This is a genomic window from Luteimonas salinilitoris (genome assembly GCF_041300785.1).
GTDB lineage: Bacteria > Pseudomonadota > Gammaproteobacteria > Xanthomonadales > Xanthomonadaceae > Luteimonas > Luteimonas salinilitoris.
The window spans coordinates 115,343-169,635 of sequence record NZ_JBFWIB010000005.1; the positions used below are offsets into that span (position 1 = coordinate 115,343).

The 54,293-nt window shown below is 69.5% G+C and carries 56 protein-coding genes and 1 pseudogene (1 of these 57 cut by a window edge); 25 read left to right on the forward strand and 32 right to left on the reverse strand.

What is annotated here, in order from left to right; all coding sequences use genetic code 11:
• The 11 genes from AB5T46_RS10275 to AB5T46_RS10325 form a co-directional block, all read right to left on the reverse strand.
• Window positions 1-116: the start of a Crp/Fnr family transcriptional regulator gene (locus AB5T46_RS10275; RefSeq protein ID WP_370563832.1), read on the reverse strand. It extends 682 nt beyond the left edge of the window; 116 of the gene's 798 nt are visible here — the first part of the coding sequence; its start codon is at window positions 114-116; its stop codon lies beyond the left edge, outside the window.
• Window positions 117-422: 306 nt separating this feature from the next.
• Window positions 423-764: a RebB family R body protein gene (locus AB5T46_RS10280; RefSeq protein WP_370563833.1), complete on the reverse strand. Its 342-nt coding sequence runs from the start codon at window positions 762-764 to the stop codon at window positions 423-425.
• 65 nt (window positions 765-829) lie between these two features.
• Window positions 830-1,153 (reverse strand): RebB family R body protein, encoded by a 324-nt coding sequence (locus AB5T46_RS10285; RefSeq protein ID WP_370563834.1) that lies wholly within the window; start codon window positions 1,151-1,153, stop codon window positions 830-832.
• A gap of 92 nt (window positions 1,154-1,245) precedes the next feature.
• Window positions 1,246-1,566 carry a RebB family R body protein gene (locus AB5T46_RS10290; protein WP_370563835.1) on the reverse strand — a complete coding sequence of 107 codons (321 nt, stop codon included), beginning with the start codon at window positions 1,564-1,566 and terminating at the stop codon, window positions 1,246-1,248.
• A 72-nt stretch (window positions 1,567-1,638) separates the two neighbouring features.
• On the reverse strand, window positions 1,639-2,205 hold the full coding sequence (locus tag AB5T46_RS10295; protein ID WP_370563836.1) for a flagellar biosynthesis protein FlhF: 567 nt from the start codon (window positions 2,203-2,205) through the stop codon (window positions 1,639-1,641).
• 85 nt (window positions 2,206-2,290) lie between these two features.
• Window positions 2,291-2,509 (reverse strand): hypothetical protein, encoded by a 219-nt coding sequence (locus tag AB5T46_RS10300; RefSeq protein WP_370563837.1) that lies wholly within the window; start codon window positions 2,507-2,509, stop codon window positions 2,291-2,293.
• Between the two features lie 49 nt (window positions 2,510-2,558).
• On the reverse strand, window positions 2,559-4,742 hold the full coding sequence (locus AB5T46_RS10305) for a hypothetical protein (RefSeq protein WP_370563838.1): 2,184 nt from the start codon (window positions 4,740-4,742) through the stop codon (window positions 2,559-2,561).
• A gap of 54 nt (window positions 4,743-4,796) precedes the next feature.
• Entirely contained in the window at window positions 4,797-5,258 is a 462-nt protein-coding gene (locus tag AB5T46_RS10310) for a hypothetical protein (protein WP_370563840.1), read from the reverse strand.
• 263 nt (window positions 5,259-5,521) lie between these two features.
• Window positions 5,522-5,758 carry a RebB family R body protein gene (locus AB5T46_RS10315; protein WP_149194335.1) on the reverse strand — a complete coding sequence of 79 codons (237 nt, stop codon included), beginning with the start codon at window positions 5,756-5,758 and terminating at the stop codon, window positions 5,522-5,524.
• A gap of 110 nt (window positions 5,759-5,868) precedes the next feature.
• Window positions 5,869-6,426 (reverse strand): RNA polymerase sigma factor, encoded by a 558-nt coding sequence (locus AB5T46_RS10320; protein WP_370563841.1) that lies wholly within the window; start codon window positions 6,424-6,426, stop codon window positions 5,869-5,871.
• A gap of 142 nt (window positions 6,427-6,568) precedes the next feature.
• Window positions 6,569-6,745 (reverse strand): hypothetical protein, encoded by a 177-nt coding sequence (locus AB5T46_RS10325; protein WP_370563842.1) that lies wholly within the window; start codon window positions 6,743-6,745, stop codon window positions 6,569-6,571.
• Window positions 6,746-6,763: 18 nt separating this feature from the next.
• On the opposite strand from AB5T46_RS10325, the gene AB5T46_RS10330 reads away from it, so the two are divergent.
• Complete coding sequence (locus tag AB5T46_RS10330) at window positions 6,764-7,024, forward strand: hypothetical protein (protein WP_370563843.1); 261 nt, start codon at window positions 6,764-6,766, stop codon at window positions 7,022-7,024.
• Between the two features lie 147 nt (window positions 7,025-7,171).
• On the opposite strand, the gene AB5T46_RS10335 is transcribed toward AB5T46_RS10330, so the two are convergent.
• Entirely contained in the window at window positions 7,172-9,667 is a 2,496-nt protein-coding gene (locus AB5T46_RS10335) for an ABC transporter permease (protein ID WP_370563844.1), read from the reverse strand.
• Window positions 9,664-10,371: an ABC transporter ATP-binding protein gene (locus tag AB5T46_RS10340; protein WP_370563845.1), complete on the reverse strand. Its 708-nt coding sequence runs from the start codon at window positions 10,369-10,371 to the stop codon at window positions 9,664-9,666. The genes AB5T46_RS10335 and AB5T46_RS10340 overlap by 4 nt, the downstream gene beginning before the upstream one ends.
• Window positions 10,372-10,520: 149 nt before the next feature.
• Between AB5T46_RS10340 and AB5T46_RS10345 the strand changes: the two genes are divergently transcribed.
• Both AB5T46_RS10345 and AB5T46_RS10350 read left to right on the forward strand, forming a co-directional pair.
• A complete protein-coding gene (locus tag AB5T46_RS10345) occupies window positions 10,521-11,213 on the forward strand; it encodes an arylesterase (RefSeq protein WP_370563847.1) in 693 nt (230 codons plus the stop codon).
• Between the two features lie 189 nt (window positions 11,214-11,402).
• Window positions 11,403-11,960, forward strand: coding sequence for a DUF3016 domain-containing protein (locus tag AB5T46_RS10350; RefSeq protein ID WP_370563848.1), 558 nt, complete (start codon window positions 11,403-11,405; stop codon window positions 11,958-11,960).
• A 112-nt stretch (window positions 11,961-12,072) separates the two neighbouring features.
• On the opposite strand, the gene AB5T46_RS10355 is transcribed toward AB5T46_RS10350, so the two are convergent.
• Window positions 12,073-14,058 carry a BCCT family transporter gene (locus AB5T46_RS10355; RefSeq protein ID WP_370563849.1) on the reverse strand — a complete coding sequence of 662 codons (1,986 nt, stop codon included), beginning with the start codon at window positions 14,056-14,058 and terminating at the stop codon, window positions 12,073-12,075.
• 76 nt (window positions 14,059-14,134) lie between these two features.
• Entirely contained in the window at window positions 14,135-15,226 is a 1,092-nt protein-coding gene (locus AB5T46_RS10360) for a porin (RefSeq protein WP_370563850.1), read from the reverse strand.
• A 228-nt stretch (window positions 15,227-15,454) separates the two neighbouring features.
• Between AB5T46_RS10360 and AB5T46_RS10365 the strand changes: the two genes are divergently transcribed.
• Window positions 15,455-15,739 carry a DUF4031 domain-containing protein gene (locus AB5T46_RS10365; protein ID WP_370563966.1) on the forward strand — a complete coding sequence of 95 codons (285 nt, stop codon included), beginning with the start codon at window positions 15,455-15,457 and terminating at the stop codon, window positions 15,737-15,739.
• Between the two features lie 17 nt (window positions 15,740-15,756).
• Here AB5T46_RS10365 and AB5T46_RS10370 read toward each other — a convergent pair whose 3' ends face one another.
• Window positions 15,757-16,167: a classical arabinogalactan protein 4 gene (locus AB5T46_RS10370; RefSeq protein WP_370563851.1), complete on the reverse strand. Its 411-nt coding sequence runs from the start codon at window positions 16,165-16,167 to the stop codon at window positions 15,757-15,759.
• 339 nt (window positions 16,168-16,506) lie between these two features.
• On the opposite strand from AB5T46_RS10370, the gene AB5T46_RS10375 reads away from it, so the two are divergent.
• Window positions 16,507-16,869 carry a BON domain-containing protein gene (locus tag AB5T46_RS10375; RefSeq protein ID WP_370563852.1) on the forward strand — a complete coding sequence of 121 codons (363 nt, stop codon included), beginning with the start codon at window positions 16,507-16,509 and terminating at the stop codon, window positions 16,867-16,869.
• A gap of 97 nt (window positions 16,870-16,966) precedes the next feature.
• Here the strand turns inward: AB5T46_RS10375 and AB5T46_RS10380 are convergent, their stop codons facing one another.
• The 3 genes from AB5T46_RS10380 to AB5T46_RS10390 form a co-directional block, all read right to left on the reverse strand.
• The gene (locus AB5T46_RS10380; protein ID WP_370563853.1) at window positions 16,967-17,728 is read right to left on the reverse strand and encodes an ABC transporter permease; all 762 of its coding nucleotides are present in this window, start codon (window positions 17,726-17,728) and stop codon (window positions 16,967-16,969) included.
• A complete protein-coding gene (locus AB5T46_RS10385) occupies window positions 17,725-18,666 on the reverse strand; it encodes an ABC transporter ATP-binding protein (protein WP_370563854.1) in 942 nt (313 codons plus the stop codon). Before AB5T46_RS10385 ends, AB5T46_RS10380 begins: the two co-directional genes overlap by 4 nt.
• A 161-nt stretch (window positions 18,667-18,827) precedes the next feature.
• Window positions 18,828-19,928, reverse strand: a complete 1,101-nt coding sequence (locus AB5T46_RS10390; protein ID WP_370563855.1) for an AI-2E family transporter — start codon at window positions 19,926-19,928, stop codon at window positions 18,828-18,830.
• Window positions 19,929-20,287: 359 nt separating this feature from the next.
• Between AB5T46_RS10390 and AB5T46_RS10395 the strand changes: the two genes are divergently transcribed.
• On the forward strand, window positions 20,288-20,662 hold the full coding sequence (locus AB5T46_RS10395) for a YciI family protein (RefSeq protein ID WP_370563967.1): 375 nt from the start codon (window positions 20,288-20,290) through the stop codon (window positions 20,660-20,662).
• Between the two features lie 112 nt (window positions 20,663-20,774).
• Here the strand turns inward: AB5T46_RS10395 and AB5T46_RS10400 are convergent, their stop codons facing one another.
• Together AB5T46_RS10400 and AB5T46_RS10405 are read right to left on the reverse strand one after the other, a co-directional pair.
• Window positions 20,775-20,966, reverse strand: coding sequence for a hypothetical protein (locus AB5T46_RS10400; RefSeq protein ID WP_370563856.1), 192 nt, complete (start codon window positions 20,964-20,966; stop codon window positions 20,775-20,777).
• A 52-nt stretch (window positions 20,967-21,018) separates the two neighbouring features.
• On the reverse strand, window positions 21,019-21,453 hold the full coding sequence (locus tag AB5T46_RS10405; RefSeq protein ID WP_370563857.1) for a PepSY domain-containing protein: 435 nt from the start codon (window positions 21,451-21,453) through the stop codon (window positions 21,019-21,021).
• 225 nt (window positions 21,454-21,678) lie between these two features.
• On the opposite strand from AB5T46_RS10405, the gene AB5T46_RS10410 reads away from it, so the two are divergent.
• The 8 genes from AB5T46_RS10410 (at window position 21,679) to AB5T46_RS10445 (ending at window position 31,640) form a co-directional block, all read left to right on the forward strand.
• Complete coding sequence (locus tag AB5T46_RS10410; protein ID WP_370563858.1) at window positions 21,679-21,900, forward strand: hypothetical protein; 222 nt, start codon at window positions 21,679-21,681, stop codon at window positions 21,898-21,900.
• Complete coding sequence (locus AB5T46_RS10415) at window positions 21,897-23,930, forward strand: M3 family metallopeptidase (protein ID WP_370563859.1); 2,034 nt, start codon at window positions 21,897-21,899, stop codon at window positions 23,928-23,930. Before AB5T46_RS10410 ends, AB5T46_RS10415 begins: the two co-directional genes overlap by 4 nt.
• 487 nt (window positions 23,931-24,417) lie before the next feature.
• Window positions 24,418-26,667 carry a pre-peptidase C-terminal domain-containing protein gene (locus AB5T46_RS10420; RefSeq protein WP_370563860.1) on the forward strand — a complete coding sequence of 750 codons (2,250 nt, stop codon included), beginning with the start codon at window positions 24,418-24,420 and terminating at the stop codon, window positions 26,665-26,667.
• Between the two features lie 361 nt (window positions 26,668-27,028).
• A complete protein-coding gene (locus AB5T46_RS10425; RefSeq protein ID WP_370563861.1) occupies window positions 27,029-27,412 on the forward strand; it encodes an EF-hand domain-containing protein in 384 nt (127 codons plus the stop codon).
• 236 nt (window positions 27,413-27,648) lie between these two features.
• Window positions 27,649-28,461, forward strand: a complete 813-nt coding sequence (locus AB5T46_RS10430) for a phytanoyl-CoA dioxygenase family protein (RefSeq protein WP_370563862.1) — start codon at window positions 27,649-27,651, stop codon at window positions 28,459-28,461.
• Window positions 28,462-28,569: 108 nt separating this feature from the next.
• Window positions 28,570-30,153, forward strand: a complete 1,584-nt coding sequence (locus AB5T46_RS10435; protein ID WP_370563864.1) for an alpha-amylase family glycosyl hydrolase — start codon at window positions 28,570-28,572, stop codon at window positions 30,151-30,153.
• A gap of 117 nt (window positions 30,154-30,270) precedes the next feature.
• Window positions 30,271-30,705 carry a VOC family protein gene (locus tag AB5T46_RS10440; RefSeq protein ID WP_370563865.1) on the forward strand — a complete coding sequence of 145 codons (435 nt, stop codon included), beginning with the start codon at window positions 30,271-30,273 and terminating at the stop codon, window positions 30,703-30,705.
• A 62-nt stretch (window positions 30,706-30,767) separates the two neighbouring features.
• Window positions 30,768-31,640, forward strand: a complete 873-nt coding sequence (locus AB5T46_RS10445) for a helix-turn-helix transcriptional regulator (protein ID WP_370563866.1) — start codon at window positions 30,768-30,770, stop codon at window positions 31,638-31,640.
• Window positions 31,641-31,649: 9 nt separating this feature from the next.
• Here the strand turns inward: AB5T46_RS10445 and AB5T46_RS10450 are convergent, their stop codons facing one another.
• Window positions 31,650-32,849 (reverse strand): NAD(P)-dependent oxidoreductase, encoded by a 1,200-nt coding sequence (locus tag AB5T46_RS10450; protein ID WP_370563867.1) that lies wholly within the window; start codon window positions 32,847-32,849, stop codon window positions 31,650-31,652.
• Between AB5T46_RS10450 and AB5T46_RS10455 the strand changes: the two genes are divergently transcribed.
• Window positions 32,776-33,600: a helix-turn-helix domain-containing protein gene (locus AB5T46_RS10455; RefSeq protein ID WP_370563868.1), complete on the forward strand. Its 825-nt coding sequence runs from the start codon at window positions 32,776-32,778 to the stop codon at window positions 33,598-33,600. The two genes, AB5T46_RS10450 and AB5T46_RS10455, sit on opposite strands and share 74 nt — an antisense overlap.
• Window positions 33,601-33,748: 148 nt before the next feature.
• On the forward strand, window positions 33,749-34,747 hold the full coding sequence (locus AB5T46_RS10460) for an alpha/beta hydrolase (RefSeq protein ID WP_370563869.1): 999 nt from the start codon (window positions 33,749-33,751) through the stop codon (window positions 34,745-34,747).
• Between the two features lie 42 nt (window positions 34,748-34,789).
• Here the strand turns inward: AB5T46_RS10460 and AB5T46_RS10465 are convergent, their stop codons facing one another.
• Both AB5T46_RS10465 and AB5T46_RS10470 read right to left on the reverse strand, forming a co-directional pair.
• Window positions 34,790-36,001, reverse strand: coding sequence for an MFS transporter (locus AB5T46_RS10465; RefSeq protein WP_370563871.1), 1,212 nt, complete (start codon window positions 35,999-36,001; stop codon window positions 34,790-34,792).
• A 269-nt stretch (window positions 36,002-36,270) separates the two neighbouring features.
• Complete coding sequence (locus AB5T46_RS10470; protein WP_370563872.1) at window positions 36,271-36,795, reverse strand: hemerythrin domain-containing protein; 525 nt, start codon at window positions 36,793-36,795, stop codon at window positions 36,271-36,273.
• 264 nt (window positions 36,796-37,059) lie between these two features.
• Here AB5T46_RS10470 and ligD point away from each other — a divergent pair, with 264 nt between their 5' ends.
• From ligD to AB5T46_RS10485, 3 genes are all read left to right on the forward strand, one after another.
• Complete coding sequence (ligD, locus tag AB5T46_RS10475; RefSeq protein WP_370563873.1) at window positions 37,060-39,576, forward strand: DNA ligase D; 2,517 nt, start codon at window positions 37,060-37,062, stop codon at window positions 39,574-39,576.
• Between the two features lie 29 nt (window positions 39,577-39,605).
• A complete protein-coding gene (locus AB5T46_RS10480) occupies window positions 39,606-39,887 on the forward strand; it encodes a hypothetical protein (RefSeq protein ID WP_370563874.1) in 282 nt (93 codons plus the stop codon).
• 208 nt (window positions 39,888-40,095) lie between these two features.
• A complete protein-coding gene (locus AB5T46_RS10485; RefSeq protein ID WP_370563875.1) occupies window positions 40,096-41,055 on the forward strand; it encodes a manganese catalase family protein in 960 nt (319 codons plus the stop codon).
• A 54-nt stretch (window positions 41,056-41,109) separates the two neighbouring features.
• On the opposite strand, the pseudogene AB5T46_RS10490 reads toward AB5T46_RS10485, so the two are convergent.
• Window positions 41,110-41,418 (reverse strand): annotated as a pseudogene (locus AB5T46_RS10490) (endonuclease); the annotation flags it as partial.
• A 204-nt stretch (window positions 41,419-41,622) separates the two neighbouring features.
• On the opposite strand from AB5T46_RS10490, the gene AB5T46_RS10495 reads away from it, so the two are divergent.
• On the forward strand, window positions 41,623-42,840 hold the full coding sequence (locus AB5T46_RS10495) for a serine hydrolase domain-containing protein (protein WP_370563876.1): 1,218 nt from the start codon (window positions 41,623-41,625) through the stop codon (window positions 42,838-42,840).
• Between the two features lie 213 nt (window positions 42,841-43,053).
• Here AB5T46_RS10495 and AB5T46_RS10500 read toward each other — a convergent pair whose 3' ends face one another.
• Together AB5T46_RS10500 and AB5T46_RS10505 are read right to left on the reverse strand one after the other, a co-directional pair.
• Window positions 43,054-43,518 carry a hypothetical protein gene (locus AB5T46_RS10500; RefSeq protein ID WP_370563877.1) on the reverse strand — a complete coding sequence of 155 codons (465 nt, stop codon included), beginning with the start codon at window positions 43,516-43,518 and terminating at the stop codon, window positions 43,054-43,056.
• Entirely contained in the window at window positions 43,515-44,159 is a 645-nt protein-coding gene (locus AB5T46_RS10505; RefSeq protein ID WP_370563878.1) for a DUF5671 domain-containing protein, read from the reverse strand. The genes AB5T46_RS10500 and AB5T46_RS10505 overlap by 4 nt, the downstream gene beginning before the upstream one ends.
• 409 nt (window positions 44,160-44,568) lie before the next feature.
• On the opposite strand from AB5T46_RS10505, the gene chaB reads away from it, so the two are divergent.
• The gene (gene chaB, locus AB5T46_RS10510) at window positions 44,569-44,796 is read left to right on the forward strand and encodes a putative cation transport regulator ChaB (RefSeq protein ID WP_370563879.1); all 228 of its coding nucleotides are present in this window, start codon (window positions 44,569-44,571) and stop codon (window positions 44,794-44,796) included.
• A gap of 187 nt (window positions 44,797-44,983) precedes the next feature.
• Here chaB and AB5T46_RS10515 read toward each other — a convergent pair whose 3' ends face one another.
• Window positions 44,984-46,213 (reverse strand): acyltransferase family protein, encoded by a 1,230-nt coding sequence (locus AB5T46_RS10515; protein WP_370563880.1) that lies wholly within the window; start codon window positions 46,211-46,213, stop codon window positions 44,984-44,986.
• 256 nt (window positions 46,214-46,469) lie between these two features.
• Here AB5T46_RS10515 and AB5T46_RS10520 point away from each other — a divergent pair, with 256 nt between their 5' ends.
• On the forward strand, window positions 46,470-47,318 hold the full coding sequence (locus AB5T46_RS10520; RefSeq protein WP_370563881.1) for a LytTR family DNA-binding domain-containing protein: 849 nt from the start codon (window positions 46,470-46,472) through the stop codon (window positions 47,316-47,318).
• Window positions 47,319-47,328: 10 nt separating this feature from the next.
• Here the strand turns inward: AB5T46_RS10520 and AB5T46_RS10525 are convergent, their stop codons facing one another.
• Together AB5T46_RS10525 and AB5T46_RS10530 are read right to left on the reverse strand one after the other, a co-directional pair.
• Window positions 47,329-48,021: a response regulator transcription factor gene (locus AB5T46_RS10525; protein WP_370563882.1), complete on the reverse strand. Its 693-nt coding sequence runs from the start codon at window positions 48,019-48,021 to the stop codon at window positions 47,329-47,331.
• Window positions 48,018-49,682 carry a sensor histidine kinase gene (locus AB5T46_RS10530; protein ID WP_370563883.1) on the reverse strand — a complete coding sequence of 555 codons (1,665 nt, stop codon included), beginning with the start codon at window positions 49,680-49,682 and terminating at the stop codon, window positions 48,018-48,020. Before AB5T46_RS10530 ends, AB5T46_RS10525 begins: the two co-directional genes overlap by 4 nt.
• Window positions 49,683-49,849: 167 nt before the next feature.
• Here AB5T46_RS10530 and AB5T46_RS10535 point away from each other — a divergent pair, with 167 nt between their 5' ends.
• Window positions 49,850-51,103 (forward strand): M23 family metallopeptidase, encoded by a 1,254-nt coding sequence (locus AB5T46_RS10535; protein ID WP_370563884.1) that lies wholly within the window; start codon window positions 49,850-49,852, stop codon window positions 51,101-51,103.
• A 118-nt stretch (window positions 51,104-51,221) separates the two neighbouring features.
• On the opposite strand, the gene AB5T46_RS10540 is transcribed toward AB5T46_RS10535, so the two are convergent.
• On the reverse strand, window positions 51,222-51,614 hold the full coding sequence (locus AB5T46_RS10540; protein WP_370563886.1) for a YciI family protein: 393 nt from the start codon (window positions 51,612-51,614) through the stop codon (window positions 51,222-51,224).
• Between the two features lie 29 nt (window positions 51,615-51,643).
• Here AB5T46_RS10540 and AB5T46_RS10545 point away from each other — a divergent pair, with 29 nt between their 5' ends.
• The gene (locus AB5T46_RS10545) at window positions 51,644-52,060 is read left to right on the forward strand and encodes a hypothetical protein (RefSeq protein WP_370563887.1); all 417 of its coding nucleotides are present in this window, start codon (window positions 51,644-51,646) and stop codon (window positions 52,058-52,060) included.
• 260 nt (window positions 52,061-52,320) lie between these two features.
• Here AB5T46_RS10545 and AB5T46_RS10550 read toward each other — a convergent pair whose 3' ends face one another.
• Complete coding sequence (locus AB5T46_RS10550; protein WP_370563888.1) at window positions 52,321-53,160, reverse strand: hypothetical protein; 840 nt, start codon at window positions 53,158-53,160, stop codon at window positions 52,321-52,323.
• 891 nt (window positions 53,161-54,051) lie between these two features.
• Here AB5T46_RS10550 and AB5T46_RS10555 point away from each other — a divergent pair.
• Window positions 54,052-54,291, forward strand: coding sequence for a helix-turn-helix domain-containing protein (locus AB5T46_RS10555; RefSeq protein WP_370563889.1), 240 nt, complete (start codon window positions 54,052-54,054; stop codon window positions 54,289-54,291).
• Window positions 54,292-54,293: the final 2 nt, after the last annotated feature.

Here is a 54,293-nt window from a genome sequence, read left to right on the forward strand (position 1 = left end):
CATTCGACGCTGTTGGCGGCGACGAACTCCAGCAGGGACGGCGCCAGGCCGCGCAACAGCGCGAAACGTTCGAGCGGATGCTTCCCGCCGCTGGCACGCGTGCCGATCATCGTCATGGGTTGCGCATCGCGGACGCGGCGGAGCGGACGCTGTGCCTGTTCGAAAGGTCCATTTCCCCCTCCTCTCCATCGCCGGCGACGGATCGCGTCGCGCTCGCCGATGGTCTTCGGCGTGTCGGCGGATCGACCGCCGGACGCCCATGTTCCGTCGCCGGCAAGCCGGCCTGCGAAGCATTCGTTCCACCGCCGCATGGCAGCGTCGCTGCGTGCTTCCCGCGTCGTTCGAATGCGGCATCCTTGGGGGAACCGGCGCGGCCCAGGGGGGCCGGAACCGCGCCGAAAGAGCAGCGGATGCCCCGCTGGTTACAAGCCGGCCGGGGTCGCCGGCTTGAAGGCGTTGAGCACGGACAGCAGGCTGGTCAGGTTGTCGGAGACACCGGTCTGCGCGACCTTCTCCGTGGCGCCGGCGGCAGCGGTGGTGTCGACGCTGTAGATCTGCATCACACCCTGGTTGGATCCGGCGAGCGCCAGCGTATTCTGCTGCTGCTGCGCGGCGATGGCGTTCTCGAACAGGATGCCGGTCGAGTGCGCCAGGCTCTGGAAGATCGAGCCCATCGCGAAGGCCGGCGCCTCGCCGATGACCTTGACGTTGGACTGGGTGACCGCATCGGTGATCTGGTTGTTGACGGCGGTGGGATATGCCATGGGAATGTCCTCGCTTGGTGGAAGTCAGCGCCGGCCGGGGCGTGCCCGGACCGGCGGCGTCCGGATTACTGCTTGAACGCGTTGAGCACGGTCAGCAGGCTGGTCAGGTTGTCGGAGACGCCAGTCTGCGCGACCTTCTCGGTGGCGCCGGCGGCAGCGGTGGTGTCGAGGCTGTAGATCTGCATGACGCCCTGGTTGGCCGCAGCCATCGCCAGCGTGTTCTGCTGCTGCTGTGCGGCGACGGCGTTCTCGAACAGGATGCCGGTCGAGTGCGCCATGCTCTGGTAGATCGAGCCCATCGCGAAGGCCGGCGCCTCGCCGATGACCTTGACGTTGGACTGGGTGACCGCATCGGTGATCTGGTTGTTGACGGCGGTGGGATATGCCATGGAAATGTCCTTTGTCGGAGAATGTCAGCGCCTGCCGAAGCCTGCTCCGGAAGGCGCCGCCGTGCCGCCGAGCGCGGCGGCGCGCGCCATCGTTACTTGAACGCGTTGAGCACGGTCAACAGGCTGGTCAGGTTGTCGGACACGCCGGTCTGCGCGACCTTTTCGCTGGCACCGGCGGCGGCGGTGGTATCGAGGCTGTAGATCTGCATCACGCCCTGGTTGGACGCGGCCTGCGCCAGGGTGTTCTGCTGCTGCTGTGCGGCGACGGCGTTCTCGAACAGGATGCCGGTCGAGTGCGCCAGGCTCTGGAAGATCGAGCCCATCGCGAAGGCCGGCGCCTCGCCGATGACCTTGACGTTGGACTGGGTGACCGCATCGGTCACCTGATCGTTGACTGCGGTGGGGAATGCCATGATTGAACTCCTCGGTGTCGACACGGCACGCGCCGTGCGATTCGAATAACGATGCGCGCCCGCGTTCGTGAACTAGGGATTCGCAGCGCCGCTCGAATTCTGTGATGCATCCTGCGCATCGGGCGCGGCCGGCGGCGGCGCCGGCGTGCGCGCCTCGTTTAGCAGCGCCTCGATCCGGTTCGCCAGCGGCGCCAGCTGCCGCTCGAAGCAGGCCTGCACCTCCGTCCTGACCATGTTGGCCAGGCGGTCGGCGATCTGCGTGATCACGATCCGGTCGGCCGGCGGGCCCTGCCCGTCGCCGTCCGGCAACGCGGAGGGGCGCAGGTCGGCGAGCGAGCCGGCGCTTTCGACCATCGCCAGGATGGCGCGGTCCTCCTGCTCGCGTTCGCGGGCCATGCGCTGCGCAAGCTCGCGCGCGCCGTCCAGGACGTCCTGGATCGCCGCCTGCGCCTGCCGCCGGGCTTCCTGCACCGTCTGCTCGGCCTGCGCGGCGGCCGGGGAAGCGTCGCCGGCTCCGTGCCCGCACGACTGCCGGAAGCGTGCCAGCTCCCGCGTCTCGGCGGCGGTCAACGGCCGCTTCAGCCAACGCTCGGCCAGCGCGTGCAACTGGGTGAAAAGAGGGTCGTCGGATGCATTCATGTCTGGTCTCCGCAAGCAGTCGGATTCGGGTTCACGGCGACGGACCGCCCGGCGCAGCGGTCGCGGAACCTCCGCCGTCGTCGGCTCAGTGCGGGAAGATCAAGCGGGCGATCGCCCGCCGCACCGTTTCGTCACCCAGCCGTTCGAACAGCAGGCCGAGCAGGTCCGGCGTCCCGGCGCCGCCGGGTTTTTCCCGCTCTGCCGGGACGGGCGCCGCGGGCACCGGCGAAGGCGGGTCGTCGCGCGGTTTCGCGTCATGCCCGTCGGGCCGCGCGCTGAGCAGGTACTCGACGATCTCATCCATACGGACTCTCCTGGCCGGGCAGCGACGCTTCGTCTCCTCGGCAGCCGCGTCACTGCCGCACGGCGCTCCGGCGCACCGTCACGACGGAATCGGGCGCCTTGAAGCCCTCGAGCAATTCCAGCCTGACCTTGTCCTGCAGGAGCTTGAATTCGACCGGACCCACCGTGGCGCGCCAGTAACTCTCGGCAATCGAGCGCAGCAGGTATTGAAGGTCGACCAGTACCTTCGCGTCGATCCGCGTCTCGCCGGTGGGCAGCAGGCCGTAGACCAGCAGGATGAGCATACGCAGGAACTCGTGCTGGATGTCGCTGTGCTCCGCACCCTGGCCGTCGGCGCCCAGCAGGTAGGACCGCCAGTTCCGGAACAGCGCCAGCACCCGAGCCATCGCCTGATACCTGTATGCGGGCGTGTCGACGCCCCCGGCGGTCGCCAGCACCAGGCTGCAATACTTGTCGTAGAAGGAATCCTTGGTGACGACCTGGGGGTAGATCGGGCCCAGGGCGCTCTGCAGCTGCTGCACGATCCAATCCTTGCTGCCTTCGAGGATCTCGCCCAGCGCCTCGGGCTGCATGCTCATGCCGGTGAGTCCGGCGATCTGTTCCTGCGTCAGGGCTTCGGACGCCATGTAGGCGACCGCATCGCCGGCGGCCCGCAGGACGTTGGTATCGATGTAGCCGTCCAGATGCCGGTAGCCGCGGTTGATCCGGTAGCTCTCGATCGAACTGAACAGCCCCGAGGCGCCGGTGATCGCGTTGCTGCCCAGGTTGGTATCGAAGGCGATCTGTGGATACTTGGCCGCCATGAAATTGCGGTAGTAGTAGTCGTGCCCCAGGCGGAAGGCGAACAGCGCGCTGTCCTCGGCGAGCAGCCGGTACCAGGTCCGGTCCGCGTCCTGCGGCGTGCTGTCCAAGGTCTCGCTCAATGCCATGACGTTGCGCTTGGCGTTGTAGGCCGCCAGCTCGCGCGACGTCTCGCTGCTGATGTCGAAGCGCCGCAGCAGCCTGCCTCGGTAGGTCAGCGAATTGTCGTGGAACAGCTCGTCGAAAAGACCGAACGGAGTCGCCGTCCCGCGCGTCCCGCGAGGCGTCGCCAGTTGCTTTCCCTCCGCGGCCTTGTAGCACTTGATGATGTATCGGGGGAGATCCTCGAAGAACGATTCTTCCGGGAATCCGGCTTCGTACAGGTAATAGCCGATCATGGATCGGTTACCGGACCCGAAGCCGCTGCCTTCGCCGCAATGGATGTGGACGATCAGTTTCAATGCGCGCGGCTTGCCCTGGCCGAAGTTGGCCTCCAGCCCGGTTTCCTGCGCGCGAAGGAATTCGAACAGCTCCCTGTAGTTGCCGACCTTGTTCTCGGCGCCGAGCAGGTCGATCCCGACGATATCGCGCTTGTCATCACTCAACAGCGGCAGGATCGCGTCCTTGAGATACGCCTCGAGCTTCCCGTCAGGGAGATACTGCGAAGGCGTATGGACGAGCAGCTTGTAGCTGGTGTGGTTTTCCGCGTTGTATTCGGCCGCCCGTGTGGCCAACTCCTTCATTTCGTCCTGCGTCGCGGCCGTCTGCGTATGCGTGATGCCCTCTTCCCGCAGATAATCGAACGTCGCCCGGATCCACGCGCGGTATCTTTGCTGCTGCCAGTCGTCCCACTTCTCGAATTCGGCCGGATCGCCGTCGCAGAAGAACTTCACGAAAGCCCCCCGCATCTTGTAGCAGTCGTCGAACGGCGTGTGCTTGTTGCTGCTGTAGATCTTGCCGTTGAAGTAACGGACAAGCTTCATCAGGGATTGGTCCGGCTTCACAGGGGAGTCCAGCGCCTTTTTGACAATCCGCGCGCGGACCGCGTCGTACAAGTCCGGGCGATAGGCCGGTTCGGCAAGAAGATCCATGTCCAGGTAGTCGATATGCCCCGCCAGCACGGCCGCCACGTAGATGTTCTCGGCCGCGCATTCGGCGCGCTCGTACTCCGCACGGCTGAGGCTGCTCGCGAGTCGGGCGAGCGGATTCGTCTGCTCGTCCATCATGAACCGCAACGCGTAGTCGAACAGCTGCAGCTCCGCTTTGTCGCTCTTGCGCGGATCGCTCCGGAACAACGCTTCTGCGAGCAGATTCACCAGCGACGGCTGCCGGTCGTCCTTGCCGCGGACGGGGAGTATGCCGGTGAAGTGACTGTGGTAGTCGACCGGATAATTGGTGATCCCTGTGACCGGCGCCAGTTTGAAATAGGCCATGACGGAATTCCTCGTGTACGGGTCGCGTGCTCCGGAGGCGCGCCACACGCGCCGCTATGACGACTTCGGCTTGTGGTTCGCCAGCAGGCTGCTGTACTTGGAGATGCTCTGGTCGATCTTGTCGATGGCGAAGCTGGCGGACTCGGCCTCCATCGCGCCCGCGGCCGCGGCCACCGCGGCGGCGGCGGCCAGCATCACGTCCGTCACCAGCACGCCCAGCGCGTCCTCGGCGGCCTGCGCCAGGTTCTGCTCGACCAGGTTCTGCGTCATCTGCTTGAGCAGGACGCCCTGGCTGGCCAGCGCCAGCTTGCTGGCGCCGTCGAAGTAGGCGGCCGCGGACTGCGCCACCAGGCCGGAGGCCTGGCTGATCATCATGTCGGGTCCGATCGCGATCTGCGACGGCGCATACGCAGTGTCCTCGGCGTTGCTCATCCGTACCGCCTGGACGATCTTCTGGTTGAGCGCGTCGGTCGCCGGCGCCGCCGCGCCCGCCTGGGCCAGCATGTGCTCGTTCATCGCGCTCAGCGTCGTCGGACGCTTGGGTGGCGCCACAGGCGGAGGCGGAGGCGGGGGTGGCGGAGGCGGGGGCGGCGGGGGCGGCGGGGGCGGGGGCGGTGAAGGTGGAGGCGGCGATGGCGGCGGCGACGCGGGATCCGATGCGTCCGCCGACGCTCCACCGCTCCGTTCCGGAGCCTGCTTGGACTTTCTCCTGAACCAGAGGGCCATGGCTCACCTCCCCCCGCCCGGGAAGGCGACGCCCGACGATGCGGCGCACCCGTTCACGACTTCTCTCCGATCGCCATGATCAGCCCCACGGCCTTGGAGATGACCGCGCTGGAGATCTGGTTGAGCGCCTGCTGGCTGTGCACCGCGTTCTGCAGCGCCAGCCCGGTGGAGTGGCTGGCGACCTGGTAGAGCGCGGCGATCGCTTGCGCGGGCGCCTCGGCGACGACCTTGACGTTGGTCTGTGTCACCGCATCGGTGATCTGCGCGTTGACGGGTGTGGAGTCGGCCATGGAAATATCCTTGAGCGGTCGCAGGAAGTCGGGCGTCGGTGGAGCCGGCGGTGGCCGCCGTGCCTCTCATCCAAACGCACCGGCGCGCACGTTGTGAACGGCCGCCGCGTTCAATCGCGCGCATCCACCGTCCGCAGGCGCCGGCGCAGCAATTCCACGCGTTTGCGCGTCAATGGCTCGCTGATGCGCAGGCGTTCGGAGATCGCCGCGTAGGGAAGATCCTCGACGAAGCGGAGGGCGAACAGCCGCTTCTGCTCGCGCGTCAGTGCGGCGACCGCGGTCACCAGCCGGTTCATCTGGTCGCGCAGTTCCGCGTGCTGCAACGGCGACAGGCCGCCGCCGTCGCGGGTCTCCAGCGCCGCCTGCACATCGGCGGCGGCATCCACGGTCGCGCTCTCGCGCCGGCCGCGCCTGACGCCGTCGAGGAAGACATGGCGCAGCACCACCATCAGCAGACCCTCCGGATCGGTCAGCACGTCCGGCGATCCGCGCATGAACAACAATGCCTTGATCGCGGTATCGGCGACCAGGTCCTCCGCGCGATCGCGACGGCCACCCGCCAGGCGCAGCGCCCGCCGGCGCAGCTCGGGCAGGGTCGCCCGCCACGCATCGACGAACACCTCGTCCGCGGTGCCGAACGCACCGTAGGCCTGCCTCCCTCCTTCCATCGCCCGGCTCCTTCCGTTCCGTGTCGGGCGAGTCTCGGAAGGCGACGCGGGCGGCGGCTGTTACCTGCGGGACACGCGGACCGCACCTGGTGGACCAGTTGCGCCTTGTACGCAGCCTGTCACGCTCCGGAACTGCGGGCAGTCACGGAATGGATCCGCCGCGCGTCACGCGACGCGCCATTGCCGGCGGCGGCGGCGTCACGAACGGCCGGCGGCGGCGGCGCTTCATGCACGGAATGAATGCAGGCTGCGGCATGCATGCAATGCCAACCTTTGCTTCATGCGATGCAAACACCGTCGGCAACACCATCGGGATCATCAATCGATGGAGGTCTGCATGCGTGCTCTTTTCGTTGGCGGTGTCGTCGACAACAGTGAACTCGACATGGACGGCGATTCGCCGCCCCTGCATTACCCGCCCGATACCGGCGGCGGCCGGCCCCGCTACCGATTGCACCAGGTAGGACGCAACAACGGCACCGTCGCCTACGCGGTCTACGGTTCACCGGAACTCTCACCCGAGCAGGTCAAGCAGGTCGCGGACGAGCGCGCCTATCCGCGCCGGTTCGACGCCGAACCCAGGGACGTGGAAACCTGAACCACGTCTCGCGCCGACGCGCCGCCACGAACGCCATTCCGTGGAGCGGAGCTTGCTCCGCTCGGGCTCCGGAGCCGCTGCAGCCGAGCAAGCTCGGCTCTACGGGTTCCGGCCTCGATGTCGCAGAGCAGGCCGCCGCGCGGCGGCTTAGCCCTGCAGTTCGCGCAACGTGACCGACGGCGGTGCATCGAGCACGCGCCGCGTGGCGAACAGGCCGGCCGCCAGCGTGACCAGCACGCCGAGGCCGCCGCCGGCCGCCGCCAGCCGCCAGTTCGGATTCCACGGCAGGTCGAACACCTGCGAGGCGACCACGCCCGACAGCACCGAGGCCGCGATCGCCGCCACCAGCCCGGACAGCAGGCCGATGGCGACGAACTCCGACGCCTGCGCGAGCCTGAGCTGGCGGCGGCTGCCGCCGAGCACGCGCATCACCCCGCCCTCGAGCAGGCGCTCGTCCTGGCTGGCGCTGACCGCGGCCAGCAGCACCAGCACGCCGGCCGCCAGCGAGAACCAGAACACCGCCTGCACCACCACCGACACCTGGTCGGCGGTGCCGCGCACCTGGGCGAGCACCGCGTCGATGTCGATCACCGACAGGTTGGGGAAGCGTTCGACCAGGTCCGCGGTGAAGCGGCCGCGCTCCGGCGGCACCGACACCGCGGTGATGTAGCTGGCCGGGTAGCCGTCCAGCGCGCCGGGCGAGGCCAGCACGAAGAAGTTCGGCCGGAAGCTTTCCCACTCGACGCTGCGCAGGCTGGTGATCGGCGCCTCCAGGCGCTGGCCGGCGACGTCGAAGGCGATGCGGTCGCCGATCTCCCACCCCAGCGTTTCGGCGAAGCCTTCCTCCACCGAGAATTCCGGCCGCGCCGGAGTACCGTCCCAGAACCTGCCGGCGGTGATCCTGTTGTCGTCGCGCAGCGTCTCGGCCATCGACAGGTTGAACTCGCGCTCGGCCCGGCGCCGGGCGCGCGATTGCGCGTCGTAGGTTTCGCCGGTCACCGCCGCGCCGTTGCGCGCGACCAGCCGCGCACGCACCATCGGGAACAGCACCGGCGGATCGAGTTCCTGCCCGGCCATGAACGCGCGCACCGGATCGAGCTGGTCGGGCTGCACGTTGATGATGAAGCGGTTGGGGGCGCTCTCGGCCAGCGCCAGCTGCCAGCGATCGAGCAGGTCGGTACGCACGAAGGTCAGCAGCAGCAGCGCCATCAGTCCCAGTCCCAGCGCCGAGACCTGCGCGATGCTGGTGCCGGCACGGCGGCTGACGTTGGCCAGGCCGTAGCGCAGGCTGCCGCGCAGGCGCGGGCGCAGCCGCCGCACCAGCGCGATCAGCGCCCAGGCGAGCAGGGCCAGGACCGCCAGCGTGGCGAGAATGCCGAGCAGCATCGTCGTGGCGAGTTCGGCCGAACCCGCCTTCCACCACAACAGCGCGGCGAGGCCGCCGAGTCCGGCCAGCAGCACCACCAGCGCGCCGGGCTCGACCGGATCCAGATCGCGGCGCAGCACCCGCAACGCCGGAACCCGCCGCAGCGCCAGCACCGGCGGGGCGCCGAAGGCCAGCAGCACTACCAGGCCGACGCCATAACCTTGGGCCGCCGGCATCCAGCCCGCGGCCGGCAGGTCCACCTGCAGCGCCTGCGCGATCCATTCGGCGACCGCCCATTGCAGCGCGAACGCCAACGCCACGCCGAGCGTGGCCGCGATCAGGCCGAGCAGCAGCAGCTCGCCGACGTGGATGCCGACCAGGGTGCGCTGGCTCGCGCCGAGGCAGCGCATCACCGCCGCGCCGGACAGGTGCCGCTCGCTGTGGCGGCGCGCGGCCATCGCCACCGCCACCGCCGCCAGCACCACCGACACCAGTGCCGCCAGGCCGAGGAAGCGGCCGGCGCGGTCGAGCGCCGAGTTCACTTCCGGGCGTGCGTCGCGGATCGTCTCCAGCCGCTGCCCACGCGCCAGGTTCCCGCGCGCATCCGCGGCGAAGCGCTCCACCGCGCCGGTTTCGCCGGCCACCACCAGCCGGTAGCGGACCCGGCTGCCCTCCTGCACCAGGCCGGTGGCCGGCAGGTCGGCGAGGTTGAGGAACACCTTGGGCGCGACGTTGAAGTAGTCGATCGAGGCATCCGGCTCCTGCGTCACCAGCGCCGCCAGGCGCAGCTGCAGGGTGCCGATGCCGATGGTGTCGCCGACCCGCGCACCGAAGGCATCGGCGCCGGCACGGCTCATCCACAGCGTGCCCGGCGCGGGCACGCCGCCGGCCTCGCGCTCGGGACCGCCGGCGCGCTCGACGATGCGGAACGCACCGCGCAGCGGGAAACCCTCGCCGAGCGCGCGCAACTCGCCCAGCCGCGGTTCGGCGCCGGCGCGGATCATGCTGTCGAGCTCGACCGTCTCGGTGCGCCGCAGGCCGGCCGCGTCGGCGGCGGCGCGCACCTCGTCGCCGATCGGCCCGTCGCCGCGCAGCACCGCGTCGCCGCCGAGCAGGCGGTTGGCCTCGATCGCCAGCGCGCGCCCGGCGCGGTCGGTGACGAAGCCGACCGCGGTCACCGCCAGCACCGCCAGCACCAGTGCCGCCAGCATGATGCGCACCTCGCCGGCGGCCAGGTCGCGGCGCAGCTGGTTGGCCGCCAGCGCGAGCGTCCTCATGCGTCGTCCACCAGGCGGCCGCTGTCCAGGCGCAGCATCCGGCGACAGCGCGACGCCAGGTGCTCGTCATGGGTCACCAGCACCAGGGTGGTGCCGGCCTCGGCGTTCATCGCGAACAGCAGTTCGATGATCGCCTGCCCGGTCTGCGTGTCGAGATTGCCGGTCGGCTCGTCGGCGAACAGCAGCGACGGCCCGGTGACGAAGGCACGCGCCAGCGCGACGCGCTGCTGCTCGCCGCCCGACAGCTGCCGTGGATAGTGGCCCAGGCGCTCGCCGAGGCCGACCTTGCGCAGCGTCTGATCCGCTGGGCGACGCGCGTCGGCGTCCCCGCGCAGCTCCAGCGGCAGCATCACGTTCTCGAGCGCGGTGAGCGAGGGCAGCAGCTGGAAGCTCTGGAACACGAAGCCGACCTTGTCCGCCCGCACCCGCGCGCGGCCGTCCTCGTCCAGCGTCGACAGCGGCTGGCCATCGAGCGACACCTCGCCGCTGCTCGGCGTGTCCAGGCCGGCCATCAACGACAGCAACGTGCTCTTGCCGGAACCGGAGGCGCCGACGATGGCGACGCTGTCGCCGTGCTCGATGCGGAACCCGACGCCGTCGAGGATGGTCAGATCGCCGGACGGCAGCGGCACCCGCTTGCCGAGGCCGGTGACCTGGAGCGCGTGACGGACGTCCGCCGACGCGGCGGGAGTGGAATCGGCCATGGGAATCCTCGTATGGGTGCCGGCGATGATCCGGGGCTGGGATTAAACGTTTCTTAAGAACTCCCGGGATCCTCTGTCCCGGTTCATTCGACAACTTCAGGCCGCGGCGGCGCTTATGCTGGCGGCCGGACCTTCGGAGCAGGAATCGCATGTTGCTTGACCATTTTCGGTATGCGGCCTTCCGCCGCCGCATGCAATGGGCCATCGGTTGGGTGCTGCTGCTCGCGGCGCTTCCGGCCGCCCATGCGGCGGAACCCGCCGCCCCGCTTCCGGCCGCCGAGGCGGCGCCACGCACGGTCCTGGTGATGGGCGACTCGTTGTCCGCCGGCTACGGCATGGCCGCGGCGGAGAGCTGGGTGGCGCTGCTGGCCGATCGGCTCGCCGCCAGCTACACCGACTGGCGGGTGGTCAACGCCAGCATCAGCGGCGAGACCACCGCCGGCGGCTCGTCGCGGATCACCGCCGAGGTGTTGCGGCACCGGCCGGCGGTGGTGGTGATCGCGCTGGGCGCCAACGACGGCCTGCGCGGGCTGCCGGTCCGCGAGATGCGCCGCAACCTGGCGCGGATGATCGGCGCCTCGCAGCATGCCGGCGCCGAGGTGCTGCTGGTCGGCATGCGCATGCCGCCGAACCTCGGCACCGAGTACACGCGCGACTTCGAGGCCCTGTACCGCGAACTGGCCGATTTCTTCGACGTCCCGCTGCTGCCGTTCCTGCTCGAGCCGATCGCGCTCGAGCGGGACGCGTTCCAGGACGACAACCTGCATCCCACCCCCGCAGCGCAGGCGCGGCTGCGCGACCACGTGTGGACGACGCTGGAGCCGTTGCTGCAACAACAGTAGCCCCGCGCCGCGATCGCGCGTGGACAGGACGCGGACGCCCCGCCCGGCGTGGGCGGCCTGACGGCGCGCGCGGCACCCGCGGTCCCGTGGGCTGAATGGATGGCGACCGCCGTTGCGCACCGCCCCCGATCGCGTTGCAAGCCGTTCCCCGCAGGCGCAGACTCGATCACACGCCTGCGGGAGACCGTCATGAAATTCCTGCTTTCGATGCTGCTGCTCGGGCTGCTCTGCGCGACCACCGCCGACGCCCGCGTCCGCAATGTCACCGATCCCGATGCGCCGCGCGCGCTGCCGGACGAGGGCCGCGTCAGCGTGGCCTGGACCGATCCAGCGGAATTCACCGAGATCCGCCACAGCCGCAACCGCTGGGAAGCCAAACGCGGCGACTGGGTGCGCCAGCTGGCCGAACACCTGCAGACGCGCGCCGAGGACCGCCTGCCCGAGGGCCAGCGGCTCGACGTCACCATCACCGACATCCGTCGCGCCGGCAGTTACGAGCCCTGGCAAGGCATGCAGTTCGACAGCGTGCGCATCATGCGCGACATCTACTGGCCGCGGATCGAACTCAACTTCCGCCGTCTCGACGCCGCCGGCAACGTGATCGACGAGGGCGAGCGTACGCTGAGCGATTCGATGTACCTGTCCAACACGTCCATTGCGCGTCGCAACGACATGCTGCGCTACGAGAAGTCGCTGCTGGACCAGTGGCTGCGGCGGGAATTCGGCGCCCCGGCCCCGGACGCCTGAGCGGCAAGACGCTCCCGGCTGCCGGCGGAACACGGCGGACAGGCGCCGTCGTCCCGGTTCCCTCCCCCGTTTACGGGGAAGGGAACGTTCGCCCGGCGCAGCGCACGATGGCTCAACGCACGATGTGGAGGAAGTGCATGTGGCGCTGGTACTGGTCGAGCACATCGTGGATCAGTTCGTCCTTGTGCCAGCCCATGACGTCGTAGTCCTGCCCGCCCTCGCGCAGGTGCACTTCGGCGCGGAAGTAGCGGATCTCGTCGGTGCGCTTGCGGCGCAGGTCGCTCATCGCGAACGACGGCGGATCGTACGGGCGCGGCCGCACCGAGTAGAAGAAGTCCATCTCCTCGCCGTGCCCCACCTCGATCCAGACGCGGCCGTCCTCGGCGTCCTGCACGCGCGCTTCCAGCCCCTGCTTCTTCAGTTCTGCGGCCACGTCCTCCAGCGCCGGCCGGACCTGTTGCTGCAGGAACTGCAGCACCTCCTGACGGCGCGGATGATGCGCCATCGCGCGCAGGCGGGTCTTCCAGTCGAGCGGACCGGTCGCGCCGAGCGGCGCCAGTCGCGCCTCGCGCATGCTCAGCTGCTTGGTCACCTCCAGCCGCATCGCCCGGATCATGCCCCAGCACATCAGCAGCATGACCACGGTGAACGGCAGCGCGCTGGCGATGGTCGCCGCCTGCAGCGCGTCCAGCCCGCCGGCGTACAGCAGCACCGCGGCGATCGCGCCCTCGACCAGCGCCCAGAAGATGCGCTGCCACAGCGGCCCTTCCTCCTCGCCGCCGGAGGTCAGCATGTCGACCACCAGCGAGCCGGAGTCGGACGAGGTGACGAAGAAGGTGACCACCAGCAGCGTCGCCAGCAACGAGGTGATCGACGACAGCGGCAGCAGTTCGAAGAACCGGAACAGCGCCACCGAGCTGTCCTCGGCCACCGCCTCCATCAGCCCCGCGGCGCCGTCGACCATTACCATGTGCAGCGCGGTGTTGCCGAAGAAGGTCATCCACATGAAGGTGAAGCCCAGCGGCACCAGCAGCACGCCGGTGACGAACTCGCGGATCGTGCGCCCGCGCGAGACGCGCGCGATGAACATGCCCACGAACGGCGACCACGCGATCCACCAGCCCCAGTAGAACAGCGTCCAGCCGCCGATCCAGCCGGTCGGCTCGTAGGCGTAGAGGTTGAAGGTCATCGAGAACAGGTTGGAGACGTACATGCCGGTGTTCTGCACCAGCGTCTGCAGCAGGTAGACGGTCGGCCCGGCGATCAGCACGAACGCCAGCAGCGTCACCGCCAGGATCATGTTGAGTTCGGAGATGCGGCGGATGCCCGCGTCCAGGCCCAGGCCGACCGAGACCGTGGCGATGCCGGTGATCACCGCGATCAGGATCATCTGCGTGCCGATGCCGACCGGCACGTCGAACATGTAGTTGAGGCCGGCGTTGACCTGGATCACGCCGAAGCCGAGCGACGTCGCCACCCCGAACAACGTGCCCAGCACCGCGAACACGTCCACGGCATGGCCGATCGGCCCGTAGATCCTCTCGCCGATCAGCGGATACAGCGACGAACGGATGGTCAGCGGCAGTCCGTGACGGAAGGCGAAGTACGCCAGCGACAGCGCCACCACCGCATAGATCGCCCAGGCGTGGACGCCCCAATGGAAGAACGTGACACGCATCGCCTGGCGCGCCGCGGCCACCGTTTCCGGATCGCCGACCGGCGGCGTCGCGTAGTGCATGATCGGCTCGGCCACGCCGAAGAACATCAGGCCGATGCCCATGCCGGCCGAGAACAGCATCGCGAACCAGGACAGGTAGCTGTAGTCGGGCGTGCTGTGGTCCGGGCCCAGCTTGAGCTTGCCGAAGCTGGAGAACGCCAGCGCGACCACGAACACCAGGAAACCGGCCACCGCCAGCACGTAGAACCAGCCGGCGCTCTCGACCACCCAGCCCTGGACGTCGCCAAAGAACGCGTCCGACCATTCCGGCGCGAACGCACCCAGGGCGACGAACACCAGCGCCAGGATCGCCGAGGTGAAGAACACCGGCGGGTTGATCTTGTACCAGCTGGCCTTGGCGGGTGTGGTCTTTTCGTTCATGGCGTTTTCCCCGATCAGCGCGGCGGGCGCCGCGATCGTTGCATGTGGGCCGCGACGGCGACGTCGCGGCCGCGCGTCAGAAGTAGAAGCCGATGTTGACGTTCAGGCGCGAGCGCCAGCGGTTGGAGCCGGGCTCGTCGATGCCGATGCCGGAGCCGCCGACGAACCACATGTTCTTGCCGGCGATCCAGTCGACATAGGTGAACATCTTGTCCTTGGCGAAGCTGCAGCCGGTGACGTTCTGCCACGACTCGCGCAGGCCGGGATCGTCGTCGACCGGCAGGGTCATGCTGAGATTGTTGTAGCAGGTGATGCCGTCGAACCAGCCCGGGCGCGGCAACTCCCAGGCGACGTTGAAGGTCGGCACGTCGGCCTCGGCGGCGATCTCGAACGGGAACAGGAACGCCGACATCGCGATCCTCGGCTCCGGGACCCGATAGCGGTAGCGCGCCCACTGCAGCTGCACCGTGGCGGGGCCGCGTTGCCATTGCGCGTGCAGCGCGGCGCCGTCGTGGCCGTGCTTGCCGCCGTCGACGCGATTCTCGACCTTGCCGGTGAACAGCGACGCGCCCAGCGCCACTTCGGCGCCGTTCCAGTCGCGCGTGTGCTGGTAACGCAGGCTCAGCCGCTCGCGCTCGCGATACGGCAGACCGTCGGTGGTGGCGACGTCGAAGGAATAGCGGCCGAAGCGGGCGCCGGTGCCGTATTCGTCGCCGAAGAACACGCCCGCATGCCACTGGTGCGCGCCCTTGCCGCGCTGCCAGACCACGCCCATGTCGTAGTCGTCCTCGATCCCGAGGTAGTAACCGGATCCGAACCAGAAGCTGTGCGAGGCGTATGGCAGCAGTCCGAACGGCACCTGCTGGACGCCGGCACGGACGTCGGAAGCCTCGTCCAGCTTCCAGCCCGCCCAGGCGTGGTGCACGGCATCGAAGCCGTCGTACCAGCGGTACTGCAACGAGAAGAACGTCCGCCCCGCACTGCCCTTGGCGTCGATGCGCACCAGCTCGGGCTCGAAATCCGTGCTCGGCCCGTAGTCGAGCCAGCCGTAGCTGAAGCGGACCGCGCCGCCGAGGTCGAGTTCCGGATCGCCATCGGCCGCATGCGATGCCGTTGCCAGGATGAGCAGAAAAGTGCCGAAAACAAGGGAAAAACTGCGAGATATCACGAGCGAATTGTCCTTCCCGGCGCGTCCATGAACGAAATTCAGGTTAGCGCCCATGTCCATGCACCGCAAACCGCGTCACGACAAAACTGGCGTTTTTTACCGCGTGAAGCGCATGATCGAAGGGAGAACGAGCCGTTTTCCCGCCGGGGATCGTCGCCGTTGCAAAGCATCGCGATCTGCGCGATTTTGCGGTGCGCGATGCCTGATCGCACCTTTGCAGCCGAGGCCATGACCGTCTACGTCGATGATGCCGTCACGCTTTGGCGCGGCCGCCGCTGGGCCCATCTGATGGCCGACACGCTGGACGAACTGCACGCCTTCGCCGCGCGCCTGGGCATTCCGCGACGTGCGTTCCAGAACCGCACCAGCGGCGCGCACTACGACGTGCCCGCCGAGCTGCGCGATACGGCAATCGCCCTCGGCGCGACCGCGATCTCGCGCCATCGCGATCGTGCACTGGTGCATGCGGTGATCCGCAACGCGCGCGCGCAGGGGCGCGGCGAGGCGCCGTGACGCCGGCCACCCGCGACTCAGCCCTCGGGTACCACCTGCAGATCGTCGCCGCGCGGCCGCGCGGTGCGGTAGCGACCGCTGCGCGGATCGAACACCCGGTTCGGTCCTACCCGCACCGCCCCCGGAATGAGCCTGCCGGTGCGGTCGTAGACCTTCGCCGGCGCGGCCGGGTCGACACGGGACGTGGCGTCCTTCGTCGCCGGTGCGCCGGGACGCGGCGACATCGGCGACGGCCCGGTCGCGGGAATCGCGATCTCCTGCCGCGGCCGCGCGGAGAGATCGGCGGCAACGCGCGCAGGCGGCGGCCGCACCGGCACCGTCTCGATCCGCGCGGGCGGCTGCCGTGGTTCGCCCACCTGCGCGCATGCGGCACCGGCCGCGGCAAGCAGCGGCAGGAGAAGGCACAACGAGAACGGCTTGAGGTGCATCGGGCCAAACCACCGGAGACGGCCGGCGCCGGACGGGAACTGTCGCCAGTGTAGGGCGTCGACGCTGTCGTTCCCGTGAATCGTTCCCGCGCGCCCGCGAGCGAAAGGCACGCGATCCGGCGGATGCATCGCGGCTCGAAACCGTTGCGTACCACGGGATGGTTCGCACCCGCTTCCCCCTTGGGTGGCGACGGTTGCTCCATCGCCTCGGCGCTCAGCGGGTGTTGTTCTTGGTGAGCTTCGATCACGCATTCATTTAACGAACGGAACAGGGCCGGTCACGCCTCGTGGACACATACGCGCAGACACTCGCTCCACATTCCCAACGGAGGAAACGCCATGATGCTCAACAAATACCCGCGCACCGCGCTGGCCGCCGCGCTGTCGGCCGCGCTGCTCTTCATCGCCGGCGGCGCGCTGGCGCAGGACACCGGCACGGAACCCGAAGAACAGATGGATTCCGAACAGCCGGTGGACGACACCTGGATCACCACCAAGGTCAAGTCGAGCCTGCTGGCCGACACCGATGTCGCCGGCCTGGAGATCGACGTCGAGACCGTCAATGGCGTGGTCACGCTGTCGGGCAGCGTCGACGACGAGGCGCAGATCGAGGAGGCCCGGCGGATCGCCGCCGACATCGACGGCGTCGCCGAAGTCGACGCTTCCGGCCTGACCACCGTGTCCGGCACCAGCGACGACTGACCGCGACAACAACGAGACCGGAGCCGATCCGGCCACGCGTCCGGCTTGCGCCGCGGCCCCGCCTGGTGCGGGGCCGCGGCTTTTTGTCGGTCGCCGGTCAGGCCTTGAGCTTCCAGCCGGTGCGGAAGATCCACCACACCAGGCCGAGGCACGCCGCCAGCAGCGTCAGCACCATCGCGGTGCTGACCGCGATGTGCACGTCGGCGCTGCCGTAGAAGCTCCAGCGGAAGCCGCTGATCAGGTACACCACCGGATTGAACAGCGCGATCTTCTGCCACAGCGGCGGCAGCATCTCGATCGAATAGAACGCGCCGCCGAGGAAGGTCAACGGCATCACCACCATCAGCGGGATCACCTGCAGCTTCTGGAAGTCGTCGGCCCACAGGCCGATGATGAAGCCGAACAGGCTGAAGCTGAGCGCGGTCAGCACCAGGAAGCCGATCATCCACAGCGGATATGCGATCTCGTAGGGCACGAAGAACCGCGCCGTGGCCAGGATCAGCAGCCCCAGCATCACCGACTTGGTGGTCGCAGCGCCGACGTAGCCGAGCACGATCTCCACGTGCGAGATGGGCGCCGACAGCACCTCGTAGATGGTGCCCGACCACTTCGGCATGTAGATGCCGAACGAGGCGTTGGAGACGCTTTCCGACAGCAGCGACAGCATGATCAGGCCGGGAATGATGAAGGCGCCGTAGCTGACCCCGTCGATCTCGCCCATGCGCGAACCGATCGCGGCGCCGAACACGATGAAGTACAGCGCGGTCGTCAGCACCGGGGAGGCGATCGACTGGGTGATCGTGCGGAAGGTGCGCGCCATTTCGAAGCGGTAGATCGCCTTGACCGCGTGCCAGTTCATGCCCGCACCTCCCGCGCGCCGTCGCGCACCAGGCTGACGAAGATGTCCTCCAGCGAGCTCTCGCTCGAATGCAGGTCCTTGAAATCGATGCCGTGCTCGCCCAGGCGCCGCAGCAGGGTGGCGATGCCGGTCTCGGCGGCCTGCACGTCGAAGGTGTAGACCAGCGCGTTGCCTTCGTCGGCCAGCTCGAGCGGCAACGCCGAGAACTCCTCCGGGATCGCCGCCAGCGGCGCCTGCAGCTGCAACGTGAGCTGCTTCTTGCCGAGCTTGCGCATCAGCGTGGCCTTGTCCTCGACCACGATCAGTTCGCCGTGGTTGATCACGCCGATGCGGTCGGCCATCTCCTCGGCCTCCTCGATGTAGTGCGTGGTGAGGATGATGGTGGTGCCGCGTTCGCGCAAGCCGCGCACCATCTGCCACATGTCGTGGCGCAGCTCGACGTCGACGCCGGCGCTGGGCTCGTCCAGGAACAGGATCCGCGGCTCGTGCGCCAGCGCCTTGGCGATCAGCACCCGGCGCTTCATGCCGCCGGACAGCGTCATGATCTTGCTGTCCTTCTTGTCCCACAGCGACAGGTCGCGCAGCACCTTCTCCAGGTGCGCCGGATCGTAGGGCTTGCCGTAGAGGCCCTGCGAGAAGCGCACGGTGGCCCAGACGGTCTCGAAGGCGTCGGTCGACAGTTCCTGCGGCACCAGGCCGATCAGCGAACGCGCGGCACGGAAGTCGCGCACGATGTCGTGGCCGTCGGCGACCACCTTGCCCTGGCTGGCGGTGACGATGCCGCAGACGATGCTGATCAGCGTCGTCTTGCCCGCGCCGTTGGGGCCGAGCAGGGCGAAGATCTCGCCGCGGTGGATGTCGAGGTCGACGTCTTTCAGCGCCTGGAAGCCGGACGCATAGGTCTTGCCGAGGTTGCGGATGGAGAGGATCGGCTGCACGCGGAGTCCTTCGGTTGCGGTGGCGGCGCGCGGCGCCCGGAGCACGGGCGAACAGCAGCCTAGCCTAGAGGGCCTGCCCGCGAGGATAAAGCCCTGGATCGAGGAATGATCTTCCCGCCGGCGGGATACTGCCGAAGCGTATCGATCCCGGCGGTTCGGCCCTAGGAGCCGCCGGCATCCGCCGGCAACGCAGCGGTACGACCGACATCGAGATTGCCGTTGCGCGACATCAGCACCGCGATCGGGCGGGTGCCGCGGAACTCCGACAGCACGATCACCAGCACCGCGGTGATCGGCACCGCGAGGAAGGCGCCGGGGATTCCCCATAGCCCGCCCCAGATGGTCAGGCTGGCGAGGATCACGAACGGGCTGAGGTTGAGCGAGTTGCCCATCAGGAACGGGTCGAGGAAGTTGCCGATCACGAACTGCGCGGCGGTCAGCAACAGCAGCAGCGTGACCACGGTGCCGGGATCGCCGAACTGCACGATTGCCCACGCCACCGGGAACAGCACGCCGAGGAACGAGCCGATGTACGGCACGTAGTTGAGCACCGCGATCACCACCGCCCAGAAGCCGGCGAACTCCAGCCCGAACGCCGCCATCATCGCCCAGCTGACCACGCCGAGTACCACGTTGATCAGCGTCTTGACGGCGAGATACTGGCCGGTGCGGATGTTGATGCTGTCGAGTATCTGGCGGATGCGGGAGACGTCGCGCGGATCGTCGGAGAGATTGCGCAGCTTGGCCGCCAGCACCCGCTTCTCGACCAGCAGGAACGTCACGTACAGCAGCACCACGAGCAGGGTCATGCCGATGCCGGTCACCGAGAGCACGGTGGGGCCGATCAGGTCCTGCAGCCGGACCTGCTCGAGGAAGTCCTCGCGCAGCGCGGTCCAGGTCGGCGCGGCGCGCAGGCCGAAGAACTCGGCGCCCTGCTGGATCCGCTCGAGCAGCTTGTCCTGGTAGATCGGCGCAAGCTGCACCACCCGGCCGACGTTGTTCACCACCAGCGACACACCGGCCGCCAGCACGAAGGCGATACCGAGGACCGACAGCCCGTAGCGCAGCGGCGCCGGCACGCGCGGCCCGACCACCGGCACCGCGGTGATCGCGCGCGCCAGGCCGATGATCACGTAGACCACCAGCACGCTGAACACCATCGGCACGAACACCTGCTTGCCGACGTACAGCACCCAGCCGACGATCAGGGCCAGCGCGGCGCCGTGGACGACCGATTGCAGGCGGTCCCGGGTTCGTGTCATCGGCGCAGGCTCCCCTGCGGCGCGTGGCTGCGGTCGAAGGCGGCGGTTGCGCCCTGGTGCACTGCGGACATGCGCATTCCCGGAACGGGCGCCGGGGTCCGGCGCGGCCCTCCATTCTCGCACCGCGCGGGCCGGCGCGACACGACCGGCGGCGTCGATCCTTCGTCACGTTCAGCGGTGACGTCCAGCACTGGCCGCGGTCTTGGCGCCGCCGCGCGTTCCGGGGCCGTGGCCGTCGCGGACGGCGCCAATGTCCCGACGGCGATGCGGCCGTCCCGGCAACGTCGCCCCCGGGGAACTGGCAGCCGGACCGTGGATGCGGCTTAATGACGCCCACCTCCCGCCGCTGGACGCCCCCGATGCAATACCTGCTGCTGGTCTATACCGACGACACCCTGATCGACGCCCTGCCCGAAGGCGAGGCCGACGACATGATGCGCACCTGCCTCGCGCATGCCGACGAGATGCAGGCCGACGGCACGCTGCTCGGCTTCCAGCAGCTGGAAGCGCCGGCGACGGCGCGTTCGGTCCGTATCCGCGACGGCCGCGCCACGGTGACCGACGGTCCGTTCGCCGAGACCAAGGAGATCCTGGCCGGGTTCAACCTGGTCGAGGCCGACAGCCTGGAGGAGGCGGTGCGGATGGCGCACGAATTCCCGTGGGCGAAGACCGGCTGCATCGAGGTGCGCCCGGTGCGCGACTCCGAGGCGGTGCGGCGGCGCGTGGGCGCTTGACGCCGACAGGCGGTCGCCGCGATCGGGTTCGCGGGGCCGCGACTTCCGTCGCTCCCACATTGGTGACCGGCGACGGCGGAGCGCGGGCGCGTGATCCGGCGCACCGGCGCGTTCACGCCGCCTGATGGCACGCCGCCGGCGTCGCCAACCGGAAGAACAGCATGTTGGTGACCGGGTTGAAGTACTCCCGCCCGGCGTCGATGTCGTCCCGGTGCGACGAATCGGCTCCCGTTGTAGCGGCCGGCGCGTGCAGCCGCGATGATCCGCTGCCGCGCCACAGCTGCAGGCACGGCCGTGGCTTCACGGCCGCGCCTGTCCGTTGCCGCCCTCGAATCGCGCGCGGCCAGCGCGCGGCGTCAGTCCTTTTCCTTGCCGATCACCTCGCCGCTGCGCGGATCGATGCGCACCTCGACCTCGCGGCCGGTGCTGTCGTCGGCCTCGGCCGTCCAGATCCCGTCGTCGAAGTCGACATCGTGAACGTTGGTGTAGCCGGCGGCTGCAAGCTGCGCCTGCACGTCGGCCTCGGTGAGGTTGGACACCTGGTCTTCCGGATAGACCTCGCCGGTCCCCGGATCCAGGCGCAGGTCGATGCGGTTGCCGTCGGCGCTGCGCGCGTCGGCCTTCCACATGCCGTCCTCGAACTCGATGTCGTTGACGCGGGTGTAGCCCTGCGCCTCGAGCGTGGCGCGCACCTGCGCCTCGGTCATCGCGTCCTGTGCCGTCGCGGCGGTGGCGGCGAGCGCCAGCGCCAATGCGAGCGGCGCGGCGTAGCGGTGGGCGGGAACTTGCATGGCATGGACTCCTGCTGCGACGAATGGCGGCAGTCTTGGCCGCGCACTGCTAATTCGAGGTGAATCCGCCCGCACGGGTTGCGGAGTGTTCAGGCTCCCGTTCGGCGCACATGCGGAAATTTCGCATGGTAGAAGCGCGTGCGCGGTGCCGCCGAAGCGTCGGGATCGACGCCGCATTGACGGATCGCAGCGCAGCATGTCGGTTTCGCCGCCACCGGACCGCCGATGACGACGCCCGACTGGCCGCTGCTGGGCGCGGTCGCCTGGCCGTTGCTGATCGCACTGCTGCTGGGCCTGCTGGTGCGGCGCGCGCTGCTGGCGCTGGCGCGGCTCCTCATACGTCCCTGGTTGCCCTATCGGCGTGCATCCGCGTCAATCCGTGGCGGACAGCTTTTTGAAGCAAGTTCTAGAATCCTTCCTTCCCCGCGAATACGGCCCCGTCCATGACCAACCCGCTGCTCGATTTCTCCGGCGCGCCCCGCTTCGACGCCATCCGCCCCGAACACGTCGCCCCGGCCATGGACGTGCTGCTGGCGGAAGCGGAGGCCGCGGTGAAGGCCGCGGAAACCGTTGCGCCGGTCACCTGGGAAAGCTTCATCGTGCCGCTGGAGGACGCCACCGAGCGGCTCGCCCGCGCCTGGGGCCAGGTGACGCACCTGCAGGCGGTCCTGCACTCCAAGCCGCTGCGCGAGGCCTACAACGCCAACCTGCCGCGCGTGACCCGCTTCTACAGCACGCTGGGCCAGAACCTGGCGCTGTTCGCGCCGTACCGAACGCTGGCGGAATCGGCGGAGTTCGCCGGCTTCGACGCCGCGCGCCGGAAGACGGTCGAGCACGCGCTGCGCGATTTCCGCCTGGGCGGCGCCGAACTGTCCGATGACAGGAAGGCCCGTTTCTCGCAGGTACGGGAGGAACTGGCGGCGCTGGCGGCGAAGTTCTCCGAACACGTGCTCGACGCCACCGACGCGTTCGCGCTGTACGTCGAGGACGCCTCCGAACTGGCGGGCCTGCCGGACGACGTGATCGACGCGTGCCGCGCCGCAGCGGAGCAGGACGACCGTTCCGGGTACAAGTTGACCCTGCAGATGCCGTGCTACCTGCCGGTACAGGCCTACGCCGACAACCGCGCACTGCGCGAGCAGCTGTACCGCGCCCACGGCGTGCGCGCCTCCGAAACCGGGCCGGCGGAGCTCGACAACACGGCGCTGATCGACCGCATCCTCGCGCTGCGCGCCGAGCTGGCGGAACTGCTGGGATTTTCCAGCTATGCCGAGGTGTCGCTGGCGACCAAGATGGCACGGACGCCGGAAGAGGTGCTGGCCTTCCTGCGCGACCTGGCGGCGCGCGCGAAGCTGTTCGCGCAGCGCGACCGCGCCGAGCTCGAGGCCTTCGCCCGCGACGAGCTCGACGTCGAAGCGCTGCAGCCGTGGGACCTGGGCTACGTCAGCGAGAAGCTCAAGCAGGCGCGCTACCGCTATTCCGGGCAGGAGGTGAAGCAGTACTTCACCGAGCCGAAGGTGCTGGCCGGCCTGTTCGACGTGATCGGCTCGCTCTACGGCGTCACCGTGGCGCAGGACGAGGCGCCGGTGTGGCACGAGGACGTGCGCTTCTACCGCCTGACCGACGCCGGCGGCCGCCTGGTCGGCCAGTTCTACCTCGACCTGTACGCCCGCGAGGGCAAGCGCGGCGGCGCCTGGATGGACGACTGCCGCAACCGCCGCGAGCGCCCCGGCGCGGGCGGCGGCACGCAGACGCCGCTGGTGTACCTGGTGTGCAACTTCGGCAAGGGCGCGGGCGGGCGGCCCGCCACGTTTCGCCACGACGAGGTCACCACCCTGTTCCACGAGATGGGCCACGGCCTGCACCAGCTGCTGACCGAGGTCGGCGAGTTGTCCGTCGCCGGCATCAACGGCGTCGAGTGGGACGCGGTGGAGCTGCCGAGCCAGTTCATGGAGAACTTCTGCTGGGAATGGGAGCGCGTGCAGGCGATGACCGCGCACGTCGAGACCGGCGCACCGCTGCCGCGCGACCTGTTCGACAGGATGCTGGCGGCCAGGCACTTCCAGAGCGGCATGCAGACCGTGCGCCAGCTCGAGTTCGCGCTGTTCGACATGGAACTGCACAGCCGCTTCAATCCCGCGCGCGACGACGTGATGGCGCTGCTCGAGCGCGTGCGCGACGAAGTGGCGGTGAACCGGCCGCCGGCCTGGCACCGTTTCCCGCACCAGTTCGCGCACATCTTCGCCGGCGGCTACGCGGCCGGCTACTACAGCTACAAGTGGGCCGAGGTGCTGAGCGCCGACGCCTACGCCGCGTTCGAGGAGGCGCCGGACCAGCTGGCCGCCACCGGCGCGCGCTTCCGCGACGAGATCCTCGCCCGCGGCGGCAGCCGCCCGGCCCTGGAGAACTTCAAGGCGTTCCGCGGCCGCGAACCGGCGATCGACGCGCTGCTGCGGCACAGCGGCATGGCGGACTGAGGCCTGGCGCGCCGGAGGGGTGGAAGCTCGCCTTCCACCAGCCTTCGCCGGCCTGACGCCGCGCCTTCAAGAGGTGGATGGGCCGATCGCAGGCGCACGCGGGAACTCATCCGTTGCGGCTCCGCTCGCCCCATCCGGCCTTCCCTTCGCAAGTGGAGGAAGCTCGGCACGCGGGCTTTGGGTCGTGTTCGCTTCTCCATCCGCGAATCCGGGACGTGATCCCGATCGCGTTTTTCACGCCCGGTACCTGCGGCCGGCCCGTCGCACGAGCGCGCCAGCATGGGCTGTCATGCGTCCGTCAAGCGATCGTCAAGCGATTGGAATGACACCCTGCGGCAGAACAGCCCAGGTTCGGTCAGCCGGCCCGCGCGCCTGCGGTCGCTCACTCTCCAGGCGGCCCCATGCGCGCAGACCGGCATCGTTTCCGGTCGCGAACTCCCCCGCGTCGCCCTCTCTCCCGGAAACCCCGCTCCCGAAGGAACCGTCCATGACACCCAAGCCGTTATCCACCGCCCTGCTCTGCGCCTGCCTTGCCGCCGTTCCCCATGTCGCCGCCGCCGAGGCGCCGCTGGAGCTGGCGCTGCTGCGCGGAGGCGCCATGCAGACCGATGCGGTCGCCGACAGCGACCTGATCCATTTCCCGACCGGCCGCACCATCGCCACCTGGGACTACGGCGACCCGGCCGCGCCCGTCCGCGTGGCCACCTCCGAACCCGCGGGCGGGGCGATCAACGGCCTCGCACGCCACGGCGACCATCTCTATGCCAGCTGGCGCGGCTACGACGGCAGCAGCGGCGTGACCACCTGGTCGCTGGCCGATCCCGCCCGCCCGCAACGGGTGGACGAGACCGAGGACTACGTCGACCACGACAGCAAGTTCCTCCTCGGGCTGACGGTCGCCAACGACCATCTGTACCTGTTCGACAACAACCGCGGCGTGTTCGTGTCGGACCTCGCCGACCCGGCGCATCCCGCGTTCTCGCCCACCGACATCGCGACCGTGCCCACGCAGTACACCCGGATCGTCGCCCACGGCGACATGATCCACGCCACCGGCCGCAACTGGCTCGGCGGCACCGTCCTCGACCTGTACGACGTCAGCGTGCCGAACGCGCCGTTCAAGGTCGCCGGCCACGGCGTGGACGGGCTCGACAGCTTCAGCCTGATCTCCGAGCCCGCGCGCGCCATCGGCGTCGGCAACCGGCTGACGGTGTTCGATCTCAGCGAACCGACGCTGATGAACCCGCGCGGCGCGCTCGACATCCCGCCGGCGATCACCGGTGCGCGCGTCGGCGAGTTCGTCTACACCTTCGGCTGGGGCGAGGGCCTGGACGTCTGGAACATCGCCGATGTCGATGCGCCCGAAGCCGCCGGGCACCTCGACCTCTTCGCCCTCGGCGGCCGCCGTTCGCTGACGATCGAGGGCGGCCCGCTGCTGCTGCCGACCGACACCGACCTGGTGCACGCGCTCGACGTCAGCGCCCCGGGCGCGCCCGCCAACATCGCCACCGCCTGGCTGCCGGGCGGGGTTGCCGCGGTCGACGTCGCCGGGCACGGCGGCGACATCGTGCTGCTGCAGGCGAACTACGGCCTGACCGTCAACGACGCCCAGACCCTGGCGCCGACCGCGCGCTTCGACGCGGACCTGCCCGAACGCCTGGAGTCGCGCAGCTTCGAGCAGATGGCGATCGCGGGCGACACCGCCTGGCTCGCCGCCTGGGGCTTCGGGCTGATCGGCGTCGACCTGACCGATCCGGCCGCGCCCACCGAGCTCGGGCGCATCGCGTTCCCGTTCGCCTCCGTGCTCGACGTGGCCGGTGACCATGCCTACGTGGCGAAGTGGACCAACGGCGGCGTGTTCGGCGTGATCGACGTGTCCGATCCCACCGCGCCGTCGCTGGTGTGGCAGGGCGCGCTGGCGTCGCAGCCGTACGCGCTTCGCGTCGACGGGCAACACGCCTACCTCGCCGAAGGCAGCCAGTCGGGCACCGGGAACGGCGGCCTGCGCATCTACAGCCTCGACGACCCCGCCAGCCCGGTGGAGGTCGGCCACCTCGACGACGGCTGCGGATCCGCGTTCGACCTGGCCATCGATAGCGAGGTCTCGCTGCTCTATCTCGCCTGCCGCGGCGGCGTGCAGGTGATCGACATCGCCGTGCCGCAGGCGCCGGCGGTGGTCGGACGCTACGACGCCGGCGACGAGGAGTCGTACACGCGCGTCGCCCAGCGCCACGACCGCGCCTGGTTCGGCAACGGCGCCGGCCTGCACGAGCTCGACGTCTCCGATCCGACCGCACCGGTACGCACCCGGCTCACGACGCTCGGCCACCAGGGCGTGGCGCGGCTGGCCGCGTTGGACGACGGCCGCCTGGCCGCGCTCGGCGGCAACAGCGGCGTGCACCTGTTCGCCCCCGGTGACGGCGAGGACGCCACGCCGATCGAGAACCGCATCCCGGTGCCGGGCCTGGAAGGCGCCGAGGGCGACGGGCTGCTGTACGCGATCGAGGTTCCGGCGGGCACGACCACGCTGCACGTGCTCAGCTACGGCGGCCGCGGCAATGTCAGCCTGCTGGTCCAGCACGGCGAGCCGCCGACCGACGAGGAAGCCGACGGCCGCTCCACCCGCCCCGGCAACAACGAGACCGTGCGCATCGGCAACCCCGCCGCCGGCACCTGGTATATCCGGCTGGTCGGCGAGACCGCGTTCTCCAACGTCACCCTGCAGGCGCGCTACTGACTGTGGGCGGCGGCCGGCGCAGGCTTGAAGCGCCACCGGCCGCCGTCTGCCGCAGTCGCGACTTCCCGGTGGCGGCATGCCTCCACCACTCCCACAATCGGGGCGGACGGATCGGGGGCGAGCGCCGCGACTTCCGTCGCTCCCCACAACAGGAGCGGCGGACGTGTCGAGCGACCCTGTGGGAGCGACGGAAGTCGCGACCCGCCGCGGATGAAACGACCCACGGACGCGCGCGCCGACCGATCCGGCGATGCGGGCAGCAGGTACCGGCAGGGCACCCCGGCGCCGCGGCGCCGCGAATCCGGACCACCACGGCCACTCCGGCTTGGCGAAGCCACCATCGCCGCGCTACCGTCGCGCCATGCACACCATCGCCATCGCCGCCACCGCACTCGCCCTGTCCCTCGCAACCGCCAGCGCCGTTGCGCAGGTGCAGACCGCCCCCCTGCCCGAACCTCCCGAGACGACCGCCGTGACGCGCGACCGCGCGCGGCAGACCGGCATCGCCACCTTCGAACTGCCCGGCCGCCAGCAGGTGATCGTGCGCTCGTTCGAACCCGACACCGCGCTGCCGGACAGCTACCGCATCAGCTTCGAGGCGCTCGACACCGACGGCGACGGCTTCATCGACCGCGGCGAGGCCGCCGCGCACTCCACCCTTGCCGGCGAGTTCCGCGGCGTCGATGTCGACGGCGACGGCAAGCTGAGCCGTGCGGAACTGGTGGGCTGGACCGGCGAGCGCTGACCGGGGACGGGCGGCGCGACCATGAACCCGCGGCCGCGGGCCGCGGCGGCGCCCGTGCGGCACACCGGAACAGGTCATCGATCCGACATTCTCCCGCTGAACTTCGACATCTCCCGCGGATGTCCAGGCCGGCCCCCGGCACTACGCTGGCGTCCAGACGAGATCGCGCTCGCCGCCCTCCATAACGGCATGACCCGGCACGGCCGGCGGGCGCGGCAGAGAACGGAGATGCCGGCATGACGATCGACCTGGACACGCCCTATCCGCTGACCGACGCGCAGGTGGCGCAATTCCGCCGCGACGGCTTCATCAAGCTCAAGCAGGTGTTCGATGCCGAAACGCTGCGCCGCTACGGCGCCGAAATCACGCGGCTGACCATCGCCCTCAACACCCAGACCGTGCCGCTGGCCGAGCGCAGCACCTACGATCGCGCCTTCCTGCAGGTGATGAACCTGTGGGAGCAGGGCGGCGCGGCGCGCGAGTTCGTGTTCGGCAGGCGCCTGGCGGGCATCGCGGCCGCGCTGCTGCAGGTCGACGGCGTGCGCCTGTACCACGACCAGTCGCTGTACAAGGAGCCGGGCGGCGGCATCACCCCGGCGCATGCCGACCAGTACTACTGGCCGGTCGACAGCGACCGCACCGTCACCGCCTGGGTACCGCTGCAGGCGGTGCCGCAGGACATGGGGCCGCTGGCGTTCTTCGCCGGCAGCCAGCACGTGGAGTTCGGCCGCGACCTCGGCATCTCCGACGAGAGCGAGCGCGCCATCACCGCCGCGATGGAGGCGCACGGCTTCCCGGTGATCGACGCGCCGTTCGACCTGGGCGAGGTGAGCTTCCACCTCGGCTGGACCTTCCATCGTGCCGGGCCCAACCGGTCGAGGCGGCCGCGCTCGGTGATGACCGTGATCTACATGGACCGCGACATGCGGCTCAAGGCACCGGAGAACCACATGCAGCAGTCGGACCGGGAGCGTTGGTGCCCGGGCGCGGAGGTTGGCGCGGTGATCGACACGCCGAGCAATCCGGTGTTGTTCGAACGCGCGGCGTGAGTGGTACCGACGTATACGTTGCCCCGGCGGCGAAGCGCGGCCGGAGTCGCTGCACCTGATCGACGCGGTGCCGCCCTGCAACAACCCGCATCACGAGGAGGACCCTGCATGAGCATCGCGAAGACATTGGCGGCACTGGTGGTCGTGGCCGCGCTCGCCGGAGCGGGAATCACCGCACCGCCAACCGCCACGGCTGCCGAGGCGTCGCCGCCGCGGGCGCAGGCGGGCGAGGAGGTCTTCTACCACGTCTTCTTCCGCAGCTTCCGCGACTCCGACGGCGATCGCATCGGCGACCTGCGCGGGCTGACCGAACGGCTCGATTACCTCGAGGATCTCGGCATCACCTCGATCCTGCTCACGCCGCTGCAGCCCTCGCCCTTCTACCACAACTACTTCCCCACCGACTTCGAGACCATCGAGCCCAAATACGGAACGCTCGACGACTACTTCGCCTTCGTCCGCGGCGCGCACGCGCGCGGGCTGAAGGTGTACCTGGACCAGGAGATCCAGTACGTCGGCGAGGGCCACCCGTGGTGGACGCGCTCGCAGGGCTTCGCCGGCGCGCCGTTCGCCGACTTCCTGCTGTGGCGCGACGCGGCGCGCACCGAGGCCGAGCCTTTCCTCGATCGCGCCACCTGGCCGCACTACGACGGCCGCCAGATCGGCATCGCCATGATCGACCTGAACAACCCGCGGGTGCGCGACTATTTCACCCGCGTGCTGCTGTTCTGGGCCGACCCGCACGGCGACGGCAGCGGACGCGACGGCGTCGACGGCTACCGCATCGACCACATGATGGACGACCTCGACCACAAGGGCGTGGCGACGGATCTGTTCGCCGGCTTCTGGCGGCCGGTGTTCGAGGCGCTGCGGGCGCGGCGCCCGGATTTCCGCATCCTCGCCGAGCAGGCCGACTGGGGCTTCGGCGAGGACTGGCTGGTCCGCGGCGATGCCGACCTGGTGTTCGCCTTCCCGCTGCGCGGCGCGCTCATCGATCTCGACAAGGACAAGATCGTGCAGGCCGTGCGCGAGACCGAGGCGATCACCCAGGCGGACAAGGGCCAGATCGTGTTCCTCGAGAACCACGACACCGACCGCTTCATGTCGCTGATCGACGACGACCCGGCACGGGCGCGCGCCGCCGCCGCGCTGTCGCTGCTGTTGCGGGGCGAACCGCTGCTCTACTACGGCCAGGAGCTGGGCATGCGCGGCATCACCCGCGAAGACGGCATGTCCGACTCGAACCACATCCCGCTGCGCGAGGCGATGCGCTGGTCGGCGGAACTCGACGCGCCCGGCGCGGCGATCTGGTATCGCGGCGACAAGCCGTGGTGGACCGAGCCCGCCAACCGCGCGCACGACGGCGTCTCGGTAGAGGAACAGCAAGGCGACGCGGACTCGCTGCTCGCCTGGTACCGCACGCTGCTGGCGCTGCGGCAGGCGCGGCCGGAACTGCGCGGCGGCGACCAGCGCCTGCCGTGCGGCGACGCCTCCGAGGTCCTCTGCGTGCTGCGCGAATCCGGCGATGCGCGCAGCCTGTTGCTGGTCAACCTCGGCGACGCCGAGGCGCGGCCGGCGCTGGACGCAACCATTGCCGACGACCGATGGATCGACCTGATCGACGGCGGCACGGTCGATCCCTCGACGCTGAGCCTGGCGCCGATGACGGTGCGGATCCTCGGCACGCCTTAGGCGCGATCAATTCCGACACCCGCGTCGGGGGAACAGCCCGGCATGTCGATCCGGCCGCACCCCGTTCGTCGCATCGATGGATCCCACAGGTCCACCCATCCACAGGAGACATGCCCGATGAAGACCGCCAATCCCTACCTCAACTTCGACGGCAACGCCAAGGAAGCCTTCGACCACTACCGCTCGGTGTTCGGCGGCGAGTTCGCCATGGTGCTGCGCTTTCGCGAATTCGGCGGCGAGGCGATGGGACTGGCCGGGGACATGCTCGACCGGATCGCCCACATCGCCCTGCCGCTGGGCGACAGCATGCTGATGGCCTCCGACGTGACCCGGCCCGAGGCTTTCAAGATCGGCACCAATACCTATGTCGCCGTGGAGGCGGACAGCGGCGAGGAGGCCGATCGCGTGTTCGACGGACTGTCGGCCGGCGGCGGCATCGAGATGCCGCTGCAGAAGACCGAGTGGGCCGAGAAGTTCGGCATCTGCGTCGACCGCTTCGGCGTGCAGTGGATGGTCAGCCATACCGGCGACGTGCAGTTCGGCCAAAGCTGAGCACGCCTGCCGGCGGCGCCCGGCCGCGGTGCGCCGCCGCGCCGGGCGCTATCCTTCGCACGATGCCCGTGCCGTACCTCGAGCGCCCGATCTGCGAACCGGTGGAACTGCGCCCCGGCGCGCGGATCCGCGTCGAGCGCGTGGTCCAGGGCGGCGAGGCCGCCGCCAGCGCGCCGTTCCCGCACTTCCACGACGTGCACGAGCTGGTGCTGTTCGGCGCCGTCTCCGGCACCTTCACCGCCGAAGGGCGGCGCTATGCGCTGGCACCCGGCGGCATCGCCTTCGTGCCGTCGATGCGCCGGCACGATTTCGCCCTGGCGCCCGGCCCGCGCGACTGGCTGCTGGTGCAGATCGACGCCGTCGCCGGCGAAACCCTGGCGCATGCGCCGGGGCTCGAACGACTGGCGCACGCGTTCTGCGCGCTGCCCGACGCCTCGCAACACGGGCGCGTGGCCATGCTCGCCGAATGGCTGGGCGGACTCGGCAACGACGATCCGCTCACCCAGCCGCTGGTGGAACTGCTGCTGCACGCCGCGGTGCGCGCACCCGCGGTCGCGGGCGAGACGCTGCCGGCCGACGCCGACGACCTCGAACGCCTGCGCCCGGCGATCGAACGCCTGCGCCGCGATCCCGCCCATGCGCCCTCGGCCGAACAGGCGGCGGCGCTGTGCGCGCTCTCGCCCGCCTATTTCAGCCGCCGCTTCAAGCGACAAGTGGGCCTGGCCTGGAGCGACTACGTCCGCACCCACCGCCTGCACCTGGCCAGCCAGCGCCTGCGCGACAGCGACCGCAGCATCGCCGCGATCGCCGAAAGCCTGGGCTTCTCCACCCCGTCGCACTTCGGCGAGCTGTTCCATCGCCGCTTCGGCACGACCCCCGCTGCCTATCGCCGCGCCGAGCACGTCCGGCGCGGCGTGCCGGACGCGCCGGCCTGAGCGGTCCGCTCAGGCCGCGGCCGCCTGACCTTGCGGGACCGGCCGCGGCGCACGCAGCACCTTGACCAGCGCCGCGGCCTCCTCGTTGCCGTAGCCGGCATCCGCCGCGCGGCGGAACAGGTCCGCGACGAACACGGGGAACTCGTCGTTGATGCCGGAATCGTGCGCCGCGCGCGCAATCCGCGCCGTCGCCTCCACGGAGATCTTGAGCGGGCTTTCGCCCACCGTGAAATCGCCCGACGCGATCACGCCGCCCTCGTGCCTCAGGAAGTCCGCGAACGTGGGCCCGATCTCCGACACCAGTTGGCCGTAGCGATCCACCGCGATGCCCTCCGCCTCGGCGATGCGCGCGCCGTGCAGGAAGCCGATCATGGCGCCGTAGATGTAGGACAGGGTGGCCATGTCCATGGCCGCGGCCGCGCCGGGATCCTCGCCCAGCCAGGTCAGGCCGCCGCCGAACACGCGCAGCAACGGCTCGTGCCGGCTCCACGCGGCCTGCGCGCCGGACAGCAGGATCGGCGTGTCCGGCCGGCCCATCTGGCTCGGTGCGGCCTGGATGGCGCCGTCCAGGTAGTCGGCGCCGCGCGCGCGCGCCCAGGCATCGGCCTCGCGTGCGTCCTGCACGCCGCCGGTGCTGAGTTCGATCAGCGTCCTGCCGCGGAAGGCGGCCGCGATCGCATCATCGCCGAGGATCGCGCGGGTGGCGGCGTGATCGTCCACGCACACCACCACCACGTCGCTGGCGCGTACCGCCGCCAGCACATCCGGTGCCCGCACCGCGCCCAGTGCGACCAGGGCATCGGCCCGCGCCGCCGTCCTGTTCCACACCGTCACCCGCCAGCCGGCCTCCAGCAGCAGCCGCGCCAGGGTGGCGCCCATCTGTCCCAGTCCGATCACCGTCGCTTCGTTCTTCATCACATGTCTCCTTCGTTGTGGCGCTGCCGCTGCATCGCGCCGTGCCTGGACCGCATCGCCGCGAGTGGCTGCGGACCGGATGCGATGTTGGGCGCACCCGGATCGCGCGTCGCGCAGGAACGGACGCGCATCGAGCACATCCGGACGATGGGACGCTGTGTCCGCGCTTTCGGGCCAACGAAATCCCGACAATCGCCGCATGCATTTCCAGGAGAACTCCATGCAAGCGCACCCGCCCGTGATCTCCACCGCTCCCACGCCGCCCGTTGCCGGACTGCGGGTGGAGCGCTTCATCACCCGCCCGGGCACCGTCGCGCTCGAGGCCGTGGCCGAACACCGCATCAAGGTGCACACCGGTGCGCCGGTCACCGGCAGCTGTGGCGCCGACCGCTTCCGCTACGCGCACGGCGACGTCGACCTGCTGCCCGCCGGCAGCGCCGACGCCTGGGAGGAGGACAGGTCCAGCACGTCGGTGCTGCTGCACTTCCCGCCGGCGCTGCTGCAGCGCTCGGCGGAAGACATCGGCCTGGACGGTGCCCATGCCGGCCTGGCCGCCCGCCACCAGTTCCGCGATCCGCAGATCGGGCACATCGCCTGGGCACTGGACGCCGATCGCCGGGCCGGCCGTCCGGGCGGCACGCTCTACGCCGAGAGCCTGGCGCTGGCGCTCACCGCGCACCTGCTCGCCCGCCATCGCACGTCGCAGACACCGATACATGGCCTGCCGCGGCCGCAGCTGCGGCGGCTGGTCGACTACGTCGATGCGCACCTCGACCAGGACCTGTCGCTGACACGGCTGGCCGGCGTGGCCGGCATCAGCGCCTCGCACCTGAAAACGCAGTTCAAGCGCGCGACGGGATTGCCGGTGCACGCCTATGTCGTGCGGCGGCGGGTGGAGCGCGCGGCGGCCCTGCTCAGGCGCCGCGAACTGCCGGCCGCCCGCATCGCGCTGGAAACGGGTTTCTCCCACCAGAGCCACATGGTGCGCTGCCTGCGCCGCGTCCTCGGCGCCGCGGCGCAGCCGCTGCTGCGGCGCACGTCCTGAAGACACGGCCGGCGACGCCGAAGCATCGAACAACGACTTCGCTCCGGTCGCACCAGAGCGCCTCACCGATCCCGATTTCCGATGAAACCGGCGATCGGTTCCGGCGGGTATCCTGCCTGCAACGGTCGTCGCGAACGGGGAATCCTCGATGAAGAAGGCGCTCGCCTGGGTGGTCGCATCGGCACTGGCCCTCGCGGTGCTCGTATTCGCCCTCGACCGGCTGACACCGTGGCCCCAGGCGCTGCTGATCCGATACGCGTTCGAGAAGGGCGGCACCGCGATGGCGCAGGCGCTCGAGAAACATGTACCGCCGGGAATCGCGGAGGTGCGGGACATCGCGTACCGCGACGACGATCGCGATGCCAGGCTCGACGTGTTCTACCCCGAGCGCATCGCCGGTACCGACGCGGTGCTGCCGACCATCGTCTGGGTCCACGGCGGCGCCTGGATCTCCGGCAGCAAGGAGGACGTCGCCAACTACCTGCGGATCCTCGCCGCGCACGGCTACACGGCCGTCGGCATCGACTACTCCATCGCGCCGGGCAAGCGCTATCCGCTGCCGGTGATCCAGGCCAACGACGCGTTGAAGTACCTCGCCGCCAATGCCGGGCGGCTGCATGTCGACAGGGACCGGTTCGTGCTCGCCGGCGACTCGGCCGGTTCGCAGATCGCCGCGCAGGTGGCGGCGCTGACCACCAGTCCCGCCTACGCGCGGATGATGCGGCTGTCGCCGGCGCTCGAGGCGAACCAGCTGAAGGCGACGGTGCTCGCCTGCGGCGCCTACGACCTGGCGCTGGTGGACTACGACGGCCCGTTCGGCGGCTTCCTGAAGACGGTGCTGTGGGCGTACACCGGGCGGAAGGACTTCCTCGACGATCCCGATCTCGCGTCGGCGTCGGTCGCCGATCACGTCACCGCGGATTTCCCGCCGACCTTTCTCACCGCCGGCAACGCCGACCCGCTGCAACCGCAGTCGCGGGAATTCGCCGCGCGGCTGGCGCACGCGGGCGTCGCCGTCGACACGCTGTTCTATCCCGCCGACCACGCGCCCGCGCTTCCGCACGAGTACCAGTTCGACCTCGACGGCGCCGACGGCCGGCAGGCGCTGGCACGGATCCTCGCGTTCCTGCAGGCGAACGCCCGGTAGACCGTTCGCCGACCGCTACGCAGTTGGCCGTGCCACCCGGGCTCAGCCGGTGCAGGCGGCCAGCCGCAGCCTGCGCGCGTCGCGGCGCGCCCACGCGTACACCAGCAGCCCCGCGACCGCGGTCGCCGCGCCGACGTAGCCGGTCGAGGTCCAGCCGAATCCGGCGGTGATCGCCATCCCGCCCAGCCACGGCCCCAGCGCGTTGGCGGCGTTGAACGCGGAATGGTTGGACGCGGCGGCCAGCGTCTGCGCGCCGCCGGCCACGTCCATCAGCTGCGTCTGCAGGATCGGCGCCAGCGCGCCCATGGTGCCCACCGCCACCACCGCCGGCAGCACCAGCCACGGCGAGTGCGCCGCGAACGGGAACGCCAGCAGGACCATGGCCGACCAGGCCAGCACCACCGCGGCGGCGCGGAACTGCAGGCGGTCGAACAGCCATCCGCCGGCCAGGCTGCCGATCACCCCGCCGATGCCGAACGCCACCAGCCCGAGCGGAATCCACGACTCCGCCACCCCGGTCACGTGCACCAGCGTGGGCGCCAGGTAGCTGAAGACGCAGAACATGCCGGAGAAGCCGATCGCGCCGATCGCCAGCGCCAGCCACACCTGCGACCGGTTGAAGTCGCGCAGCTCGCGGATCGGGTCCTGCCGCGGCTCGTCCGGATCCGGCGGCAGGAAGCGCGCCACCAGCACCACCGTCAGCACCGCGATGCCCGCCACCAGCGCGAAGGCCCAGCGCCAGTGGAACGTGTGCCCGAGCCAGGTGGCGAACGGATTGCCGACCAGCAGCGCGATCGCCAGGCCCAGCATCACCCGGCCGACCGCGGCGCCGCGCTGGTCGGGGCGGCTGATCGACGCCGCCACCAGCGCCGCCACGCCGAAGTACGCGCCGTGCGGCAGTCCGGCGATGAAGCGGATCGCCAGCAGCGCGTGATAGCCCGGCGCCAGCGCGGTGGCCACGTTGCCGAGCGCGTAGAAGCCCATCAGCGCCAGCAGCAGCGGCCGGCGCCGCAGCCGCGCGCCGAGGATCGCCAGCAGCGGCGCGCCCACCACCACGCCCAGCGCGTAGGCGCTGATCGCATGTCCGACCTGCGGCTCGCCGACCGCCAGCCCGCGCGCCAGGTCGGGCATCAGGCCCATCGGCACGAATTCGCTGGTGCCGATGGCGAACCCGCCCATCGCCAGCGCGAACAGGATCAGCGTGGTATCGCGCCGCGTGAGCGGCCGCGCGGTCCGGGTGCCGCTGTCTGCCATATCGGATCCCGCGAGGAAGTCACATCATTATTGTGCATTGCAACATCCACCGGAACCACCCCCGTCGGACACCACACCGTTCCGCGAAGCATCGTTGCCCGACATGCCACGGCCCAATACGTAGGAGCGCGCCATGCGCGCGATGCCGCGGGTATGGCGCCGCCATGCGATTCCGTCCACCGGCGCACCTTCCGGCTCGCGAGGGGACCGTCGATGACTGAGACCGGAGACGCCCGCGGCATCGCGCGCATGGCGCGCTCCTAAGAACGTCACCCGGGCGCCTTGGGCGCGCGCAACATCGCCTTGGCCGCGGTCTTGATCCTGGCCTGCGCCTCGATCGCCTCGGCGGCGGACGAGGCCTTCCAGTCCTCGTACTGGCGATCCAGGTCGGCCCGCTCCTCGGCCGTGAACAGGCGCCGCGCGGACGCGAACATCTCCTTCTCCTCCTCCTTCGCGTGGTGCTCGATGAACTCGGACAGCACCTTCACCGAACCGGCGAACTGCCGCGAGGTCGGCGGCGAGGCGTGCAGGTCCGGCAGCACCGCCAGCTCCACCGCGCGATGTTCCTGGATGGCCTCGGCATGCTGCAGCAGCTGGTCGTGGGACGCGCGCGCGGCGAAGGCCGGGTAGAACACCAGTTCCTCCCATTTTGCGTGCGGGATCAGGTGGGCTTCGATCCTGTCCAGCAGTTCGGCGCGCGTCTTCTCCGCGCGATCGGTGGTGGCGTTGATCTTCGCGAACAGGTCGCGAAGCGTGTCGTGCTCGCTCTTCAGCGTCTCGAGGATGTCGCGCATGGCGGTGTACCGTGGAAGGGGGAAGGGCTATCCAAATGCATCGCGGTTCACGCGGCCGTGAAGGCGCAGCGCGTTTTCCCGCACGCGCCATGCGCACGATGCCCCGACATCGCCGACACCGCACACCCGGTCACCCGTTCAGCCACACCGGTATCGCGAGCGTGGCCCGTTCCTGCGCACAGGCAGTGCATGCAAGCCGACGGAATGCGCCGCGCCTCGCGCCTTCGCGCCGCGTTGATGGCGCCGCGATCACGGTGAACAGGCATGAGCCTCACTGAATACAGGCGCAAGCGCCAATTCACCAAAACCCGCGAACCCGAGCCGGGCAAGCGGCTGCCGAAGGGACGGCGCGCGATCTTCGTGGTGCAGCTGCACCATGCGCGCCGCCGCCACTACGACCTGCGCCTGCAGGTCGGCGATGCGCTCAAGAGCTGGGCGGTGCCCAAGGGCCCGAGCTACGACCCCAAGGTCAAGCGCATGGCGGTCGAGGTGGAGGACCATCCGGTCGACTACGGCTGCTTCGAAGGGGAGATCCCGGAAGGCGAATACGGCGGCGGCCACGTCGCCCGGTTCGACCGCGGCATCTGGGCCACCGAGGGCGATGCCGAGGCGCAACTGGCGAAGGGGCACCTGCGCTTCGAGCTGTTCGGCGACAAGCTCAAGGGCGGCTGGCACCTGGTGCGCTCGGGCAAGTCCGGCAGCAAGCCGCAGTGGTTGCTGTTCAAGAACGACGACGCCTTCGCCGGCACGCTCGAGGCCGACGACCTGCTGGCGGGCGTCACCGCGCCTCCCAGGGCGGACGCCAGACGCGCCGGCAGCGGCAAGGCGTCGAAGAAGCGGCGCAAGACGGTGGCTCTCGCACGCCGGCGCAAGCGCGACTGGTCGAAGGCCGCCGCGGCGCTCACGCACGCGCGCAAGCGCAAGCCACCGGAAGGGCCGTTCGTGCCGCAGCTGGCACGGCTCGGGACCGCGCCGCCGAAGGGCGGGCAGTGGCTGCACGAACTCAAGTGGGACGGCTACCGGATCCTCGCCACCATCGACGACGGCCAGGTGCGGCTGTGGTCGCGCAACGCGCTGGAATGGAGCGACCGAATTCCGGAGATCCGCGCGGCGGTGGAACAACTGAACCTGACCTCCGCCGCCCTGGACGGCGAGCTGATCGCCGGCAGCGGCGCGCGCGAGGACTTCGGCCTGCTGCAGGCCACGCTCTCGGGCGAGAGGCAGGGCGCGCTGGCCTACGTGCTGTTCGACCTGCTGTACCTGGACGGCATCGACATCTCGGAAGCGCCGCTGGCCGAACGCAAGACACTGCTGCAGCAGGTGCTGGCCAAGCCGCCGCCGCACCTGGCCTTCAGCTCGCACATCGAGGGCGACGGCGAGGCCGCGTACGCGCTGGCGGGCGAGCGCCATTTCGAGGGCATCATCTCCAAGCGCGGCGACCGTCCCTACCGCGACGGACGCAGCGACGAGTGGCGCAAGACCAAGCACCTGGCGAGCGAGGAATACGCGGTGGTCGGCTACACCGCGCCCAAGGGCGCGCGCAGCGGGTTCGGATCGCTGCTGCTGGCGCGGCCGGATCCCGGGCACGGCTGGGCCTACACCGGCCGCGTCGGCACCGGCTTCAGCGAGCAACTCATCGAGGAACTGAGCCGGCGCATCGGCAAGGCCGGCCGCAAGGCGCCGACGGTGCACGTGCCGGAACACGACACCGACCTGCGCACGGCGAAGTGGTTCGCGCCGCGCTTCGTGGTGGAGGTGTTCTCGCGCGGCGCCGGGCGCAAGGGCCTGCTGCGCCAGGCCTCGCTCAAGGCGGTGCGCGCGGACAAGGACGTGGCCGACCTGCGGGATGGCGGCCGTGGCGCCGGCGCCCGCAAGAAGACACCGGCCAGGCGCGCGAAACCGGAAAACGACGCGGCACCGCGGCTCACCAGTCCCGGCAAGATCGTCTTCCCCGGCATCCGCGCCACCAAGCAGGACGTGGCCGACTACTACCAGGCGGTGATGGACCACGTGCTGCCGGAGATCGCCGGCCGGCCGCTCTCGGTCATCCGCTGCCCGAACGGCTCGGAAAAGCCGTGCTTCTTCCAGAAGCACCACACCGCGGGGCTGGAGGCGGTGTCGTTCGCCCGGCTCAAGGAGGAGGCCGGCAACAACGCCAACTACCTGGTCGTCGAGGACGCCGCCGGGCTGATGGAACTGGTGCAGTTCAACGCCCTGGAGCTGCATCCGTGGGGCGCGCGCGCCGATACGCCGGACCTGGCCGACCGCGTGGTGTTCGACCTCGACCCCGGCCCCGGGGTGCGGTTCGCCGAGGTCAAGGGCGCCGCCGTGCACGTGCGCAAGCTGCTGCGGCAGCTGGAACTCGACTCGTTCCTGCGCACCACGGGCGGCAAGGGCCTGCACGTGGTGGTGCCGCTCGATCCCGGCTGCGAATGGGACCTGGTGAAGCGCTTCGCGCACGGCTTCGCCGATGCCCTGGCCAAGTCCGAGCCGCTGCGGTTCGTCGCGGTGTCGACGCTGAAGCTGCGCAACCGGAAGATCTTCGTCGATTACCTGCGCAACGGCCGCGGCGCGACCGCCGTGGCGTCCTATTCGCTGCGTGCGCGCCCCGGCGCCCCGGTCGCGCTGCCGCTGGCCTGGAGCGAACTGTCCAAACTCAGGAAGGCCGACGCATTCACGATGCGCGACGTGCCGGCGCGGCTGAAGCGGCGGCGCAAGGATCCCTGGCAGGGCATCGAGACGGTGAAACAGGATCTTTCCCGGTGGTCGTCCGAGGACTGAGCCCCCGGGGCCGCGCGCGGGCCGGACGGATGAAACGCTATGCCGATCTCCACGGCGACAGCGGCGTGGTCGCGTACGCGCTGCCGCCCAGGGCGATCGCGGTGGAGTTCCGGTCCGGCGCGGTCTACGTGTACACCGCCGACAGCGCCGGTCCCGGCCGGCTCGCGCGCATGCGCAAGCTGGCGGCCGCCGGACGCGGCCTGAGCACCTACATCAGCCGGCACGCGCACGACCGCTACGCCGAGGTCCACGACGATCGTGCGCAGTGGGAATCCGCACCGGCATCACGGCACCCGGCGCCGAAGGCGTGAGCATGCCGCGTTCGTGACCGCGTTCGCGTTCGCGCGCGGGCGCACCCATGCGCGGCGCATTCAGCCGTGCGCGGTTCGCCGGTCGTGCACCCGGCCACGAAAAAACGTGCGCGAAATTCGCGGCGTCTTGATCCGGGTGCCGCGACACTCGATCTCCCGGCACGCGATGCGCATCGCGGCCGCGCCATCCGCCTCCACGGAGAATCCCATGTTCGCCCACAACAAGCGCCTGCAGTATTCGGTCCACGTGTCCGAGAGCAATCCCGGCCTCGCCAATCTCATGCTCGAGCAGTTCGGAGGCCCGCAGGGCGAACTCGCCGCGGCGATGCGCTACTTCACCCAGGCGCTGGCCGAGGACGATCCCGGGCGCAAGGACATGCTGCTCGACATCGCCACCGAGGAGCTCAGCCATCTGGAGGTGATCGGCACGATCGTGGCCATGCTCAACAAGGGCGCCAAGGGCCGCCTGGCCGAAGGCGTGGAGGAGGAGGCCGAGCTGTTCCGCTCGCTGCAGGGCGCCGGCAACGACTCCCACCTCACCCAGGTGCTGTACGGCGGCGGGCCCGCGCTCACCAACTCCGGCGGCCAGCTGTGGACGGCCGGCTACATCGACAGCATCGGCGACCCCGCCGCCGACCTGCGCTCCAACATCGCCGCCGAGGCGCGCGCCAAGATCGTCTACGAGCGCCTGATCAACGTCACTTCCGATCCGGGGGTCAAGGAAGCGCTCGGCTTCCTGATGACGCGCGAGATGTCGCACCAGAAGTCGTTCGAGAAGGCGCTGTACTCGATGGATCCCAACTTCCCGCCGGGCAAGCTGGCCGGCATGCCGGAGTTCGAGGAGATGTACGTCAACACCTCGCAGGGAGAAGGCGACATGCGCGGTCCCTGGAACAGCGACCGCAACTTCGACTACGTCGACGATCGCGAGCAGTTCCTGGGAATGGACGGCGGCGACGGCCTGCCGAAGGTGAAGCTGTCGCGCAAGGAGAAGAGCGCGGTCGACGCGATGGCCGTGCGCACCCGTTCGGATCCGGAGACCGACCCGATCACCGGCATCGAGCTGGGCAAGGCCGAGGGCACGATGGCGAAGACCGCCGCGGTCAAGCAGCAGGCGCCGGACGCGCCGGCGCAGCCGACGAAGCGCGCGCGCAAGCCCAGGAAGTAGTCCGCCTGCAGCCGCTGCCCGTAGGGTGCCCGTAGGGGCGCGCCATGCGCGCTCCTACGGAGCGGTGTCGGCGCTGTCGCTTTCCAGGCCACCGGCATACAGCCGCTGGCAGGCCTCGCAGAAGAAGGCGCGGCGTCGCGCCCGGCCCAGGTACTTGCGGTAGCTCAGCCGATGGCCGTCGCGCGGACAGATCGTCTTCGTGTGCACCCGGTAGTGCTGCCGCAGCACGAACGCCCGCTTCCAGCGCAGGAAATCGAAGCTGTACTCGCGCGCCTGGTCGATCAGCTCCGACAGCTTGCGCGGCGGCAGCGCGCCGATGCGGCTTTCCGGATGTACGCGGATGCGGCGCAGCACCTCGCGCCGGGCGAAACCCGCGGCCGCTTCCCTGAGGATGACGATGGAAGGGCCCTCGGGATGCACGGCAGTATCGGGTGGGCGGTGAGGCCGGCGTCAACCGGTGCGGCATACCTCGCGGCCTGAGCAACGGTTCCGTAGGATGGGACGGCTCGCGGCCGTCGCCGGTTGCCGTATAGGGCGCGCACCCACCCACAACGCGGAGACCCGATCATGTTGCATCGCTGCTGGTGGTCCTGTTGCCTGGCGGCCGTGCTGGCCGTCACCGGCGATCTTCACGCCGCCGAACCCGTGGGCATGGTGCGCGTCGCGTTCGACCGCGACGGCGTCACCGAGATCCGCGCCAAGGGCCTGGCCGACGTTGCTGCCGGGCGCGCGATCGGCGCGGAGGACCCGGTGCGGATCGCATCGATCTCGAAGCTGGTCACCGCGATCGCCGTGATGCGGCTGGTGGAGGCCGGCGAGCTGGACCTGGACGCCGACGTGTCGGACCTGCTCGGCTGGTCGCTGCGACACCCGCGACATCCCGACCGGCCCATCACCCTGCGCCTGCTGCTGTCGCACCGCTCCGGCCTGACCGACGCGGCCGGCTACTACGCGGTGCCGCTGGACGGCGCGCTGAAGGACATCCTGGACGATCCCCGCGCATGGGACGCGGCGCATGCGCCGGGCACGTACTTCCGCTACACCAACCTCAACTTCCCGCTGGTCGCCGCGGTGATGGAGAACGCCACCGGCGAGCGCTTCGACCGGCTGATGGACGCGCTGGTGCTGCGCCCGTTGGGGATCGCCGGCTGCTTCAACTGGGAACTGTGCGACACCGCCACCGCCGCGCGCGCCGTGGTGCTGTACGACGCCGAGGGCACGCCGGTGCGCGACGACAACCGCGGCCGCAAGCCGGCGTGTCCGGTCAACCGCGCCAGCAACGGCGATTGCGACCTGGCGCAATGGCGCGCCGGGGTGAACGGCGCGCTGTTCTCGCCGCAGGGCGGGCTGCGCATCTCCGCGAACGGGCTCGCCAGGATCGGCCGGCTGCTGCTCGGCGACGGCAGCGTCGACGGCGTGCGCCTGCTGCGGCCCGAATCGGTACGCACGCTGGTGCAGCCGCTGTGGACCTGGGCGCCCGGCAACGGCATCACCTTCGAGGAAGACGACAGCGGGCAGTCGCGGCAGGGTTTCATGTGCCGCTACGGCCTGGCCGTGCAAATCCTGGCCACGCCGCGCGATGGTTGCCGCGACGACCCGTTCGGCAATGGCGTACCCCGCGTCGGACATGCCGGCGCCGCCTATGGCCTGCTGTCGGGGCTGTGGGTGGACCGCGAGGCCGGTACCGGCGTGGCCTACTTCGCCACCGGCATGCCCGACGCGCCTGTCGGCGCGCATTCCGCGTTCACCGCGATCGAGGAACGGATGGCGCGCGACGAGTGGTGATCGGTAACCGCCGTCATTACTTGCGACGCCGCCGCCGTGCAAATGGGAACGACGAGATCCCCTCCTGCAAAGGCACCACCGCCCCGCCTGCGCGGGAATGACGGAGCACGGGGTGCGGAACTACTTAACCATCAGTCCACAACGACGGAACACGGCACGGAGAACAGATCGACCAATCTACACATCGTCATTCCCGCGTAGGCGGGAAGCGCCTTACAACAGCCCGAAGGGCTGGTCATCCAGGGGCTTTCTGCCATCGCCGGCACCCTTTCCGGCCCGGCGATCGAAGCATCCGAGCCCCGCACCGTGGTTCCACTCGGACGACCACGGCCGCACGCCCGGCCGAGTATCGGCGGTGTCCGTGGTGAAGGCCGCACACAAACGGAAGCCGCGCTCGCCCGTGATCTCGTAGCCGTAGGGCGTGCCGTCCACCGGATCGGCGATCGCCAGCCGCTGTCCCGGCTGGCCGGCCAGGATGGCGAGGTCCGGCGGAAGCGCGTCGTGCTGCTCGTAGTAGTGGTCGACCACATCGGCAATGCGCTGCAGGTCGTGAACGCGCCGGTTGTCGAGTTTCGCCTCGCGCTGCGCGGCCGGTGTGCCCATCACCGCAACCGCGGCGACGACCGCCACAATCGCGACCCCGCCCGCGGCGACCAGCAGCCAGCGCCCGGCGCTCACGTTTCCTTCTCCTCGCGCCGCAGGTCCAGCAGGTAGTAGCCGAAGATCGCGCCGGCGATCACCGCCGCCACCAGCACCTTGAGCACGAAGCGCAGCGTCAGCTCGCCGCCGAGCAGGTTGTAGACCAGCGTGATCATGTCGCCGACGAGCACCGCCGCGGCCAGGAACAGGGTCAGGTACGTCAGCCAGCGGCGCACCGTCGACAACCGCTTGACCGGGTTGCGCGCCAGCTCCCTGCCCAGGTAGTGCGCGACATAGAGGAACACCGGGAACGCGATGATCACCGAGGCGGTCGACCAGCGCATCGACCGTGCGAGGCCGCCGACGACGTAGTCGGGATCGGCCGGATCGGGCAGCGCGCGGTTGATCAGGTCGAACAGCAGGCTGCCGAGGTGGTACGCGGCGACGTAGAGCGTGGCGAACAACACCAGGTAGAGGAAGGCCTCGCGCGCCGACAGGTACGGCCGCGGCCGCGGAACCGGCACGGAGAACGGAACCTCGGCATAGGCGCCGAGCGCGCTGCGGACCTGCTCGGGCGGCCACTCCGCCGCGGTCAGCGCCGCCTCGACCGCCGCTCTCGACTCGCCCCTCGCGAGGGCCTCGCGGACGAACCACTCCAGATCCTGCGTTGCCGAGGCCATGCCCTGTTCCTTGCCGGTTGCGGACGGCCAATCTAGCAGGTCCGGGACCGGCACCAGACCGGCAACCGCGCGCCTGGCACGATGGCAGCCCGGTGCTTTCGCGTCGACAAGGAACCCTCGCAGCACGCTGCTTCCGTAGGAGCGCGCCATGCGCGCGATACCCCCGAACCTTCCGGTACCGCGCACCCGGCGACTCCGCGCGGCCACACCGATGTGCGCCGACGGGGGCCGCGCCGGTCCTGCGCGGGCGGCGGTTGTCTCCGGCATGGTGCGGCTGCACGCGCACGGACCCGACGGGAACGTCGCCCTGGGACGGACCGCGTCGAACCGGCGTGATTCATCAAGGGATCACGGGCGCCTAACCGGCGCCGTCGCAGGGTGGCGGCAACCTCACGTCAGGAGACCCGCCATGCCGTATCACAGCATCGCCGAGCTGCCCGACAACGTCCGCGACCACGTGCCCAGGCACGCGCAGGAGATCTACAAGGAAGCCTTCAACAGCGCCTGGGAGCAGTACGACAAACCGGACGAACGCCGCGGCGACGCCTCGCGCGAGGAGACCGCGCACAAGGTGGCGTGGTCCGCGGTAAAGGACAAATACGAAAAGGGCGACGACGGCAACTGGCACACCAAGTAGCGGCACCGTACGCGATGCCGGCGCGGGTGGCTTGCGCGGGGCAGCCCAGTGACCTGTGGGAGCGACGGAAGTCGCGACTGCGCAGGCGCCGGCTGTCGCGACTTCCCGGCGGCGGCATGCCGCCGCCACTCCCACAAGGGCGACCCGGCTCGTCGCATTGCACGGATGCCGCGGGCGATGCGCGCTCCTAGGGATGCCCGGCCCGCAGCGGGATGTCCGGGCAACGCCGCACGACGGCTGCCGGCGCGGCCGCCTTCATCCCGAACAGCGGCCGCAGCAGGCGCACGCGGCGGACCAGGTATTCGGTGATCAGCAGGCAACCGGCGACGGTGATGGCGATCACCAACAGCGGTTCGGCCACCGGCCCGAGCGACAGCTGCGCCAGCCAGTACCCGGCGACGACGGTGATGGTCTGATGCAGCACGTACCAGGGATAGACCGCCTGGCTGGCGTACGGCAGCCAGCGGAACGGCCGGTTCAGCAGGTGATGGCCCCAGGCCATCACCAGCAGGATCCAGGTCCAGCTGTTCAGGCGCCTGGCGAACGCGTATGCCGCCCACGCGAGCTCCGACCCGGAGTCCGGCCCGGTCCCCACCAGCAGCGCGAGGAATGCGGCGAACGTCGCCGCCGCCGCGCCCAGCAGCCACCAGCGGCGGCGGCGCAGTTCCGCCCACAGGCCGGCGTCCGCGCCGATCCAGTAGCCGAACAGGAACATCGGCAGGTAGATCGCGTGGTTGTGCCAGTCGTGGATCAGGTCGTGCGTGGCCGGGAAGCGCCCGGCCAACAGCCAGGTCGCCGCGGCGAGGGGCAGCACCGGCAGCAGCCACAGCCGCAGGCCGCGCAGGCCGCGAAACCAGTTGCGCAGCGCATGGCCGACGCGGCTGTCGAGCAGCGGCAGCAGCGCCGCCAGTAGCAGCGAGTACGCCAGCAGGTACGGCAGGTACCACAAGTGGTTCCAGGTGATGCCGATGTCCGAGCCGTCGAATGCGCCGGCAGGCCACGACTGGAACGTGAAGTAGTGCAGCAGGAACTGCGCATAGTTGCCCTCGAAGGCGCCGTTGGACAGCGCCTGCAGGTAGGCCTGCGGCGGCACCACCACCGCCATGCCGAATGCCAGCGGCAGCAGCAGGCGCTTGAGCCGGTCGCGGGCGAAGCCCGCCCCGCCCGTGCCGCGCAGCAGGAAGTTGACCGCCAGCCCGGAGATCAGGAACAGCAGCGACATTCGCCACGGGTTCACCGCCAGCATCGGCCACTTCAGCCAGTCCGCGGTGTAGGCCGACTTGACGTGCCAGCCCCAGTCGGCCACGTAGAACATGCCGGAGTGATAGAGGATCAGCAGCGCGAAGGCGAGCACGCGCAGCGCATCGATGTCGTGGCGGCGCGGCTGGCCGGGAACGGTCGGGGATGTGGATGACATGGCGGGACTCGTCCGGTTCGGGACCGTCAGCGTCCGGCCGCGGCGGCGTGCCCGAAAGCGGAAAGTGACGCCACGCGGCGCCCGTGGGACGAGTGGCGGACGGCAGGGACGAACCATGGCCGTCCCTCCGTGATGCCCGCCCCCCTCCGTAGAGCGGAGCTTGCTCCGCTGCTCTTGGCTTCGGAGACGGGAGCAGCGGAGCAAGCTCCGCTCTACACTGCGCAGGCCGGGCACGGTCCGCCCGGACGGAACCACCGTGCAGCCACAGACCTACCTCCGGCACCGACACCCGTTCGAGGCGGGTTTCTGGATCCTGATCCTCGGCATCCACGCCGTTGCCAACAGCATCACCACCAACATCGACATCGCCCGCTCCGGATCGGCGGAGATCGCACGCTGGGAGCCATGGGCGTGGGAGTGGTCCAGTGCGCTGGTCCTGCTGGCGCTGGTGCCGGTGCTGCTCGCGTTCGAACGCCGCTTTCCCCTGCAGCGCGGGCGGATTGCACGCAGTGCCGCCGCGCACCTGGCCTTCAGCGTGCCGTTCTCGCTGCTGCACGTGGCCGGCATGGTCGCCCTGCGCGAGGTCGTCTACGCCTGGATGGGGTCGGATTACCGCTTCGGCGACCTGGCCACCAATCTCGGCTACGAATACCTCAAGGACGTGCGCACCTACGGCTACTTCCTGCTCGCCATTTACCTGTACCGCTTCGTGCTGCGCCGCTGGCAGGGCGAGGCCGGGTTCCTCACCGAGGGCCGCGAGGGCCTGCCCGCGCAGCCGGTGACCGACCGCTTCCTGATCAAGAAGCTGGGCCGCGAGTTCCTGGTGCGGGTGGAGGACATCGACTGGATCGAGGCCGCCGGCAACTACGTCACCCTGCACGTCGGCGAGCGCCTGTACCCGCTGCGCGAGACCATGGCCGGCATCCAGGTCCGGCTCGACGGCCGCGGCTTCGCCCGCGTGCACCGCAGCGCCATCGTCAACCTCGACCGGGTGCGCGAGATCGAGCCCTTCGACACCGGCGACGCCCGCGCGCACATGCACGGCGGCGGCACCGTGCCGGTGAGCCGGCGCTATCGCCAGGCATTGAAGGAGCAGCTGGCGTGAACACGCCCGCTCATGCGTCCAGCCGATACCCGGCGCCGCGCAGGGTGACGATGTGCCGCGGCCGGGCCGGGTCGGTCTCCAGCTTGCGGCGCAGCTCCCACATGTGGGTGTCGACCGTGCGGGTCATGATCGACGACGAGTAGCCCCAGACCGCCTTCATCAGGTCAAGCCGGGAAACGACCTCGCCGCGCCGCCGCAGCAGCTGCACGAGCAGCGCGAACTCCTTCGGACGCAATGCCACCGGCGCACCCGCCTTCGATACCCTGCGCGCGGCGACGTCGACCTCGATGTCGCCGAACCGGAAAGTCGGCGCCCCGGCCGCGTCCGCACGCTCGCCGACCGACTGCCGACGCAGCAGCGACTCGATGCGCGCCAGCAGCTCGAGCAACCCGAAGGGCTTGGTGACGTAGTCGTCCGCGCCGAGCCGCAGGCCCCGCACCTTGTCCGCCTCGTTGCCGCGGGCGGTCAGGATGAGGACCGCCGTCCGCTTGTCGCGCTCCCGTAGCCGGCGCAGGACGTGCATGCCGTCGATCCTGGGCAGCGTCAGGTCCAGCACCAGCAGGTCCGGACGCCAGCAGGCGGCCAGCTCCAGCGCACGCTCGCCATCGCCGGCGATGTCCACCTCGTAGCCGTCGATCTCGAGGTTGTTGCGCAGGCCGATCGCCAGATCGGCGTCGTCTTCCACCACGAGTACGCGCGTCATGGCCGCACCGCTCCGGTTTCCTGCCCGGACTCGCCTGCCAGCGGCAGCACGATGACGAACCTCGCCCCGCCTCCGGGCGCGTCCTCCACCGCGCATCGTCCGCCGTGCCGCGAGACCAGCTCGCCGACCACCGCCAGGCCGATGCCGGTGCCGGACACGGCCGAACGCCGGTCGCGGTCGAGCCGGAAGTACGGCCGCCATATCCGATCGCGGTCGTCCGGCGGCACGCCGGGACCGGCGTCGTCCACCTGCAGGCGGACCGCGCCCGCGTCCTCGCCCAACCGGATGCGGACCGGTGCCGCCGCGCCGCCGTACTTGCAGGCGTTGTCGAGCAGGTTGAGCAGCACCTGCCGGAACGCGTCCGGGCCGATCCTCGCCTCGATGTCGGGCCCGGCCGCCAGCTCGATCGGCGGAACCGCTCCCTGCGCGGAACGGAACTCGTCGACGACCTCGCGGGCGAGCGCAGCCACGTCGACCCGCTCGTCCGCAGCCCCATCCTGTTCTCCGTGGCGGTTGCCGGGCCGGCGGGAGAACTGCAGCACGTTGTCGACCAGCAGCGACAGCCGGCGCGCCGCGCGGTCGAGCGCCTGCAGCGCCGACTTTCGCTCCTCGTCGTTCCGCACCCGGTCCAGCAGCAGGGTCTCCGCGAACATGCGAATCCGGGTCACCGGCGTCCGCAGTTCGTGCGAGGCACGGGCGATGAAATCCTCCCGTGCCAGGGCGTGGCGCTGCTCGCGCCTGAACTGGAAGAACGCCGCCAGGAAGAGGCCCATGCACAGCGCGAACAACCCGACCAACCACCCGGTCCTCGAGAGCGGGAGCCCGCCGATCACCAGTCGTTCGGCGGCGGACGGCGCCATCGCCACCGCCACCGAAAATCCCGGCAGTGCCCCGCTGCGCGCCCGTTCCCCCATGTCCCGCACCGCCAACGGCGCATCGCCGTCGTGTCCCGGATGCGAGGAGAACACCACATGCTCCGTCCGCGAACGCACGACCACCGTCATCGACGCCTCGGTCGCACCGCGTTCCACCAGCGTCTGCGGCAGCAGCGGATCGCCGAGCGCGTGCTCGGACAACCAGGCGCCGACCCGGTCCAGGCGCGCCTCGAAGCCGACCAGTTGCCGCTCCGGCCCCGCGGTCCGCTCGCCGGCGACGACGAACAGCCGCAGCCGGCTGCCGTCGTCGACTTCGACGAGCCGGAACTGCGGCGCGGCCTCACCGGGAGCGGCCCGCGACAGGCGCGTCAGCTGCCTGCCGAGGTCCCGCGGCACGTCCATGTCGCGTGCTTCCAGATGCCCCTCCGGCCCCGATTGCCTGAACATGCCTCCCACCAGTTCGGCGGCCCGCCTGGAACGCGGCGGAATCGCGGCGGCCAGCGATTGCGGAGCAGGCAATGCGCCGTCGCGCGCTACCGTATCGGCCAGTCCACGGATCGCCATCGCGAAACCGTAGTCGCCGATGTACGTGGTCGCACGCCGCACGAACTCCTCGGCGGCGAGATCCGCGTAGTCGTGCAGCACGGCCTCGGCCAGGGCGCGATGCGACCTGTCCGTCGACACCGCCTGGTAGGCGAGCGCCACCGTGAGCACCGCGCTCGACAGCAACAGGACCAGCGACAGCCCTCCTGTCGCAAAGACGTCCCTGGCGAGCGGCCGGCGCATGGTCCCGAGTCTGGTCGTCGAGATCCGGCCCGGCAAGCGCCCGCATCCCTTGCCGCAGCAGGCGTGCGGCGATTTGACGCAATTCTGACACTCCCGGACCCGACCTGGTCCCGGCTGCGGCTGCCCGCCGCCAACATGCCGGGAACGTCCATTGCGGAAACCGCCCCATGCATCGTATGCACGTCCTTGCCGCCACCGCCCCGGCCCGACGCGGCAGATCGATCGCGATCATCGTTCTTGCCTTCGCCGCGGTCGCGCTGGCCGCGGTGATGTTCCCCGCCGCAAATACCTCCGGCGCTCCGCCTGCGGGTGCCCCCGGTGCGACGCCGCCGCTGCGGCAATCGTTCGACATGCAGGTGCCCGCGCCGCCGACACCGGTCACCGTCGCGGGAAGGCCGAAACTCGTGTACGAGCTGCACCTCACCAACTTCGCGTCGGCGCCGCTGGTCCTGCAACAGGTGGAAGTGCTGGACGCGCGCGATGCGACCGTCGTCGCCGTCGTGCGCGACGACGCCCTCGACCGTCGCATGGACCGGCCGCATGCACCCGCCGGTACCGGCCCGCGCACCATCGCGCCCGGCATGCGCGGGGTGCTGTACTTCGAACTCGCGGTCGATGACGACACGCTGCCGCGCATTCTGGAGCACCGGATCGCATTCCACGACGTCGGCCGGCAGACGCAAGCGCCGGCGATCGTCCGAGGTGGACGCGTTGCCGTAAGGACCGGGGTCCCGATTTTGCTGGGACCGCCGTTACGCGACGGGCCATGGGCGGCGGTCTACGATCCATCCTGGAAACGCGGCCATCGCCGGGTCGTCTATACGTTCGAAGGGCGCGCCCGAATCCCGGACCGTTTCGCGATCGACTGGGTCAAGCTCGACGCGGCCGGCCGTCGCGCCCGCGGCGACGAGGACGTGGTGGGCAACTGGTACGGCTACGGCGCCGACGTCCTGGCGGTGGCGGACGCCGCGGTCGTGGCGACCCGCAACGACATTCCGGAAAGCGCCACCCTGTCCGGCCGCCTGCAGTACCGGTTCGAGGACGGCGCCGGCAACCATGTCGTCCTGGATCTCGGGCGCGACCGCTACGCGTTCTACAAGCACCTCAAGCCGGGCAGCGTCCGCGTCGCGCCCGGCGAACGCGTTCGGCGCGGACAGGTGATCGGTGCGGTCGGCTTCTCCGGCCATGCCGGCGGCCCGCAGCTGCATTTCCACGTTGCCGACGCCGACTCGCCCCTCGGCGCTGCCGAGGGCCTGCCTTTCGCGCTCGCGGACTTCGACGTGCTGGGCACCTATGACGACTTCGACACGCTCGGCAACGCGCCATGGACGCCTCTGGGCGACGAGATGGCGGCGAGACGCACCCGGGAACTGCCGGCGCCGATCACCGTCGTCGATTTCGGGACGAACGGATCGCAATGACGTCCTCGGTCCCGCACGCACGCCTCAGCCGGCGCTGACGTCCTCGGCCAGGCCATTGGCATCGCGCTGGATGTCGGCGCGGTCACGCTCGTTGGCCACCGCGCCCGGGACGTTCCCGTCAGTCTGCAAACGGCGTCTCGTTGCTCGGCACGTCGGCACGCGCCCGCTCCGGGTCGACCGGCCGGATCTCGAACTCCAGGCCGCAGGCGATGCACGGATTCTCCGCCGCCAGCGCGGCGGCTTCCTCCAGGCTGCCGGCCAGGATCGTCCAGTAGCCGCCGATCACTTCCTTGCTCTCGGCGAACGGCCCGTCGATCGCCCCGCGCCGCGACACCCGCCTGCCCTCCCGGGCCAGCCGCTGTCCCGCCCGCATCCTGCCTTCGGCCACGCACTTCTCATGCCAGGCGTAGAAATCGTCGATGGCGGCCTGGATGCGCGCCGGCGGCAGGTCCTCGTCCCACTTGCCGCGGGACAACACGAGATACTCGGATGGCGCGGTGTCCTCGTTCATGGCGTTCTGTCCTCCGCAACGATCGGTCGATGGAACACGGACAGAATAACCGCTGCTGGGACGACCGCGACGTGCCGCGCCCGGAATCCTACTGCGCCGACTACGACTGGCAACGCGGAAAGCCCAGCGACGCCCTCACCGCCGTCGCGCTGTATCCCCGGTTCGCCGGCGTCGCGCCGCCCGAGCGCGCCCGCCGCACCGCAGTCGCCGCGCACCAACACCTGCTGCGCCCCGGCGGCGAAGGCTCCGCAAACCAGGAGGGTTTGCCCGCGGCTCAAGCATGCAAGTGCTTGAGCCGCGGGAGCGAGTCCGGACCTGCGCCGGACTCGCGACGTTTGAACAAGGCCGTGGATGGCCTTGTTCACACCTTCCCTAAAGCCAGCCCCAAATCGGTGAAAACGCAGCCGCAATGGACAAGCCAATCAGGGAAAGCGCTAGACCGCTGAAACCAAGTCCGCGGGAAACTTCTATTTTCCAGCCGGGTGATGATGCCTTGGCCCCCTTGACGGCACATCGGGTTAGCCACCCAACCACAAGTGTGATGGTCGCAACAGGAATGATGGCCACCATGGCGCGGGATGGATCGGTTTCAAGGCCATCCAGCGTTTGAATCACCCTGGTAGGCAAGAAGATGCTCGCCATCCCCCAGGACAAGGCAACCCATCCCAACAGAAATGACCAAATTGCATAAATCATTTATATGCCCTTAATACTGGCTGCACGTGACATAAACACGCCCACTTGACGTTGTACCGCCGGTACACTTCCACGGCATGCTGCCGCTGAAACTAACCGTTCCGCCAAAACCATCGACATATCCGGAAAAGATCTCCCGGCTATAATTGCTCCTGATTCTGAATTGCGCACCGACGATGCCCTCTTTCTTCTCAGGAACGGTATTCCCTTCGCAATCTTCAATCGTTTTATCGATATGCTCCAGTCGCTCCGAATTCCAGTTGTATCGGTATGCGATGGTGCCCCCATCTAGAAAGCTGTGGTCCCATATCAACGGAACGTCATACGAATTATGGTACGGACTTTTAAAAAGCCTGATCGCCGCGAGTATACCCCAGAGATATTGTCCAAATACGTGATGCTCTTCGGTGTACTCTGTAAGGTAGTCTCTTATGTCATTTCTGACCGCGCTTGATACGGCCGCATCATAAGCATTTTCGGTGCCCCTAACCTCCCAACAGCCGTCGCCATCATTCGATGGAGCCAGTAATGCGGGCTGCGCTGAAGCCAACTGCGCCCCGGCGCCAAGCGCATTCGAGCCGCCTTCGTAAAAGTTCAGGATCAGTGACCTTCCATTTTGAATATAGATACTGTGAAGTTTCGAAAATGCACCAGCCACAGCGCTTGGCGTTGCAGCTTCGGAGACATACCACTTATATCGCGGAGGTTCGCCCCCGCCCCCAGTCCCAGCTTCATACCAACCGACCCAGTAGGTCATGATTTTATTGCCACCAAGATTGTAAACGGTGGCATAGTCACCATCTCCGGGACGAGGATTCGGATACTTCGTCCTAACCACCGAGCGCGCCACGTTCTCCAATCCGCTAGCGCTACAATCGGGGCACTCGTAAATTGGGACGGGACCGTCGGCTTGGGCCAAGGCGGACGCGGCGACCAGGCCAAGGGCGAAAAACAGCCGAAAGCCATATGATGTGAAACGCGAGCTCCAGAGTTGCATAACGACTTCCTCTAGTTTCCATTTCGCTGTCAGGATTGATCCCCACCATCACCGCGGGGAGCGGGGAGCGGGGAGCGGGGGTTTCAACGCGTTTACGGAATCTCGTTAGCTGGTCGAGCACCAGCGACGGAAGCCATCGCAGTCGATTCGGCCAGCGGCTTACCGGCTCCATGGGCCAAGCTCTCGGTGCGTGTCAAAGTAGTTGCCGCCTGGATGCCGCCGGCGCTCCGGCCGCGGGAGACGGCCAGGTTGCGCATCTGTATCGGCGCGCATTCCTCGCACTGGATCATCCTGGGGACCGATTGCGCCTGGGACGGCGACGACCAGACCGCTAGGCCGAGTACGAACAAGAAAGCGAAGGTACGCATAGTCCTTTCCTCGTTGGTTGCGGGATTCATTTCCCGGGTTTGCCGGCAAAGGTCTTGTCCGTAGACCACGCGGGCTGGACGGCCGCAATGGCCCCGCGCCCGGCAAAGCGTTGACGCCATTGGTGGCCGCGCCATCGGGCGCGCATGGCGTGTGATGTCGGAGATGTCCGGCCTGCACCGCGAAGGCGATCCGGTCGGGTCGATGCGCGGCATTGACCTGCCTCCTTGTCCGTGGAACTCCTGCCCCTGCGCCGTTGGGCGCGCCTGTCGCGGGACGGTCCCCGGGCAGGTGCCGAGGCCATCTCCGCATGAGATGTATAGACAGTAGATTGATAATCTGTAGATTGTCAAGCGGTGGCGCACGAGTCTGGGCGCCATGCCCAAGCCGTCGCCCGCTCCGCCGCCCCCGGGCTCCGCCCGGCGCCGGATCGCCACCAACGTGAAGCGCTATCGCAGCGAATACGGCCTCAGCCAGGAGAAGCTGGCCGAGCTGGCATCCTTCCACCGCACCTACGTCTCCCAACTGGAGCGGTGCGTCACCAACATCACCATCGACGGGCTCGAACGCCTGGCCGCCGCGCTGGACGTCGATATCCGCGACCTGCTTAAGCCCTGAAG

Excerpts from the sequence above, each read along its gene's own strand:
- AB5T46_RS10395 (WP_370563967.1), top strand. The coding sequence starts at position 20,288 with ATGCAATACCTGCTGCTGGTCTATACCGACGACACCCTGATCGACGCC.
- AB5T46_RS10460 (WP_370563869.1), top strand. The coding sequence starts at position 33,749 with ATGAAGAAGGCGCTCGCCTGGGTGGTCGCATCGGCACTGGCCCTCGCG.
- AB5T46_RS10555 (WP_370563889.1), top strand. The coding sequence starts at position 54,052 with ATGCCCAAGCCGTCGCCCGCTCCGCCGCCCCCGGGCTCCGCCCGGCGC.
- AB5T46_RS10410 (WP_370563858.1), top strand. The coding sequence starts at position 21,679 with ATGACGACGCCCGACTGGCCGCTGCTGGGCGCGGTCGCCTGGCCGTTG.
- AB5T46_RS10525 (WP_370563882.1), bottom strand. The coding sequence starts at position 48,021 with ATGACGCGCGTACTCGTGGTGGAAGACGACGCCGATCTGGCGATCGGC.
- AB5T46_RS10495 (WP_370563876.1), top strand. The coding sequence starts at position 41,623 with ATGTTGCATCGCTGCTGGTGGTCCTGTTGCCTGGCGGCCGTGCTGGCC.
- AB5T46_RS10370 (WP_370563851.1), bottom strand. The coding sequence starts at position 16,167 with ATGCACCTCAAGCCGTTCTCGTTGTGCCTTCTCCTGCCGCTGCTTGCC.
- AB5T46_RS10305 (WP_370563838.1), bottom strand. The coding sequence starts at position 4,742 with ATGGCCTATTTCAAACTGGCGCCGGTCACAGGGATCACCAATTATCCG.
- AB5T46_RS10445 (WP_370563866.1), top strand. The coding sequence starts at position 30,768 with ATGCCCGTGCCGTACCTCGAGCGCCCGATCTGCGAACCGGTGGAACTG.
- ligD (WP_370563873.1), top strand. The coding sequence starts at position 37,060 with ATGAGCCTCACTGAATACAGGCGCAAGCGCCAATTCACCAAAACCCGC.
- AB5T46_RS10405 (WP_370563857.1), bottom strand. The coding sequence starts at position 21,453 with ATGCAAGTTCCCGCCCACCGCTACGCCGCGCCGCTCGCATTGGCGCTG.
- AB5T46_RS10505 (WP_370563878.1), bottom strand. The coding sequence starts at position 44,159 with ATGGCCTCGGCAACGCAGGATCTGGAGTGGTTCGTCCGCGAGGCCCTC.
- AB5T46_RS10315 (WP_149194335.1), bottom strand. The coding sequence starts at position 5,758 with ATGGCCGACTCCACACCCGTCAACGCGCAGATCACCGATGCGGTGACA.
- AB5T46_RS10365 (WP_370563966.1), top strand. The coding sequence starts at position 15,455 with ATGACCGTCTACGTCGATGATGCCGTCACGCTTTGGCGCGGCCGCCGC.
- AB5T46_RS10530 (WP_370563883.1), bottom strand. The coding sequence starts at position 49,682 with ATGCGCCGGCCGCTCGCCAGGGACGTCTTTGCGACAGGAGGGCTGTCG.
- AB5T46_RS10420 (WP_370563860.1), top strand. The coding sequence starts at position 24,418 with ATGACACCCAAGCCGTTATCCACCGCCCTGCTCTGCGCCTGCCTTGCC.
- AB5T46_RS10545 (WP_370563887.1), top strand. The coding sequence starts at position 51,644 with ATGGAACACGGACAGAATAACCGCTGCTGGGACGACCGCGACGTGCCG.
- AB5T46_RS10325 (WP_370563842.1), bottom strand. The coding sequence starts at position 6,745 with ATGATCCCGATGGTGTTGCCGACGGTGTTTGCATCGCATGAAGCAAAG.
- AB5T46_RS10450 (WP_370563867.1), bottom strand. The coding sequence starts at position 32,849 with ATGAAGCGCTCCACCCGCAGTCCGGCAACGGGCGGCGTGGGAGCGGTG.
- AB5T46_RS10285 (WP_370563834.1), bottom strand. The coding sequence starts at position 1,153 with ATGGCATATCCCACCGCCGTCAACAACCAGATCACCGATGCGGTCACC.
- AB5T46_RS10280 (WP_370563833.1), bottom strand. The coding sequence starts at position 764 with ATGGCATATCCCACCGCCGTCAACAACCAGATCACCGATGCGGTCACC.
- AB5T46_RS10470 (WP_370563872.1), bottom strand. The coding sequence starts at position 36,795 with ATGCGCGACATCCTCGAGACGCTGAAGAGCGAGCACGACACGCTTCGC.
- AB5T46_RS10375 (WP_370563852.1), top strand. The coding sequence starts at position 16,507 with ATGATGCTCAACAAATACCCGCGCACCGCGCTGGCCGCCGCGCTGTCG.
- AB5T46_RS10320 (WP_370563841.1), bottom strand. The coding sequence starts at position 6,426 with ATGGAAGGAGGGAGGCAGGCCTACGGTGCGTTCGGCACCGCGGACGAG.
- AB5T46_RS10425 (WP_370563861.1), top strand. The coding sequence starts at position 27,029 with ATGCACACCATCGCCATCGCCGCCACCGCACTCGCCCTGTCCCTCGCA.
- AB5T46_RS10290 (WP_370563835.1), bottom strand. The coding sequence starts at position 1,566 with ATGGCATTCCCCACCGCAGTCAACGATCAGGTGACCGATGCGGTCACC.
- AB5T46_RS10435 (WP_370563864.1), top strand. The coding sequence starts at position 28,570 with ATGAGCATCGCGAAGACATTGGCGGCACTGGTGGTCGTGGCCGCGCTC.
- AB5T46_RS10540 (WP_370563886.1), bottom strand. The coding sequence starts at position 51,614 with ATGAACGAGGACACCGCGCCATCCGAGTATCTCGTGTTGTCCCGCGGC.
- AB5T46_RS10440 (WP_370563865.1), top strand. The coding sequence starts at position 30,271 with ATGAAGACCGCCAATCCCTACCTCAACTTCGACGGCAACGCCAAGGAA.
- AB5T46_RS10295 (WP_370563836.1), bottom strand. The coding sequence starts at position 2,205 with ATGAATGCATCCGACGACCCTCTTTTCACCCAGTTGCACGCGCTGGCC.
- AB5T46_RS10415 (WP_370563859.1), top strand. The coding sequence starts at position 21,897 with ATGACCAACCCGCTGCTCGATTTCTCCGGCGCGCCCCGCTTCGACGCC.
- AB5T46_RS10390 (WP_370563855.1), bottom strand. The coding sequence starts at position 19,928 with ATGACACGAACCCGGGACCGCCTGCAATCGGTCGTCCACGGCGCCGCG.
- AB5T46_RS10355 (WP_370563849.1), bottom strand. The coding sequence starts at position 14,058 with ATGAACGAAAAGACCACACCCGCCAAGGCCAGCTGGTACAAGATCAAC.
- AB5T46_RS10345 (WP_370563847.1), top strand. The coding sequence starts at position 10,521 with ATGTTGCTTGACCATTTTCGGTATGCGGCCTTCCGCCGCCGCATGCAA.
- AB5T46_RS10380 (WP_370563853.1), bottom strand. The coding sequence starts at position 17,728 with ATGAACTGGCACGCGGTCAAGGCGATCTACCGCTTCGAAATGGCGCGC.
- AB5T46_RS10335 (WP_370563844.1), bottom strand. The coding sequence starts at position 9,667 with ATGAGGACGCTCGCGCTGGCGGCCAACCAGCTGCGCCGCGACCTGGCC.
- AB5T46_RS10340 (WP_370563845.1), bottom strand. The coding sequence starts at position 10,371 with ATGGCCGATTCCACTCCCGCCGCGTCGGCGGACGTCCGTCACGCGCTC.
- AB5T46_RS10535 (WP_370563884.1), top strand. The coding sequence starts at position 49,850 with ATGCATCGTATGCACGTCCTTGCCGCCACCGCCCCGGCCCGACGCGGC.
- AB5T46_RS10350 (WP_370563848.1), top strand. The coding sequence starts at position 11,403 with ATGAAATTCCTGCTTTCGATGCTGCTGCTCGGGCTGCTCTGCGCGACC.
- AB5T46_RS10515 (WP_370563880.1), bottom strand. The coding sequence starts at position 46,213 with ATGTCATCCACATCCCCGACCGTTCCCGGCCAGCCGCGCCGCCACGAC.
- AB5T46_RS10300 (WP_370563837.1), bottom strand. The coding sequence starts at position 2,509 with ATGGATGAGATCGTCGAGTACCTGCTCAGCGCGCGGCCCGACGGGCAT.
- AB5T46_RS10330 (WP_370563843.1), top strand. The coding sequence starts at position 6,764 with ATGCGTGCTCTTTTCGTTGGCGGTGTCGTCGACAACAGTGAACTCGAC.
- AB5T46_RS10485 (WP_370563875.1), top strand. The coding sequence starts at position 40,096 with ATGTTCGCCCACAACAAGCGCCTGCAGTATTCGGTCCACGTGTCCGAG.
- AB5T46_RS10480 (WP_370563874.1), top strand. The coding sequence starts at position 39,606 with ATGAAACGCTATGCCGATCTCCACGGCGACAGCGGCGTGGTCGCGTAC.
- AB5T46_RS10430 (WP_370563862.1), top strand. The coding sequence starts at position 27,649 with ATGACGATCGACCTGGACACGCCCTATCCGCTGACCGACGCGCAGGTG.
- AB5T46_RS10455 (WP_370563868.1), top strand. The coding sequence starts at position 32,776 with ATGCAAGCGCACCCGCCCGTGATCTCCACCGCTCCCACGCCGCCCGTT.
- chaB (WP_370563879.1), top strand. The coding sequence starts at position 44,569 with ATGCCGTATCACAGCATCGCCGAGCTGCCCGACAACGTCCGCGACCAC.
- AB5T46_RS10465 (WP_370563871.1), bottom strand. The coding sequence starts at position 36,001 with ATGGCAGACAGCGGCACCCGGACCGCGCGGCCGCTCACGCGGCGCGAT.
- AB5T46_RS10310 (WP_370563840.1), bottom strand. The coding sequence starts at position 5,258 with ATGAACGAGCACATGCTGGCCCAGGCGGGCGCGGCGGCGCCGGCGACC.